The organism is Kitasatospora sp. NPDC001683 (genome assembly GCF_053596495.1).
Window position 1 is genome coordinate 1 of the sequence record NZ_JBSFGK010000010.1, and the last position, 52,703, is coordinate 52,703.

At 72.3% G+C, this 52,703-nt stretch carries 63 protein-coding genes and 4 pseudogenes (2 of these 67 only partly in view); 31 read left to right on the forward strand and 36 right to left on the reverse strand.

The features are described 5' to 3' along the window. Positions 1-96 (forward strand): annotated as a pseudogene (locus tag ACWCYO_RS07715) (TetR family transcriptional regulator); the annotation flags it as partial. A gap of 124 nt (positions 97-220) precedes the next feature. Here the strand turns inward: ACWCYO_RS07715 and ACWCYO_RS07720 are convergent. Then, positions 221-940: pseudogene (locus ACWCYO_RS07720) on the reverse strand (SDR family NAD(P)-dependent oxidoreductase); the annotation flags it as partial. Here ACWCYO_RS07720 and ACWCYO_RS07725 point away from each other — a divergent pair. Continuing rightward, positions 882-1,736, forward strand: a complete 855-nt coding sequence (locus ACWCYO_RS07725) for a helix-turn-helix transcriptional regulator (protein ID WP_333493510.1) — start codon at positions 882-884, stop codon at positions 1,734-1,736. The pseudogene ACWCYO_RS07720 and the gene ACWCYO_RS07725 sit on opposite strands and share 59 nt — an antisense overlap. Before the next feature lie 103 nt (positions 1,737-1,839). Here the strand turns inward: ACWCYO_RS07725 and ACWCYO_RS07730 are convergent, their stop codons facing one another. Then, the gene (locus tag ACWCYO_RS07730) at positions 1,840-2,241 is read right to left on the reverse strand and encodes a helix-turn-helix domain-containing protein (RefSeq protein WP_449783720.1); all 402 of its coding nucleotides are present in this window, start codon (positions 2,239-2,241) and stop codon (positions 1,840-1,842) included. A gap of 469 nt (positions 2,242-2,710) precedes the next feature. On the opposite strand from ACWCYO_RS07730, the gene ACWCYO_RS07735 reads away from it, so the two are divergent. Beyond that, positions 2,711-2,989, forward strand: a complete 279-nt coding sequence (locus ACWCYO_RS07735) for an alpha/beta fold hydrolase (protein WP_270147961.1) — start codon at positions 2,711-2,713, stop codon at positions 2,987-2,989. A gap of 197 nt (positions 2,990-3,186) precedes the next feature. After that, positions 3,187-4,086 (forward strand): aminoglycoside phosphotransferase family protein, encoded by a 900-nt coding sequence (locus tag ACWCYO_RS07740; RefSeq protein ID WP_449783721.1) that lies wholly within the window; start codon positions 3,187-3,189, stop codon positions 4,084-4,086. A gap of 18 nt (positions 4,087-4,104) precedes the next feature. Here the strand turns inward: ACWCYO_RS07740 and ACWCYO_RS07745 are convergent, their stop codons facing one another. From ACWCYO_RS07745 to ACWCYO_RS07755, 3 genes are read right to left on the reverse strand one after another with little or no spacing between them, the layout of a single operon-like run. Then, positions 4,105-4,863 (reverse strand): GNAT family N-acetyltransferase, encoded by a 759-nt coding sequence (locus ACWCYO_RS07745; protein ID WP_449783722.1) that lies wholly within the window; start codon positions 4,861-4,863, stop codon positions 4,105-4,107. 47 nt (positions 4,864-4,910) lie between these two features. Then, the gene (locus tag ACWCYO_RS07750; RefSeq protein WP_449783723.1) at positions 4,911-5,684 is read right to left on the reverse strand and encodes an NAD(P)-binding domain-containing protein; all 774 of its coding nucleotides are present in this window, start codon (positions 5,682-5,684) and stop codon (positions 4,911-4,913) included. Positions 5,685-5,730: 46 nt separating this feature from the next. Further along, complete coding sequence (locus ACWCYO_RS07755) at positions 5,731-6,564, reverse strand: hypothetical protein (protein WP_449783724.1); 834 nt, start codon at positions 6,562-6,564, stop codon at positions 5,731-5,733. 70 nt (positions 6,565-6,634) lie between these two features. On the opposite strand from ACWCYO_RS07755, the gene ACWCYO_RS07760 reads away from it, so the two are divergent. Then, positions 6,635-6,943, forward strand: a complete 309-nt coding sequence (locus ACWCYO_RS07760) for a cupin domain-containing protein (protein WP_449783725.1) — start codon at positions 6,635-6,637, stop codon at positions 6,941-6,943. Positions 6,944-6,991: 48 nt separating this feature from the next. Here ACWCYO_RS07760 and ACWCYO_RS07765 read toward each other — a convergent pair whose 3' ends face one another. Beyond that, complete coding sequence (locus ACWCYO_RS07765; RefSeq protein WP_270147969.1) at positions 6,992-7,285, reverse strand: DUF397 domain-containing protein; 294 nt, start codon at positions 7,283-7,285, stop codon at positions 6,992-6,994. Beyond that, a complete protein-coding gene (locus tag ACWCYO_RS07770; RefSeq protein WP_270147970.1) occupies positions 7,282-8,145 on the reverse strand; it encodes a helix-turn-helix domain-containing protein in 864 nt (287 codons plus the stop codon). The genes ACWCYO_RS07765 and ACWCYO_RS07770 overlap by 4 nt, the downstream gene beginning before the upstream one ends. Positions 8,146-8,439: 294 nt before the next feature. Between ACWCYO_RS07770 and ACWCYO_RS07775 the strand changes: the two genes are divergently transcribed. The 5 genes from ACWCYO_RS07775 (at position 8,440) to ACWCYO_RS07795 (ending at position 9,983) form a co-directional block, all read left to right on the forward strand. Next, positions 8,440-8,808, forward strand: a complete 369-nt coding sequence (locus ACWCYO_RS07775) for an ATP-binding protein (protein ID WP_449783726.1) — start codon at positions 8,440-8,442, stop codon at positions 8,806-8,808. After that, the gene (locus ACWCYO_RS07780; RefSeq protein WP_270147995.1) at positions 8,805-9,086 is read left to right on the forward strand and encodes a hypothetical protein; all 282 of its coding nucleotides are present in this window, start codon (positions 8,805-8,807) and stop codon (positions 9,084-9,086) included. Before ACWCYO_RS07775 ends, ACWCYO_RS07780 begins: the two co-directional genes overlap by 4 nt. Further along, a complete protein-coding gene (locus tag ACWCYO_RS07785) occupies positions 9,074-9,226 on the forward strand; it encodes a hypothetical protein (protein ID WP_270147996.1) in 153 nt (50 codons plus the stop codon). The genes ACWCYO_RS07780 and ACWCYO_RS07785 overlap by 13 nt, the downstream gene beginning before the upstream one ends. Before the next feature lie 141 nt (positions 9,227-9,367). Then, complete coding sequence (locus ACWCYO_RS07790) at positions 9,368-9,799, forward strand: SRPBCC family protein (RefSeq protein WP_270147997.1); 432 nt, start codon at positions 9,368-9,370, stop codon at positions 9,797-9,799. A gap of 25 nt (positions 9,800-9,824) precedes the next feature. Then, positions 9,825-9,983: a hypothetical protein gene (locus tag ACWCYO_RS07795; protein WP_270147998.1), complete on the forward strand. Its 159-nt coding sequence runs from the start codon at positions 9,825-9,827 to the stop codon at positions 9,981-9,983. Between the two features lie 106 nt (positions 9,984-10,089). On the opposite strand, the gene ACWCYO_RS07800 is transcribed toward ACWCYO_RS07795, so the two are convergent. Then, positions 10,090-10,917, reverse strand: coding sequence for a PhzF family phenazine biosynthesis protein (locus ACWCYO_RS07800; RefSeq protein WP_270147999.1), 828 nt, complete (start codon positions 10,915-10,917; stop codon positions 10,090-10,092). A gap of 292 nt (positions 10,918-11,209) precedes the next feature. After that, positions 11,210-11,398 (reverse strand): annotated as a pseudogene (locus tag ACWCYO_RS07805) (hypothetical protein); the annotation flags it as partial. A gap of 249 nt (positions 11,399-11,647) precedes the next feature. Between ACWCYO_RS07805 and ACWCYO_RS07810 the strand changes: the two are divergent. The 3 genes from ACWCYO_RS07810 (at position 11,648) to ACWCYO_RS07820 (ending at position 13,719) form a co-directional block, all read left to right on the forward strand. Continuing rightward, on the forward strand, positions 11,648-12,349 hold the full coding sequence (locus tag ACWCYO_RS07810; protein WP_270148003.1) for a DUF4328 domain-containing protein: 702 nt from the start codon (positions 11,648-11,650) through the stop codon (positions 12,347-12,349). Positions 12,350-12,446: 97 nt separating this feature from the next. After that, on the forward strand, positions 12,447-12,854 hold the full coding sequence (locus ACWCYO_RS07815) for a hypothetical protein (RefSeq protein ID WP_449783727.1): 408 nt from the start codon (positions 12,447-12,449) through the stop codon (positions 12,852-12,854). Positions 12,855-13,149: 295 nt separating this feature from the next. Beyond that, positions 13,150-13,719 carry a hypothetical protein gene (locus ACWCYO_RS07820; protein WP_270148005.1) on the forward strand — a complete coding sequence of 190 codons (570 nt, stop codon included), beginning with the start codon at positions 13,150-13,152 and terminating at the stop codon, positions 13,717-13,719. A gap of 12 nt (positions 13,720-13,731) precedes the next feature. On the opposite strand, the gene ACWCYO_RS07825 is transcribed toward ACWCYO_RS07820, so the two are convergent. The 4 genes from ACWCYO_RS07825 to ACWCYO_RS07840 all read right to left on the reverse strand — a co-directional run bounded on the left by ACWCYO_RS07825 (position 13,732) and on the right by ACWCYO_RS07840 (position 17,230). Then, positions 13,732-14,349: a hypothetical protein gene (locus ACWCYO_RS07825; protein WP_449783728.1), complete on the reverse strand. Its 618-nt coding sequence runs from the start codon at positions 14,347-14,349 to the stop codon at positions 13,732-13,734. 90 nt (positions 14,350-14,439) lie between these two features. After that, the gene (locus ACWCYO_RS07830; RefSeq protein ID WP_449783729.1) at positions 14,440-14,601 is read right to left on the reverse strand and encodes a hypothetical protein; all 162 of its coding nucleotides are present in this window, start codon (positions 14,599-14,601) and stop codon (positions 14,440-14,442) included. Between the two features lie 23 nt (positions 14,602-14,624). After that, a complete protein-coding gene (locus ACWCYO_RS07835; protein ID WP_449783730.1) occupies positions 14,625-15,317 on the reverse strand; it encodes an aspartate/glutamate racemase family protein in 693 nt (230 codons plus the stop codon). Between the two features lie 62 nt (positions 15,318-15,379). After that, positions 15,380-17,230 carry a CocE/NonD family hydrolase gene (locus ACWCYO_RS07840; RefSeq protein ID WP_449783731.1) on the reverse strand — a complete coding sequence of 617 codons (1,851 nt, stop codon included), beginning with the start codon at positions 17,228-17,230 and terminating at the stop codon, positions 15,380-15,382. Between the two features lie 264 nt (positions 17,231-17,494). Between ACWCYO_RS07840 and ACWCYO_RS07845 the strand changes: the two genes are divergently transcribed. Next, positions 17,495-18,631, forward strand: a complete 1,137-nt coding sequence (locus ACWCYO_RS07845; RefSeq protein WP_270148012.1) for a Nickel transporter NicT — start codon at positions 17,495-17,497, stop codon at positions 18,629-18,631. 114 nt (positions 18,632-18,745) lie between these two features. On the opposite strand, the gene ACWCYO_RS07850 is transcribed toward ACWCYO_RS07845, so the two are convergent. Next, positions 18,746-19,684, reverse strand: a complete 939-nt coding sequence (locus tag ACWCYO_RS07850) for an SGNH/GDSL hydrolase family protein (RefSeq protein ID WP_270148013.1) — start codon at positions 19,682-19,684, stop codon at positions 18,746-18,748. 215 nt (positions 19,685-19,899) lie between these two features. Beyond that, complete coding sequence (gene lepB / locus ACWCYO_RS07855) at positions 19,900-20,574, reverse strand: signal peptidase I (protein ID WP_270148015.1); 675 nt, start codon at positions 20,572-20,574, stop codon at positions 19,900-19,902. A 251-nt stretch (positions 20,575-20,825) separates the two neighbouring features. On the opposite strand from lepB, the gene ACWCYO_RS07860 reads away from it, so the two are divergent. The 3 genes from ACWCYO_RS07860 (at position 20,826) to ACWCYO_RS07870 (ending at position 23,467) form a co-directional block, all read left to right on the forward strand. Next, a complete protein-coding gene (locus ACWCYO_RS07860; protein WP_270148017.1) occupies positions 20,826-21,254 on the forward strand; it encodes a (2Fe-2S) ferredoxin domain-containing protein in 429 nt (142 codons plus the stop codon). Positions 21,255-21,360: 106 nt separating this feature from the next. Then, positions 21,361-21,615, forward strand: coding sequence for a hypothetical protein (locus tag ACWCYO_RS07865; protein WP_270148018.1), 255 nt, complete (start codon positions 21,361-21,363; stop codon positions 21,613-21,615). 184 nt (positions 21,616-21,799) lie between these two features. Beyond that, complete coding sequence (locus ACWCYO_RS07870) at positions 21,800-23,467, forward strand: fibronectin type III domain-containing protein (RefSeq protein ID WP_449783732.1); 1,668 nt, start codon at positions 21,800-21,802, stop codon at positions 23,465-23,467. A 35-nt stretch (positions 23,468-23,502) separates the two neighbouring features. Here the strand turns inward: ACWCYO_RS07870 and ACWCYO_RS07875 are convergent, their stop codons facing one another. Both ACWCYO_RS07875 and ACWCYO_RS07880 read right to left on the reverse strand, forming a co-directional pair. Then, positions 23,503-23,835, reverse strand: coding sequence for a YnfA family protein (locus ACWCYO_RS07875; RefSeq protein ID WP_270148021.1), 333 nt, complete (start codon positions 23,833-23,835; stop codon positions 23,503-23,505). A gap of 42 nt (positions 23,836-23,877) precedes the next feature. Beyond that, on the reverse strand, positions 23,878-25,092 hold the full coding sequence (locus ACWCYO_RS07880; protein WP_270148022.1) for a pyridoxal phosphate-dependent aminotransferase: 1,215 nt from the start codon (positions 25,090-25,092) through the stop codon (positions 23,878-23,880). 97 nt (positions 25,093-25,189) lie between these two features. Between ACWCYO_RS07880 and ACWCYO_RS07885 the strand changes: the two are divergent. Both ACWCYO_RS07885 and ACWCYO_RS07890 read left to right on the forward strand, forming a co-directional pair. Further along, positions 25,190-25,552: pseudogene (locus ACWCYO_RS07885) on the forward strand (winged helix-turn-helix transcriptional regulator); the annotation flags it as partial. Between the two features lie 458 nt (positions 25,553-26,010). Beyond that, complete coding sequence (locus tag ACWCYO_RS07890) at positions 26,011-26,823, forward strand: SGNH/GDSL hydrolase family protein (RefSeq protein WP_449783733.1); 813 nt, start codon at positions 26,011-26,013, stop codon at positions 26,821-26,823. Here ACWCYO_RS07890 and ACWCYO_RS07895 read toward each other — a convergent pair. Beyond that, positions 26,814-27,470, reverse strand: a complete 657-nt coding sequence (locus ACWCYO_RS07895; protein ID WP_449783734.1) for a GNAT family N-acetyltransferase — start codon at positions 27,468-27,470, stop codon at positions 26,814-26,816. The genes ACWCYO_RS07890 and ACWCYO_RS07895 overlap by 10 nt on opposite strands. Before the next feature lie 117 nt (positions 27,471-27,587). Here ACWCYO_RS07895 and ACWCYO_RS07900 point away from each other — a divergent pair, with 117 nt between their 5' ends. Further along, the gene (locus ACWCYO_RS07900; protein ID WP_449783735.1) at positions 27,588-28,517 is read left to right on the forward strand and encodes a pentapeptide repeat-containing protein; all 930 of its coding nucleotides are present in this window, start codon (positions 27,588-27,590) and stop codon (positions 28,515-28,517) included. Positions 28,518-28,534: 17 nt separating this feature from the next. Here the strand turns inward: ACWCYO_RS07900 and ACWCYO_RS07905 are convergent, their stop codons facing one another. The 7 genes from ACWCYO_RS07905 to ACWCYO_RS07935 all read right to left on the reverse strand — a co-directional run bounded on the left by ACWCYO_RS07905 (position 28,535) and on the right by ACWCYO_RS07935 (position 32,061). Then, positions 28,535-28,870: a hypothetical protein gene (locus ACWCYO_RS07905; RefSeq protein ID WP_449783736.1), complete on the reverse strand. Its 336-nt coding sequence runs from the start codon at positions 28,868-28,870 to the stop codon at positions 28,535-28,537. After that, on the reverse strand, positions 28,867-29,148 hold the full coding sequence (locus ACWCYO_RS07910) for a hypothetical protein (RefSeq protein WP_270148029.1): 282 nt from the start codon (positions 29,146-29,148) through the stop codon (positions 28,867-28,869). Before ACWCYO_RS07910 ends, ACWCYO_RS07905 begins: the two co-directional genes overlap by 4 nt. 172 nt (positions 29,149-29,320) lie before the next feature. After that, the gene (locus ACWCYO_RS07915; protein ID WP_449783737.1) at positions 29,321-30,055 is read right to left on the reverse strand and encodes a tyrosine-protein phosphatase; all 735 of its coding nucleotides are present in this window, start codon (positions 30,053-30,055) and stop codon (positions 29,321-29,323) included. Between the two features lie 23 nt (positions 30,056-30,078). Then, positions 30,079-30,708, reverse strand: coding sequence for a TetR/AcrR family transcriptional regulator (locus ACWCYO_RS07920; protein ID WP_449783738.1), 630 nt, complete (start codon positions 30,706-30,708; stop codon positions 30,079-30,081). A gap of 57 nt (positions 30,709-30,765) precedes the next feature. Beyond that, complete coding sequence (locus ACWCYO_RS07925) at positions 30,766-31,089, reverse strand: hypothetical protein (protein ID WP_270148033.1); 324 nt, start codon at positions 31,087-31,089, stop codon at positions 30,766-30,768. Beyond that, the gene (locus ACWCYO_RS07930; protein ID WP_449783739.1) at positions 31,086-31,598 is read right to left on the reverse strand and encodes a DUF6232 family protein; all 513 of its coding nucleotides are present in this window, start codon (positions 31,596-31,598) and stop codon (positions 31,086-31,088) included. Before ACWCYO_RS07930 ends, ACWCYO_RS07925 begins: the two co-directional genes overlap by 4 nt. Positions 31,599-31,671: 73 nt before the next feature. Then, on the reverse strand, positions 31,672-32,061 hold the full coding sequence (locus ACWCYO_RS07935; RefSeq protein WP_270148035.1) for a RidA family protein: 390 nt from the start codon (positions 32,059-32,061) through the stop codon (positions 31,672-31,674). 72 nt (positions 32,062-32,133) lie between these two features. On the opposite strand from ACWCYO_RS07935, the gene ACWCYO_RS07940 reads away from it, so the two are divergent. Then, entirely contained in the window at positions 32,134-33,039 is a 906-nt protein-coding gene (locus ACWCYO_RS07940) for a LysR family transcriptional regulator (protein ID WP_449783740.1), read from the forward strand. Between the two features lie 52 nt (positions 33,040-33,091). Here the strand turns inward: ACWCYO_RS07940 and ACWCYO_RS07945 are convergent, their stop codons facing one another. Further along, positions 33,092-33,292 carry a DUF397 domain-containing protein gene (locus ACWCYO_RS07945; RefSeq protein ID WP_270148039.1) on the reverse strand — a complete coding sequence of 67 codons (201 nt, stop codon included), beginning with the start codon at positions 33,290-33,292 and terminating at the stop codon, positions 33,092-33,094. Between the two features lie 279 nt (positions 33,293-33,571). Further along, positions 33,572-34,471, reverse strand: a complete 900-nt coding sequence (locus ACWCYO_RS07950) for an aminoglycoside phosphotransferase family protein (protein WP_270148041.1) — start codon at positions 34,469-34,471, stop codon at positions 33,572-33,574. Positions 34,472-34,733: 262 nt separating this feature from the next. Here ACWCYO_RS07950 and ACWCYO_RS07955 point away from each other — a divergent pair, with 262 nt between their 5' ends. Next, complete coding sequence (locus ACWCYO_RS07955; protein ID WP_449783741.1) at positions 34,734-37,205, forward strand: Tex family protein; 2,472 nt, start codon at positions 34,734-34,736, stop codon at positions 37,203-37,205. 60 nt (positions 37,206-37,265) lie between these two features. Here the strand turns inward: ACWCYO_RS07955 and ACWCYO_RS07960 are convergent, their stop codons facing one another. The 6 genes from ACWCYO_RS07960 to ACWCYO_RS07985 all read right to left on the reverse strand — a co-directional run bounded on the left by ACWCYO_RS07960 (position 37,266) and on the right by ACWCYO_RS07985 (position 42,547). Next, positions 37,266-37,706, reverse strand: a complete 441-nt coding sequence (locus ACWCYO_RS07960; RefSeq protein WP_270148045.1) for an SHOCT domain-containing protein — start codon at positions 37,704-37,706, stop codon at positions 37,266-37,268. Positions 37,707-37,812: 106 nt separating this feature from the next. Beyond that, entirely contained in the window at positions 37,813-38,397 is a 585-nt protein-coding gene (locus ACWCYO_RS07965) for an NUDIX domain-containing protein (protein ID WP_270148046.1), read from the reverse strand. Further along, on the reverse strand, positions 38,394-39,551 hold the full coding sequence (locus ACWCYO_RS07970; RefSeq protein ID WP_270148049.1) for a type III polyketide synthase: 1,158 nt from the start codon (positions 39,549-39,551) through the stop codon (positions 38,394-38,396). The genes ACWCYO_RS07965 and ACWCYO_RS07970 overlap by 4 nt, the downstream gene beginning before the upstream one ends. 46 nt (positions 39,552-39,597) lie before the next feature. Further along, on the reverse strand, positions 39,598-40,806 hold the full coding sequence (locus ACWCYO_RS07975) for a cytochrome P450 (RefSeq protein WP_449783742.1): 1,209 nt from the start codon (positions 40,804-40,806) through the stop codon (positions 39,598-39,600). A 188-nt stretch (positions 40,807-40,994) separates the two neighbouring features. Further along, entirely contained in the window at positions 40,995-41,696 is a 702-nt protein-coding gene (locus ACWCYO_RS07980) for a response regulator (RefSeq protein ID WP_449783743.1), read from the reverse strand. Between the two features lie 11 nt (positions 41,697-41,707). After that, positions 41,708-42,547, reverse strand: a complete 840-nt coding sequence (locus ACWCYO_RS07985) for a sensor histidine kinase (RefSeq protein ID WP_270148054.1) — start codon at positions 42,545-42,547, stop codon at positions 41,708-41,710. A 139-nt stretch (positions 42,548-42,686) separates the two neighbouring features. Here ACWCYO_RS07985 and ACWCYO_RS07990 point away from each other — a divergent pair, with 139 nt between their 5' ends. From ACWCYO_RS07990 to ACWCYO_RS08010, 5 genes are all read left to right on the forward strand, one after another. Then, positions 42,687-43,412 carry an ABC transporter ATP-binding protein gene (locus ACWCYO_RS07990; RefSeq protein ID WP_270148055.1) on the forward strand — a complete coding sequence of 242 codons (726 nt, stop codon included), beginning with the start codon at positions 42,687-42,689 and terminating at the stop codon, positions 43,410-43,412. Then, complete coding sequence (locus tag ACWCYO_RS07995) at positions 43,409-45,724, forward strand: ABC transporter permease (RefSeq protein ID WP_449783744.1); 2,316 nt, start codon at positions 43,409-43,411, stop codon at positions 45,722-45,724. The genes ACWCYO_RS07990 and ACWCYO_RS07995 overlap by 4 nt, the downstream gene beginning before the upstream one ends. A 102-nt stretch (positions 45,725-45,826) precedes the next feature. Further along, complete coding sequence (hemC, locus tag ACWCYO_RS08000; protein ID WP_449783745.1) at positions 45,827-46,762, forward strand: hydroxymethylbilane synthase; 936 nt, start codon at positions 45,827-45,829, stop codon at positions 46,760-46,762. A gap of 114 nt (positions 46,763-46,876) precedes the next feature. After that, positions 46,877-48,781 (forward strand): serine/threonine protein kinase, encoded by a 1,905-nt coding sequence (locus tag ACWCYO_RS08005; protein ID WP_449783746.1) that lies wholly within the window; start codon positions 46,877-46,879, stop codon positions 48,779-48,781. Between the two features lie 60 nt (positions 48,782-48,841). After that, entirely contained in the window at positions 48,842-49,387 is a 546-nt protein-coding gene (locus ACWCYO_RS08010; protein WP_270148059.1) for a hypothetical protein, read from the forward strand. Between the two features lie 6 nt (positions 49,388-49,393). Here ACWCYO_RS08010 and ACWCYO_RS08015 read toward each other — a convergent pair whose 3' ends face one another. Further along, the gene (locus tag ACWCYO_RS08015; RefSeq protein WP_449783747.1) at positions 49,394-49,912 is read right to left on the reverse strand and encodes an ArsR/SmtB family transcription factor; all 519 of its coding nucleotides are present in this window, start codon (positions 49,910-49,912) and stop codon (positions 49,394-49,396) included. 18 nt (positions 49,913-49,930) lie between these two features. Between ACWCYO_RS08015 and def the strand changes: the two genes are divergently transcribed. From def to ACWCYO_RS08030, 3 genes are all read left to right on the forward strand, one after another. Next, positions 49,931-50,560, forward strand: coding sequence for a peptide deformylase (gene def / locus ACWCYO_RS08020; protein ID WP_449783748.1), 630 nt, complete (start codon positions 49,931-49,933; stop codon positions 50,558-50,560). Between the two features lie 4 nt (positions 50,561-50,564). After that, a complete protein-coding gene (locus tag ACWCYO_RS08025; RefSeq protein WP_449783791.1) occupies positions 50,565-51,221 on the forward strand; it encodes a class I SAM-dependent DNA methyltransferase in 657 nt (218 codons plus the stop codon). A gap of 74 nt (positions 51,222-51,295) precedes the next feature. Next, the gene (locus ACWCYO_RS08030; RefSeq protein ID WP_270148062.1) at positions 51,296-51,814 is read left to right on the forward strand and encodes a hypothetical protein; all 519 of its coding nucleotides are present in this window, start codon (positions 51,296-51,298) and stop codon (positions 51,812-51,814) included. Positions 51,815-51,864: 50 nt separating this feature from the next. On the opposite strand, the gene ACWCYO_RS08035 is transcribed toward ACWCYO_RS08030, so the two are convergent. Beyond that, positions 51,865-52,395 (reverse strand): hypothetical protein, encoded by a 531-nt coding sequence (locus tag ACWCYO_RS08035; protein WP_270151510.1) that lies wholly within the window; start codon positions 52,393-52,395, stop codon positions 51,865-51,867. On the opposite strand from ACWCYO_RS08035, the gene ACWCYO_RS08040 reads away from it, so the two are divergent. After that, on the forward strand, positions 52,372-52,703 hold the 5' portion of the coding sequence (locus ACWCYO_RS08040) for a TetR-like C-terminal domain-containing protein (protein ID WP_449783749.1). Its footprint extends 4 nt past the window's final position; the window shows 332 of its 336 coding nt (coding positions 1-332); it begins with the start codon at positions 52,372-52,374; its stop codon lies beyond the right edge, outside the window. The genes ACWCYO_RS08035 and ACWCYO_RS08040 overlap by 24 nt on opposite strands. Continuing rightward, positions 52,700-52,703: the 3' end of a TetR/AcrR family transcriptional regulator gene (locus ACWCYO_RS08045; RefSeq protein ID WP_270148063.1), read on the reverse strand. The gene runs 617 nt beyond the window's last position; 4 of the gene's 621 nt are visible here — the last part of the coding sequence; its start codon lies beyond the right edge, outside the window; it ends in the stop codon at positions 52,700-52,702. The genes ACWCYO_RS08040 and ACWCYO_RS08045 overlap by 8 nt on opposite strands.

Genomic DNA, 52,703 nt, shown 5'->3' on the forward strand with positions numbered 1-52,703 from the left:
GCCGCGGCCAGCGCCGGCGTCCGGCATGCACAGATGACACGGGCGATCCTGCGCGGCTACGACCTGGCTGAGCCGGACCAGACGCACGCGGTCCGGCCAGGGCCTCGCCCAGCTGCCGGGCGATCCGGCGGCCGCCCTCCTCGACGCTGGACGGCCCGGAGTGGTGGCTGAGGTCGGTCGCGCAGTGGCCCGGCTCCAGCGAGCTGACCTTGATGCCCTCGGCGCGCAGGGTGCGGGCGTAGACCAGGGTGACGGCGTTGAGCGCGACCTTGGAGGTGTTGTAGCCGAGCAGGTTCGCGTGGTCCCAGATCGGCGAGTCCGGGTCGGCGAGGAAGGAGAAGCTGCCGAGGCCGCTGGAGACGTTGCCGATCAGTCCGGCCGCCGACTTGCGCAGCAGCGGCAGCATGGCGTTGATGACGGCGACGGCGCCGAACACATTGGTCTCGTAGGTCTCGCGCAGGTCCTCGACGGGCAGCTGGTCCGGGGTGGTCCCGAAGTCCCGGGTGATGCCAGCGTTGTTGACCAGGGTGTCCAGCCGGCCGTACTCGGCGGCGATCAGTTCGGCCGCGGCGGCGATGGTCGCCGGGTCGGTGACGTCCAGGCGGACGTAGCGGGCGTCCAGGCCCTGCCCGGTGAGGGAGCCGGCCGCCGCGGCGCCCCGCTCGGGGTCGCGGGCGCCGAGCAGCACGGTGTGTCCGGCGCGGGCGAGTTCGCCGGCGGTGGCCAGGCCGATGCCCTTGTTGGCGCCGGTGATCAGGATGATGCGGTTGGTCGTCATGCCTCGACTCTGGCCGGGCGGCGCCGACGCCGGGAGGGCACTGTCGAGGGTGGTACCGACAGTCCCATGGTCGCGGCGCGGCTGCCGGGCCAGACTTGGGGGCGTGGAACACGTGGACCGGGCGGAGCTGGCCGCCTTCCTGCGGCGCTGGCGCGCCCGCATCCAGCCCGCCGACGTCGGCCTGCCGGCCGGTGGCCGGCGCCGCACGCCGGGCCTGCGCCGCCAGGAGGTCGCGCAGCTCGCCGGCATGTCGGTGGAGTACTACATCCGGCTCGAACAGGGCCGCGGCCCGCGCCCGTCCCGGCAGATGATCGGCGCGATCAGCCGGGCCCTGCGGCTCTCCGAAGACGAGACCGCCCACCTGCACCACCTGGTCGGTGAGCCGCCGCTGCCGCCCAGCGTGATGTCCCGCGACGTACGGCCCGGCATCCTGCACCTGCTCGACCGGCTGGACGACACCCCGGCCCTGGTCTGCAGCGCCGCCCGCGACGTTCTCGCCTGGAACCCCATGGCGGCCGCCCTGCTCGGCGACTTCTCCGCCGTGCCGCCCGGCGAGCGCAACCTCACCTGGCGCTTCTTCACCGACCCGGAGTCACGCGCCCGCTACGACCCGGACGGCGCGGCCCGCTTCGCCCTCCGCGTGGTCGCCGACCTGCGGGCCGCCACCGCCCGCTACCCCGCCGACAGCGGCCTGCGCACCCTGGTCGAGCGGCTGCACGCGGCCAGCGCCGAGTTCCGCGAACTGTGGGCCCGGCAGGACGTCGAGATCCGCCAGTCGACCCACAAGCGCATCCTCCACCCGGTGGTCGGCCCGCTCGACCTCGACTGCGAGGCCCTGCACGATCCGCACCGGGACCAGTGGACGATCTTCTTCACCGCCGCGCCCGGCACCCCCTCGCACTCGGCGCTGCGGCTGCTCAAGGTGGTGGGGAGTCAGGACCTCGCGGTGCGCGGGTGAGCCGCCGACCGCAGGGCGGGGACGGCGAGGTCGAGGAAGTCGCGTACGGGGCCAGGGCGGTCGCCGTGCTCCGGGACGGCACACCGACCCTGCCCTGAAAACCTCAGTACCCGAACGTGCGCTCCGCGCCGTCGCGCGCCGGCCAGGCTCTGTCATCGGCGGCCAGCCATGGCTCCTGCGCGGCGGCGGCGGGAGTTGTCCCGGTGAACGCGCGGACGTCGTGGTGGAGGTGGGACTGGTCGGCATAGCCGCCGCCCGCGGCCACCTGCGCGGGGGTGTCTCCGCGGACCAGGCGATGGATGGCGTGATCGAAGCGGACCAGCATGGCGGCGCGTTTGGGCGCCAGGCCGATCTGCGAACCGAAGCGTGACCACGTGCGCTGCCGGCTCCAACCGAGCCGGCCCGCGAGCTCGCTCACGCGGGCCTGTCCGTGACTGGCGACGACACGGCGCCAGGCCCAGGCCACTTCGGGATCGACCTCCCTGCCCGCATGGAACCGGGTCATCAGTTCGGTGTCGATCAGCGCGAAACGCTCCAGCCAGGTTCGCGCATGGTGAAGCCGCTCCCGCAGGCGCGGCGCGGCCCCACAGATCGTCGAGCGCGATGACGCTCCCGCGCAACTCCGCGAGCGGGAGTCCGAGTACGGGGTGCGCGACGAGCGGAGACAAGCGTATCTGCACACACTCGACGTCCTCGGCGCACACCTGGAAGGCGCTGAAGCCGAGCCCGGCGGTCAGGCTCTCCGACCGCGTTCGGCCGACCGCGCCGTGGATGTCGAACGGGCGGTCACCGAACTCGACAGCCACGGTGACGGCTGGGTGAGGAATGGCTCGTAGGTCGATCGGGCTGCCACCGCGAACGCGGAACCCGGCCATGTCGACACCGGGCAGCGCGGTCACCCGTGACGGTCGCGCGATCTCCCAGGCAGCGGTGGAGTCTGCCGTCCGGACAACAGGTTGCCCGACGTCCGGGGCATGACCTACCGCAGCCTCACCGCGACCGACGAGGCGTCCAGCGCGTACCTGAAGGAACGACCCATCCCCGACCGGCTCGCCGGCCTCGGCCTGCCGACCCTGGTGCTCTTCGGTTCCCAGGACCACCGCTGGCGTCCCTCCTCGGCCCAGGACTATCGCCAAGTCCCCCACGCCCGCATCGAGATCCTCGACGGAGTCGGTCACTCCCCCATGCTCGAGGACCCCGACACCACCGGAACCCTCCTCCACGGCTTCGCCGTCGAAACCGCGCCACACTGATCACTCACGGGTCAGGGTCCACCGCTGGTCCTCGACACCGTGGGCGGCCGGCTCAGCGGTCAGGCCCCCACCCTGCGCATTCCGCATACCACCGGCGCACCACAGGGAGGATCACCACTTGGCGCCACCCGACAACAGCACGAAAACCTCAGCAATTCGCTTGTCGGGCCGTGCGGTTGCTGGCAAGGTCGGGCGCCATGCCCCAGAAGATGCACGCGGACGAACTGGACATCGACGAGATGCTGGTCCGCCGGATGGTCGCGAACCAGTTCCCGCAATGGGCCGGTCTGCCCGTCGAGTTGGTGGATTCGGCGGGCACCAGCAACGCGATGTACCGGCTGGGTACGGACCTGGTGGTGCGGATCCCGCGCATCCCGGGAGCGGCCGAGGACATCGCGAAGGAGCACACCTGGCTGCGCCGCCTGGCGCCCGAACTCCCGGTCGCGGTACCGGTGCCGGTGGGCCTGGGCGAGCCGGTCGACGGGTGCCCGTGGCGGTGGTCGGTGCTTCGCTGGCTCGAAGGGGCCAACCCGGTCGCCGGACGTTTCGACCAACCCGAGCTGCTGGCCGCCGACTTGGCGTCATTCGTGACCGCGATGCACCGGGTGGATCCGGTGGACGGTCCGGCCTCCTACCGCAGTGAGACGCTGACGGCGCGGGACGAGGCGGTCCGGCGGGCGGTCGCGGCGCTGGCGGGTACGGTCGACGCCGGGTCGGTAACAGCTCTGTGGCGAACCGCAGTTGCGGCGCCGGAACACCCCGGACCACCGGTCTGGATCCACGCCGACCTCCAGCCCGGCAACCTGCTGGTCGACGACGCCGGACGGCTCAGCGCCGTCATCGACTTCGGCTGCGCGGGCCTCGGCGACCCGGCCGTGGACCTGATCACCGCCTGGTACGTGCTCCCCGCCGCCGTGCGCGGCGCCTTCCGTACGGCCGTCGGCGCCGATGACGCACAGTGGGAGCGGGGGCGGGGATGGGCGCTGTCCGTGGCGTTGATGGAGCTGTCCTACTACCGCGAGAGCAACCCGCGGATGGCGGACACCGCCCGGTACGTGATCGGCGAGCTGCTCGCCGATCACGCCGGGAACGTCTGAGGGGACAGGACCGGCGACTCAGGCGATGTGGGCAGCCGTGAGGAGCCGTTTGGTCATGCCCAGGCGCTCGTAGACGGCGATGGCCGACGGGTTGTCCGCGTGCACCATCAGGGCGGCACGCCCGTGCCGGCGCACCAACTCCCCGAGGACGAAACCGCAGACGACCCGCGCCAGCCCGCGTCCACGGGCGGCGGGGTGGGTGCACACCCCGGCCAGGAAGCCGCAGTCGGCGGCCGACCAGACGTCGGCCGCCACGGCCAGGGGTTCCGGTGGGGCGCCGTTCCCGGGGGAGTCGACGATGCCGGCCCAGCGGTGTGCGCCGCCGTCGTCCGGTCGGGCGAAGGAGGCGGGGAAGAATCGGTCGAACAGCGAGGCTGCCTCCTTCACCGCCACCTCGTCCAGCCACTCCACCCCGGCGGCGGGGGAGTCGGGGACGGTCGAGGTCTCCATCCAGAAGAACTCGCGGAGAGGTGTCAGGCCGGGGATGCGGTCGATCAGCGCGTTGATCAACGGCGCGTCGCCGACGGGGCGGTAGGTCGGTGCGAGTTCGCCCAGCAGGTGTCGCACCAGGTGCGCGGCGTCGTCGGGATCGCCGTTGATCGCCAGCCGGTCCCGCCGGGAGAGGTCGGGGCTCGCCACCGCGAGGGCCGATCCGTGCCGCCAGGCTCGTACGCCGGAACCCAGCCGGCCGTCGGGTCGTCCCTGGGCCACCCACAGCAGGTGCCCGTCCCCGGCGGCGGCTTCCCGGACGTCCCCGAGGTTTCTGAATTCTTCCATGCGTCTCTACCTATCAACCGGTGTGATCATGCGCAGTGATCCAACACTTACCCGGCCTCACGGAGATCGACGAGCAGTGCGTCGAGCGCCTCGGTCAGGGCCTCGGAGTTGGCCGCGTCGAACCACGTGGTGCGGATGCGCTCGTTGAGGCCGCCGGGTGTCTCGTGGTCGCGTGCGAGCTGCCGCAGGGAACGGGTGTCGTCGCCCAACGCGCGCTCGACGCCCTGGAACAGGCCGCGCACGTAGCGGTCCGCGGCCTCGGGCGGAACTCCGTGCCGGGCGGCCCATTCGGTGAGCGTGGCCAGGTACTGGTAGTGGGCGGTCAGGGTGCCGGTCAGTGCGGAGAAGACGTCGAAGGCCGCCTCGTCCGCGACGGGGAGGGCACCGCCGAGGCGGTCGAAGAGGGCGTCCACCACCGGGTGGGAGGGGCAGGTGACGGTGACGGAGTGGCGCTCACGCACCGCGGGCAGCGGGATGGCGCGCACCAGCGGGGCGTCGGTGCCGAGCGTCCGGCGCAGCTCGTCGATCCCGGTGCCGGCCATCAGGCTGACCACCACGCAGTCACGGCGGACCCGGAGCGCGGCGAGGGCCTCGCCGCGCTCCTGGGGCCGGACGGCGATGACCACCACGTCGGAGCGGTCCAGCACCTCCTGGTTGTCGGCGCACACCCGTACGGTCGGGTACCGCTGAGACAACTCGGCCGCCGTACCCGCCCCGCGCGGCGAGAGGAACAGCTCCGGGGGCTCCTCGATGCCGTCGCACAGACCGACCACGAGGGCCCGGCCGATCTCGCCCACACCGATGATCCCGATGCGTTCCACTGCGTTCCCCCGTCGTCCTGCGGCCGCGCGGCTACGCCCGCCCGGATCACCGCTCCCCGAGCGATCCAACCACCTCGTCGGCGGGCAGGCGCCATTCGAACGGGAAGAGGTCCGCTGCCCAGGCGGGGTCGGAGGAGGCTGCGGGGGCGCGCAGGAAGGTGCGGTGGTGGAGGAGTTCGCGGCGCTCGGTGGGGGTGAGGAGGCGCTCGTCGGGGCCGAGGTTTCCGTAGTCGTTCGGGTCGAGGTCGGGGCGGCCGTCGATCGGGGCGTCCTCGGCGATGTTGAGCAGGTCGCCGTCGGCGGTGCGGTAGTCGAGGCGGAAGTCGGTGCGCCACTGCGAGTTGTTGCCCCAGCCCTGGGAGAGGTCGCGGGTGGGGCGGTGGGCGCGGCGGTGGGTCCAGTAGATCGGCCAGCGGTCGGCCACCCCGCGCTCGGCGTGGGCGGCACCGGCCCGGACCCGTACGCCGGCGCGGTTGAACAGCAGCTCGCCGAGCATCAGGCCGGGCCAGCGGACGTCGAGGATCTCGATGGGGGCGTTGGGATCGTCGGCCTGTTCGACCTCGGTGATCTCGTGGAGGAAGGGGTCGAAGGGGGACTGGGTGTCGAAGGGGGTCATGCCGAGGGCGGTGAAGAGGTGGAGGTAGGGCGGGAGTTTGGGGTCGAGGAGGAGGTAGTCGCTGACGCGGCTGAGGGCGTAGAGCTCCCAGAGGAGGTTCCAGCCGTCCTCCTTGTCGGTCCACCAGTGGTCGCGGGGGGTGGCGGCGGTGTGGAGGCGGGCTCGGTAGTCGTCGGCGGAGGACTGGGCGAGCCAGGGGGCGATGACGTCCTCGTACGGGCCGTCGGTGTCGAGTAGCGCCTCGTACAGCGCGGGAGCGTTCACCCGGTGATCCTGGCAGGTTTTGCCAAACGGTCGACCGATTTAATGGTCGGCCCGGGTAGCGTCCCTGGTCATGAGCTTGGTGGACGTGAGGGAACATGCGGACCAACTGCCCGATGCCTGGCGCTCGGTGGTGCTGGGGAGGGTCGGGACGGCGGCGGTGAAGGTACTGCGGATGGACGGCCGGGCGGTGGAGGCAGAGGTACACGGGACAGCAGAGGTGCTGTTCGTTGCCGACGGCGTCCTGGAGCTGGAGGTGGAGGGAGAGGGGCTGACGGTCGGCGCCGGCGAACTCTGCCTGATCCCGCCGGGTGCCCGGCACGTGGTGCGGGCGGGCAGCCGGGGGACGCTGCTGATAGTGGAGGTCGCGGAGGGGGAGTGATGGGCGGTGCCTCGCCCGGGAATGGGCGAGGCACCCCGAAGTGGGCGACTAGAGCAGCCCGAAGTCGAACTCCCCTACGGCGACGGCGCGAATGAACGAGGCGTGTGCCGCGCGGCCGAAGCCCAGGGCAGGGCCGGAAGGGTTCTTGCTGTCTCGGACCGCGACCGCATCGGGAAGGAGCGCGTACTCGACACAGTTCTGGTTGCCGCCGCTGTACGACGACTTCTTGAAAGTCGGTGTCTCTTCCAGCATGGCGAATTCGACGCAGTTGCCGGAGTCGTTGCTGCGCGATGACTTGCGCCAAGTGAGGTTTAGGGCAGCGGCGTTGGGGTGGAACGTCATGTGAGCTTGTCTCTCTGGTCAGTGATGATGGCGAGCGAGTCGTCGAATCCGAGGGCATCGGCCCTGATCGCGTCGAACTTCGCCCCGTAGATTTCTACGTCGGTGACCTCTTCGACCCAGAGGTTGCTCAACGAGCCGTCCACCATGACGACATCGAGGTCCTGGCGCTGCGGGAAGCCGAGGATGGTGAAGGCGCCACCCATTCCGTGGTGAGCCGGTGCGCCGATCGGCATAACCTGGATGTTGATGTTCGACTGGGAGGTTCGATCAATCAGGCGCGACAGCTGTTCGGCCATGACAGCGGGCCCGCCGACGCCGGACCGGATGGCTGCCTCGTGGATGACGGCCCAGAGGGTGAGGGGCTCGGATCGGGTGAGTGCGCCTTGTCGGGCCATGCGTACATCGACCAGCGCCTCGACGTTGACGTCGGGCCGCATGCTGATCTTCCTGATGATCTCGCGTGCGTATGCAGGAGTCTGCAGAAGTCCGGGGATGAAAGCGCCTTCATATGTGCGAACAGACGAGGCGCTGGCCTCAAGGGTGATCAGATCGCCGAGTTCGGGGCTGATGTGAGCGCCGTAGCTCTGCCACCACATGCCGCGCTGCGAGCCGTTCTTGGCCATGTCGACCAGTGCTGAAATCAGATCGGTGTCCTCGCACTTGTACAGCGCGAGGAGTCGCCGGACGTCATCCACCTTGGTGGCGCCACGGCCGTTCTCGATGCGGGACAGCTTCGGCTGGCTCATGCCGCTCAGCGCTTCGGCGACTTCTTCGTGCGAGAGGCCGGCTTCCTCTCTCCTGCGGCGCAGCTCGGCTCCGAGTTGCCTCCGTCGAACCGTTGGACCTGTTGTTCCGGCCATCCCCGCCCTCTCTGAGCCTCACGGACCAGTCTGCCTTCCCGGCGGTCACGTTGGCCACCGGCAACTCCCACTGTAGGAGCCCGGGTTGGTGTTCGATTTGGATATATCCAAAATTCCGAGACGAGTTGCCAAGAGTGAGTCTTTGACCCCATGCTGTGTGTGACGAGCCGCACACAGACGGCAATCGCCAGGTGTCCTGCTGTGCGCGCACGTCACGATCACGCTCCGAGCGGTCTCTCCTGATTGATCATCAATCGCTCGGAGGTGTCTCCCGACTCCCACGGAGGTTCCTTCGTGTTCTCCCTGTCACTCCCCCCTGACTGGTCGGCCCCGCGCGAGGAGTTGCGCGAGGCCACCTCGCGCGCCGGGTGGAAGCCCGACCTGGTCGCCGACGCCGAGGTCGCGCTCCTCGAACTCTTCGTCAACGCCTGGCGCCACGGCGGCAGTGCGGCGCCCCTGGTGGTCGTCCTCATCATCGGCGACGTCCTCCGCGTCTCCGTCAGCGACGAGAACCCCGTCTTCCCCACCCAGCGGGAGGACCCCGACCCCTACGCCGTCACCGGTCGGGGCCTGCACCTCGTCCGCTCGCTCACCCACCGCTTCGGCACGGAGCCCCGCAAGACCGGCAAGTCCGTCTGGTTCGAGCTGGACGCCGCCGCGTGAGCGCCGCCGCCGACGACTGCAGCCGCGGCCCGATCGAGCCGGCCGACCCGCTGATGCGCACCTACACGGAGATCGAAGTCTCCTACCTGCTCGCCGAACTCGCCGAGCGCGGCCGAAAGTTCGGCCTCCTCTGGCCCGCGGCCACCACCGACAGCGTCGTGGACGGCCGCGTCCTCGTCCGCTTCGGCAACGCCCCGGCCTCGACCGTCCTCAACCTCCTCACCCTCCTCCGCGACCACGACAAGAGCAGCGAGGACGACGACCCGTGCGACTCCTGATCGGCCTCGTCCTCCTCACCCTCCTGCTCCTCGCCATCGCCGTCGTCGCCCTCGGCACGCTCGCCGTCCTGCGGATGCCCCACCGCCCCGACGACGCCACCGTCGACGCCCCCGACCCCGACCGCCAACCGGTGGCCTGACCCGCCTCCCCGCCCGAGCCGCCCGGCCGGACCCACCGGGCGGCTGTCCGCTTCCCGCCCCCCTGTTGCCGGGCCTCTGCAGGCGGCGCAGGCTGGAAGAACCCAAGAGATCCGGTCCGCCGGGCCAGGAGGCGAGTTCACATGACCAGGCTCAGGGAACAGATCACCGTCGATGCCCCCGCGCAGGAGGTCTGGGGGCGGCTGCATGACGTCGAGGCCTATTCGACGTTCCTGGACGGCGTCGAACGTGCTTATGCGCCCAGCAGCGACCGCGCCCATCTGGACGTGCGGGCCGGTGGGGTGCAGCGGGAGTTCGATGCCGTTCTCACCGACCGCGGCCCCGACCAGGTCCTCGCCTGGGAGACGCAGGGCAGCCCGGAGCTGAAGGGAACCCTCTCGGTGCGGTCGCTGGACCGGGACCACAGCCAGGTGCAGATGGAACTGGAGTATGAGCCGCAGGCCATCCAGGACACCTTCGGCGGCCCGCGGGGCATGGCCCAGGTCCACCGGATCGAGAACACCGTCCGGGGCGGCCTGGAGCAGTTCAAGAACCTGGTGGAGTCGGAGCGGTAGCCGACCCCCACCGAGTGCGAGCGCCATGACCGACCCGCTCCCCACCTCGGCCTTCCACGCGCCCGACCCCGCCCCCTCGATCACCGACCGGCGGATCGGTGCGCTGGACGTCCATGCCACCGACCCCGGCGTGCGCCGCCTGCGCGAGTGGGCGCACGCCGGAGTCGGCCGCGGGCCCGGGTGAGGGGGCGCCGGACGTCGTGTCCGGTACGGGTGACCCGTCTCGATGGGGTTTGGCGTCTGTTCGGCGTCTGACCGGGGTTTGACTGGCGAGGGTCCGTCTCGCGGAGTCAGACGTGCAGGGCGCCGTCCAGGACCGTGACGGCGTTCCCTGTGAGGTGGACGCGGTCGCCGTTCACAGCGGTGCGTACCAGGCCGCTGCGTGCGGACACCTGGAGGCCTGTGAGCTCCTTGCGGCCGAGTCGTGCCGACCAGTACGGGGCGAGCGTGGTGTGGGCGCTGCCGGTCACCGGGTCCTCGGGGATGCCCCTGGCCGGGGCGAAGAAACGGGAGACGAAGTCGTGGCCCAGGCCAGTGTCGGAGGCGGGGGCCGTGACGATGACGCCGCGTAGGCCCTCGCGGATCGTCAGGTCGGCGACGGCGTCGAGGTTCGGCGTGAGAGCCCGGACCGTGGCCTCGTCCGGGAAGACGGCGAGCAGGTCGCCGAGGCCGTCGGAGCGGAAGGCGGCCTCGGGGACGGCCCCCAGGGCTTCGTGGAGCTCGTCCGGCACGGGCACCGCGGCGCCGGGGGCCGCCGGGAAGTCGAGCGTGATGGCGCCCTCCGCGTCGGCGTGGGTGACGAGAACGCCGTGGTTCCGGCTCAGGAACCGAACGGCTCCGACGAGGCCCTTCGCAGTGCGCAGCGCGTGCGCGGTGGCGAGCGTGGCGTGGCCGCACAGGTCGCCCTCGACTCGTGGGGTGAACCACCGGATGGCCCAGTCGGCTTCGGCCGAGGCGGACAGCGGAAGGGCGAACGCAGTCTCGGAGTGGTTCATCTCGGTCGCGATCCGCTGCATCCACGCGGCGTCCGGCCACTGTCCGGCCGGCAGCAGGCACACGGCAGCCGGGTTCCCGGAGAAGGGGCGATCGGTGAAGGCGTCGACGACGTAGAGGTGCATGTCGGGGACCGTAGCGTCACCGGGACCAGTGCCGCCAAGGGCCAATCCGCAGCAGGTGGACTGACGTGCCCTCGGCGCGGAACCGGGACGGGTCGATCTGCGCTGACTGAACGGGCCAGCAGCTGCTGCGGCTGGTCGATGACGAACTGCGGGTCCTCCTCCAGCACCCAGTGGTTGGCGTTCGGCCTGGCCAACACCGCTGTCCCGGTCGTCGTGAACCGGCCCGGCTCTTCAGGCGCCCACGCAGCAGCGTGGCGCAGTCCCATCGAATGGCTCGAATCATGGCCTTCTTGAGCCAGACCCGCAGCGGCTTCGGTGCCTTGTGGGGCGTCCCCCACCAGGCGAGCCGCCGCCGCTCGGCGGCCTCCCAACGCGGCGTCATCAACCGGTGGGTGTCGTACCCCTCGGGCCGCCGGTACGGCTTCGCCGCATCGGGGTTCAACGGCCCGTCCACGTCCAGCAGCAGTACCGGCCGCACCATGACGCACCCCCCCGATCGTCCCCGCACGATAGCGGCCGGGCCGGCCCCGGCCCAACGCATTTCTTCGGCGCCCCGCTCGACGGCCGGTTGTCGTAGGCGCGGGGCATGCTGTGCGCCAGCGGTGGGGGGTTCGTGCCTGAGGCGTGAGTCCCGTCCGCGACTGATTCACGAAAACGCTAGTGCGCGAAGCTGGTGGGCCCTAAGGTAGCGGCCCGTCACCCCCGTTGCCGGACCTGGAGTCCTACACCCATGCCTTCGCCTGCCGTCTTCCGCTCCCCGAAGGCGGCCGCCACCGCCGCCACCGTCCTGCTCTCCGTGAGCGGTGCGGCGTCACTGTTCCGCCTCGCGGTCGACGTCCGACTGTACGGGTTGGTCGGTGATCTCCTGACCAACATCGATCTGGTCGACGACGCCACCATCGCCGACGCGGACCACCTTGATCAGGCCGCGTCGACGGTGGCCTTGGTGGCCCTGGTCGCCACGGCGGCCGCCTTCATCACCTGGTTCTACCGGGTCCGGGTGAACGCCGAGGTGCTGAACCCGCACGGGCACCGGTTCCGGCGCGGTTGGGCGATCGGCGGCTGGTTCACCCCGTTGGTGGCGCTCTGGTTCCCCCGGCAGATCGCCGGTGACATCTGGCAGGCCGGCGCCCGGCCGGACGAGTCCGGGGTGCGGCCGCCGCTCTCGCAGACGCCGCTCAACCTGTGGTGGACCACCTTCGTGGTGGGCAACGTGCTCGGCCGAATAGGCGCCCAGTCCACCAACGCGGCGCACTACCCGGACGACTACCAGCAGGGCGTCGTCTGGCTGATCGCTTCCGACCTGCTGGAGCTGGCCGCCGCCGTCTTCGCCGTCCTGGTGGTGCGCAAGGTGACGTCCATGCAGGAGGAGCGCTTCGCCGAGTCCGCCGCCCGGGCGTACGGGGTCGGTGTCTCGGCCGTCGGGAGCTGACCCCGAGCTGACCCCGCTCCCGGCCCGACCTGTAGCGCCGGTGGGGCCTGTTCGGAAGTGATCTTTGTGGGACCCGCACTCAAGAGGGTGCGGGAGAATGTGGATCGTGGAGGGGAAGTACCGGCTGCTGCGCCAGACGAGTCGATGGGCGCGGTTCGCCCAGGTCACCGTGCACGGAGCCGTGGCCACCGGGCCAGAAGTCCGGATGGGTCCCGACGTGTTCGCATGGCGCGTCCGGTCCTACGGCGCCGCGCTGGGCGCCGGCCGCGCCGATGATCGACGCATCCAGGCAGAGGCGCGGGAAGGCGCTTGGTACGCGCTCATGCGCCTCCCCGAAGAGGCCCGAGGCGTGCTCGTTTCCGTCGTCGAGATCGTCACGGCACCAGCAGACACGGGCCCCGGTGATGTGAAGTTCGCTGCGGCGCAGGCCGTCTGGCAAGCCGTCGGCCGCCGGCCGGACCAGTATCCATGGATCGGCGAGGACGGGAACCCTGTCTTCCCGTAGCGACTTGCTCACAGCCACTCGTTGACGGCCGCCCCCGGAACGGTCGTTTCGTAGCGGACAGCGAGTTCGTCGTATCTCGTGGCGACCCCGGGCAGCAGCCCGATCCCCACTGCCGAGAGGACCGTAACGGTCCACCGTTGCGCCCGGCTTCGCGGCACCTGGTCGGTCGTCCCTCTTTGCACGTGGTGATCTTTGCGGCGCGGGGATCACCGGTCATCGCATTTGATCGAGAAGAACGGGCGGTGGCGGCAACGAGCCCTGGTGCACGAATGGTTGGTGGGTCTACGGTGGCGCGGTGAGCGCTTCGACTGGCGCTGTCCGAAGACGGCGCACGTTCTTCGCCGTCGGCTGGGCCGTCATCCTGCTGGCGGTCGTGGTGCCGCCCCTGGTGGTCGGGCCGGCGTTCGCGCGTTCGGGGGTGTTGGGCTTGCCCGGGCTGGTGGCCCTGCTCGGGTCGATCGGCCTACTGGAAGCCGCGACGGCGCGACGCAGGAGCGTGCGGATGGCCGGCGGGGTGGTGCGGGCGCGCACCTGGTCGGGCGAGCGGGAGGTGGACCTGCGGGACCTCGCCGTCGTGCGCGCCTGGCAGGCGGTGTCGAGGGACCGCCTGGAGACCATCGTCTCCCTGACGGACCGCTCCGGCGGGTGGGTGGTCCTGATCACCGACGACGAGCGCCGGCAGCTGATCGCCGACGCGGTGCGCAGGCACGGCGCGGGCTACGTCTCGCCCTGGGCCGAGGGGCTGCTGCGCCTCACGCCCACCCGGTGGTACGCCGCCGGCGGGCGCGTGCTCGGGTTCGTGTGCGTGATGATCGCGCCGTTCCCCGTCGGAATCCTGCTGGCCGCGGCGGCGGCGCAGCGCTGAACCGGCCCGGGCTCAGCGGTACCCGTGCACCGCGGCAGGGGACTTGGGCGCGAGGCTCGGCCAGGGGTGCCCCGCGCTGTCGGCGGCGGCCGACCGCAGCAGGTCCAGCGCCGTGCAGCCCGGGTAGGCCCGGAAGTCCGGGTAGAGCTCGCGGTGGTAGCAGCTCCAGTAGCTCACCACCTGCCGTTGGAGACGGTCGAAGAAGGCCGGATTGGCCGCGATGAACCGCCCGTACGCGAGGCGCCCGGGGCTGCCCGGCGCGAGGAGGCCGGGCAGCTCGTCACCGATGGCGACCAGGATCTCCAGCACGTACTCGCCGACCAGCCGCAGGACGAACGGCACGACCCACGGGTCCGCGGAGCGGACGATCCGCGCCAGGTGACGCTGCCGAACCCACCCGTCGCCGTGCCGCGAGTACCAGCAGTGCAGGAGCTGCCGCTGCCGCGGCGAGAGCCCGGCCACCGCCGCGGGCGACGGCTCGTCGTGGTGGACCCGATGGGGGATGGCGATCTGCTCGCCCTCGACGACGACCGCGAACGGGCCGAGCGGCCGGTGACGGGCGGCGGGGACGACCGCCATCACGTCCGCGGCGTCAGCGGCGAACTCGGCGGGGAACGCTGCGGGCAGCACGTCAATTCCGTACGTCATCATGGTGACGCCCAGCATCCGCCGTAACAGCGCCGACCGCCAACGATTTGTGCGCTCAGGGCTTCCGCCAGGTCAGCGAGTACCGCCGCAGCACGTGCCACCGGTACCGCACCCGGGCAGCACCCGACCGGCCGCCTCCCGCACCTCCCGGTAGCTCATCCCCGGCGCGGCCGCCCGCAGAATCCCGGCGTGCCGTGCCACGTTGGTGTTCCAGTACGGTCGTTCCTCGCGCATGACCCCACGGTAGGGCAGGTAGTTCAGTCGGCCAGGGCCGTCGCCACGGCGGCTTCGGCGTGGAGGCGGGCGGTCGGGAAGACCGGGACGGGGCTGTCCTTCGGGCCGACCAGAAGTTCGATCTCGGTGCAGCCGAGGATGATGCCCTCGGCGCCCGCCGCGACCAGGTCCTCGATGACCTGCCGGTACGCCGCCCGGGACTCCTCGCGAACGACACCCAGGCACAGCTCCTCGTAGATCACCCGGTGCACCAGGGCGCGGGAGTCGGTCTCGGGGACGAGGACGTCCAGGCCGCCGGTCGTCAACCGACCCCGGTAGAAGTCCTGTTCCATGGTGAAGGCCGTTCCCAACAGCCCGACCCGCCGTAGGCCCGCCGCTCGCACCGCGTCCGCGGTGGCGTCGGCGAGGTGCAGCAGCGGGACGGTCACCGCCGCCGCGACCTGGTCGGCGACCTTGTGCATGGTGTTGGTGCAGATCAGCAGCAGCTCCGCGCCCGCCGCCTCCAGCGATCGCGCCGCGTCCGCGAGGACCGCGCCCGCCGCCTCCCACCGCCCGGTCGCCTGCATCTCCTCGATCGCGGCGAAGTCGACCGAGTAGAGCACGAGTTGGGCGGAGTGCAGCCCGCCGAGGCGGTCGCGGGTGAGTTCGTTCAGGGTGCGGTAGTACTCGGCGGTGGATTCCCAGCTCATGCCGCCGATCAAGCCGAGGGTCTTCATGGCGCCATTTATAAGGCAGAGGAGAAAACCAAAGCAACTATATAAGGATAACTTTGATGGAGTCAGTTCTCCCGGGCCACCCGGTGCTGCCACTCCCGGGTGAACACCACCGACCCTGCCTCCAGCGCCCGCAGCTGCATCACGCTGATGAAGTGCCCGGCGTCGCAGCGCAGTTGGGTACGGGTCTGGACGGTCACGTCCCAGCCGAGGTCGGGCCGTTCCAGCCGCACGGTGTGGTCCGTACGGGCCTGGGCGCTGAGCGGGGCGCCGGTGAGGATGCGGTACGCGGTGACGGTGTGTTCGTCGCGGACCAGGCCGTCGGGGTGGGTGCGGGTGCCGTCGGTGGCGGGGGAGAGTTCGGTGCGCCATTCGTGGCGGCCGATGTCGTGCACGGTGATGTGTTCGGGCCGGGCGGTGAGCGGTTCGGTGACGTGGACGGCCAGCGGGTCGGGCAGTGAGGGGGCCTCGAAGGTGACGGGCCTGGCGCCGACGTCGGCCGCCAGGTGGCGCACCGGCAGGCTGAGGACGGAGTGGGACGGGTCGAGCGCGTACCCGCTGTCGTCGGCGGGCGGCCACACCCAGGGCCAGTAGACGGAGGAGAGCGCGAGCCGCAGCCGGTGTCCGGCCGGGACGGTCGCCGCGCAGGCGGCGAGTTCGACTTCGGCGTCCGGGCCGGTGGTGGTCAGGACGCCCCGGGTGAGCAGGGCGGAGGTGCCGTCCGGGCCGACCGCGCACAGCCGTGCCACCACCTGCACGGGGGACTCGCCGGAGCGCAGCCGCAGCCGTGCGACCGGGATCCCGAGCAGCTCGACCGGTTCGGGCAGCGGCAGGGAGTCGAAGCAGACCGAGCGTCCGTCCTCCTCGCGCTGGTCCGGCGGCTGGTCGGCGGGGCGGCCGTGCGGGACGTACGCGCCGGCGTTGAGGCCGGTGTGCTGGGGGGAGCGTACGTGGACGTAGCGGTCGTCGGAGGCGGTGCCGGCGGTGCGCAGCTGGCCGTCCAGGTCGTAGTGGATCTCCCGGACGTCGGGGGAGGGCCATGCCTCGTCGCCGGTCCAGCGGGTGCTGATCCAGCTGCGCAGGGCCGGTTCCTTGACGGCGCCGGTGTCGACGCCGCGCAGCCAGTGGTCCCACCAGCGCAGGGTCTCGGGCAGGGCGGCCTCGGGCAGGCCGTGCGGCCAGGGGCCGAGCAGGGCGCGCGCGGTGGGGGACTCGGCGAGCAGGCGCAGCACGAAGGAGCAGGACGGGTCGCCCCAGCCGGCCACCGCGAGCACCGGGACGGAGACCGGCACGGTGGTGTCCCCGGCGGCGAGCCAGGCCTCGACCGGGGGTTCCAGCGATTCGAGCCGGGCCAGCCAGGTGGGCCGCCAGGCGTCGCCGAGCTGGCGCGGGTCCGGGGGGAGGGCGGCGTCGGCGATCAGCGCGGTGAGCCGGGCGTGGAGGTCGGCGGCGAGGACGGCGCCGCCGAGGCGGTGGCCGCCCTGGGGGCAGGCGGTGACCGCCGCGCCGACGGTGTCCGGCACCCGGGCGGCGAGCCGCAGCGCGGTGGTGCCGGCGGCGCCGACGCCGAGCAGGCCGACCCGGCCGTTGCACCAGGAGCGGTGGGCGAGCCAGTCGATGACGGCGGCGCCGTCGGTGAGTTCCTGTTCGTCGCCGGGTTCGCCGGGCAGGCCGCCGGAGTTGCCGTGGCCGCGGGTGTCGACCCGGACGGCGGCGTAGCCGTGGCCGGCGTACCAGGGGTGGCGGCGGGCGTCCTCGGCGGCGGTGCGGTCGCCGAGGCGGTCGGCCGAGTACTCCAGCAGGGCGGGGACGGGCTCATCGCTGACCGGCCGCCACACCCGGGCGGCGAGTTCGGTGCCGTCGGGCAGCGGGATGCGGACGTCCTCGCGGGTGGTGTGGAACGGGTACGACGGCATGGCCGCTCCCATCGGGTCCCGGGCCGGTGAGCGCCGAGTGGCCTGGGCGCGGACGGGGATCGCGCCGCGGGGCCGTCGGCATTCCGACCCTAGGGGAGGGTCCTGTGCGGCGCATGACGATCTTCGGCGGCGGCTCGACCAGCTGACAGCCGAGCCCGCAAGCCGAGCCCGGAAACCGAGACGTTGTTGCGCATGACTTGCAACTGCGCGCCGAGAGGGAAAAGATGGCCCAGCTCCGCCCGGACCACCCGAAAGGACCACAGGATGCCCAGCGCCGCCCCAGGTGCCCCGGCAACTGCCCCAGCCGTCAGATGGCGCGACCGGCTCACCCGTGAGGAGTGGATCCGGCTGGCCGGGATGGGCGGCTTCATCCTCGCGCTGCACGTCATCGGCTGGTTCACCCTGCTCGCCCTGGTCGCGCCCGAGCACTACGACGTCGGCGGCCAGGTGTTCGGCGCGGGCATGGGCCTGACCGCGTACACCCTCGGGATGCGGCACGCCTTCGACGCGGACCACATCGCGGCGATCGACAACACCACCCGCAAGCTGATGGGCCAGGGCAAGCGGCCGCTGTCGGTCGGCTTCTGGTTCTCGCTCGGGCACTCCTCGGTCGTCTTCGGCCTGTGCGCGCTGCTGGCCTTCGGCATCCGCACGCTCGCCGACCAGGTCCAGGCGGACGACTCGACCCTGCACAGGATGACCGGCCTGATCGGCACCACCGTCTCCGGGTCGTTCCTGCTGCTGCTCGGCCTGATCAACCTGGGCGCCTTCAACGGCATCCTCCGGGTGTTCCGTCGGATGCGCCTGGGCGAGTACGACGAGGCCGAGCTGGAGCGCCAGTTGGAGCGGCGCGGGCTGATGAACCGGATCCTCGGCAAGGTCACCCGGGCGGTCACCAAGTCCTGGCACATGTACCCGGTGGGCCTGCTGTTCGGCCTGGGCTTCGACACCGCCACCGAGGTGTCCCTGCTGGTGCTGGCGGGCGGCGCGGCGGCCTTCTCGCTGCCCTGGTACGCGCTGCTGACGCTGCCGATCCTGTTCGCGGCGGGGATGAGCCTGCTGGACACCATCGACGGCTCGTTCATGAACTTCGCCTACGAGTGGGCGTTCTCCAAGCCGGTCCGCAAGATCTACTACAACCTGACCGTGACCGGCCTGTCGGTGCTGGTCGCGCTGGTCATCGGCCTGGTCGAACTGATCGGCCTGCTCGGCGAGAAGCTGGACATCACCAGCGGGCCGATCGCCTGGATCGGTGGCCTGGACCTGAACTTCGTCGGCTACGCGATCGTCGGACTGTTCGTGCTGACCTGGATCGGGGCGATCGCGTTCTGGAAGTTCGGCAGGGTCGAGGAGAAGTGGTCGGCGGGGCTGGCGGCCGCCTCCGCCGCCGAGCCGGAATAGCCCCGGAACGGGTCGAAGGCGCCCGAGGGGTCGGTGACCGTCGGAAAGCGTCGGTCTGGTCACCGGCCCCTCGGGGCTTTTCGAAGCCCTGAGCGAAAGCCTGCGCCGCGGCGGCTACTTCAGCGCGGCGAGCACCGCCTCCGCCATCACCTGCTCGCCGGTCGCGTTCGGGTGGAACGGCACGGCGGGCGAGCCGGGCAGCGCGCCCTCGATCCAGCGGTCGTCCGAGCAGACGTCGTGCCCGCGGGTCGGTGTCGCGGTGTCCACGTACGTCGCGCCGTTGGCGGCCGCGGTGGACTTCAGGGCGGCGTTCAGCTTGTTGAGCACCCCGTACATGTACTCGACGTCGCCCGGCGTCACCGGCTGGCGCAGCACGCAGGTCGAGCCGTCGGCGGGCAGTACGGACGGGTAGCCGACCAGCAGCACCTTGGCCTTGGGGGCCTTGGCGTGGATCTGCTGGAGGGTGGTGGCGATCTGCGGGGCGATGCTGGTGGTGATCCGCTCGGCCAGGTCGTCGTTGCCGTACTGCCAGGACCAGGTGTTCCAGTCCCAGTAGCCGTGGTGGTAGACGTCCTTGCAGGGCGTGCCGAGCGGGTTGACGACGGCGCCGGCGATGCAGGTGGCGACCAGTTCGCCGAGGCCGAGGTCGCTGGCGGCGAGGTCGTTGCCGCCGATCCCGAGGGTGACCAGGTCGGTGTCGGCGGTCACCGAGTCCAGTTGCGGGTCGTTGACCCGGATGAAGGCGTCGTACTGCGGCTGCGTCATCGCCTTGACCTTGGCGGCCGCGCAGGTGACGTCCGTGTAGGTACCGGCCCCGAGCGAGGCGGCGACCAGGTGGCCGTAGTTGTGGTCGGAGCGCAGGCACAGGCCGGCCGACTGGCCGGGCACGCCGGCGCCGGCGGCGTAGGAGTCGCCGAGGGCCACGTAGTGCTTCGGGGCGGGGGTGGCGGCCTGGGCGGTGGTGGAGGTGAGCGCGAGGGCGGCGCCGACGGCGACGGCGGCGAGCAGGCTCGAATTGCGGAGTCGCCGGGAATTCCGGGCAGGGCGGAGCACGGTTCCTCCTGGGGGAGAGAAACGACGGGTGGGGGGTCGTGCCGAGCCGGGCCACAGCTACTCGCAGGTAAGTTACTGCCAGGTTTCGTCGGCGTCCATGCTTCCGACCGAAATTCCGGAAATCCCGTCAGATGGCACCGGGTGACATTTCGAATTCCGCTCCATCGTGTTTCGAAAACAAATCCGATACGTGGTGGAGCGGAATTCGCCTCGGTTCAGGGGTGGGCCGGGTGGACCGGAGTACGGCGACGGGCGGCGGCGAAGGAGGCGATGACGACCGCGGCGAGCACCCCGAGCACCGTGATCAGGGACCCGAGCACCATCAGCACCGCCGCGCCGATCAGCTTGCCGGGCAGGGCGGGGGAGTCGCTGCCGGAGTGCCAGACCACCCGGTCGCCGGTCAGTTCGGCGAGCTCGACGGTGCCCTGGTGGTCGTCGTCGACGTGCAGGCGGGAGTCGTCCGCGGTGGCCCGACGGTCCCCCATCAGGAAGGCCCGCCCGGGCGGGACGGAGACGTCGAAGTCGCGCCGGCAGGTGTCGGTCTGTCGGTCGGCCGGCTCGTCCAGCGGCCGCCCGTTGAGGCTGAGCCGCCCGCCGGAGCAGGCGATGCGCTGGCCGCCGAGGGCCATCACCCGGAAGACGGGGGAGCCGTGGAGGCCCCAGGGGGAGTCGACGATGTAGATCTCGCCGCGCCGGACGTCGGCGGCCGAGACCTTGTCGGCCAGCATCCGGTCGCCCGGCCGAAGGCCCGGCCCCATCGCCGTGCCGTCCATGCGGTGGACGGAGTAGCCGCCGGTGAGGACGACCGAGAGTCCGAGTGCCCCGCACAGGAGGCCGGCCACCGCCACGGCCACGGCGAACCACAGGCCCCGGGCCCTCCGCTTCGGCATCCGCCCGTTCTCCTCCTCGTCGCGGCCCTCGTCCGGCACGCACGGCGGGCCGCGAGGTCGTGCGCATCCTATGCGCGGCGCCTCGGTGAGCCGCACCGCGCCCGCGCCGGTCCGTATCACGCCCGCGCAGAGCCCGCCGCGCCCGCGCCGACCCCCCGGGCGCCCTCCGGCGGCGCCGGGGATGACAGGTACAGTTCCGGTGCAGAGCGTGCCGTCGACCGGGGCGCCGACCAGGAGGGGGACCCCAGCGGATGAGCCGCCGAGACCGCGAGCGTGATGGTAGTCGTGATGGTGGCCGGAAGCGGGGCGCCGGCTCCCCGGTGACCGTCACCGTCTGCCGGGGCTGCTGCTGCGGCACCGAGGCGAAGCATCCGGGGGTCGACCACGCGGGCCAGTACGAGCGGCTGCGGACGGCCGTCGGCTCGGCGGGCCGGGTCCGGGCGGTCACCTGCCTGGACGTGTGCACCCAGTCCAACGTGGTGGTGGTCGGCCCGTCCAGCGAGGGGCGGGCGGCGGGCGGCCGTCCGGTCTGGCTCGGCTTCGTGCTGATGGACGAGATGATCGACGACATAGCCGCCTGGGTGCACGCGGGCGGTCCCGGCCTCGCCGATCCGCCCGGGCTGCTCGACCTCCAGCTGATCTCGGTCTCCCGCCGGGTCCGCGAGGGCCTGCCGGAGTGACCGGCGGAAACTGACCGTCGGTCAGATTCACGTCCGAGACGGCTTCGAAGTCGGCCCACTACCATGACCGGTGGCATCGAGTGGTTCCGCGCTGGGGAGGAAGACGATGACGACGGTCTGCCGCATCTGCGCGGGCACCGGCCGGACCGCCGGCCTCAACTGCCGCACCTGCCAGGGCACCGGCACCACCGAGGTGGGCGGCGGGGGCGGCAACTGCTTCCTCTGCGACGGCACCGGGGTGTACGTCCGCTACCGGGTGGACGCGACCGGCGCCAAGCAGGCGTACCGGGACGAGATCTGCCGCACCTGTGACGGCACCGGCAACCGGTCCGCGAACCTCTGGGACGAACCTTCCGCCTGACGCCCCCTCCGGGACGGCCACTCAGCTCGCCGCGCTGACCGGCGACATGATCCGCCATCGCTTGGCCATGGGCATGTTCTTTACCGATTCGTGATCGGCTGTTGGTGTCCGAGTGGGGGAGGCGCTGACGCCCGTTCACCACGCGTCCGCGTGCGGTCAACGCGCCGGTGACAGAGTCCCGCGCATGGATATCCCCAACATGGGCGTGCCGGCCAAGCTTGCCGACCGCATGAGCACGGCCGAGCAGCACGAGTACCTGCGGGCCCGATTCTCCCGCCGCCGGATGCTGCGCGCCGGTGCGGTGACCGTGGGCGCCGTCGCGGTCGGCGGTGCACTGGGCAGTGCGCCGGCCTTCGCCGCTCCGGCCGGTCCCCAGCTGCTGACCGGGGCCACGGCGGCCGGCATCGACGGCGCGCTGGTCGCGCCGATCGGCCGCCACCTCCAGTTCGGCCCCGAGCCGGACACCCAGTTCCGCATCTCCTGGCAGGTGCCGGCGCCGGTCAAGCAGCCGTTCCTGCGCTTCGGCAAGCACCCGTGGGAGCTCAGCCACAAGATCCAGGCCGAGGTCCGCGCCCTGCACACCCCGGCGCTGACCCCGAACAGCCAGCCGGTGGACCAGTACTACCTGCACGTGGCGCTGGAGGACCTCCACCCCGACACGACCTACTACTACGGCGTCGGCCACGAGGGCTTCGACCCCGCCTCGCAGCAGCAGATCTCCACCCTGCACACCTTCCGCACCGCGCCCTCCCGCGACCACCGCTGGGGCAAGGTGTACGAGCCGTTCACCTTCACCGCCTTCGGCGACCAGGGCGTCAGCGCCCACGCGGCCGGCAACGACAACATCATCAAGGCCCAGAAGCCGGCCTTCCACCTGCACGCCGGCGACATCTGCTACGCCGACCCGGCCGGCTCCGGCACCGACCCGGACAAGTCCGTCTTCAACGCGAGGACCTGGGACGACTTCCTGGTCCAGACCGAGACGGTCGCCGCCGACGTCCCGTGGATGGTCGCGTACGGCAACCACGACGTCGAGGCCTGGTACTCGCCCAACGGCTACGGCGGCGAGAACTCCCGCTTCTTCCTGCCGGACAACGGCCCGGACCCGCGCAAGGTCCCCGGCGTCTACACCTTCCGCTACAAGAACGTCGGTGTCATCTCGCTGGACGCCAACGACGTCTCCTACGAGATCCCGGCCAACCTGGGCATTTCGGCGAACCAGCAGACCAAGTGGCTCGAGCGCACCCTCAAGGACCTGCGCGGCGACGAGACCGTCGACTTCATCGTGGTCTTCTTCCACCACTGCGCCTTCTCCACCACCGTCGCCCACGCCTCCGAGGGCGGCGTCCGCGAGGCCTGGGTGCCGCTGTTCGAGAAGTACCGGGTGGACCTGGTCATCAACGGCCACAACCACATCTACGAGCGCACCGACGCCATCCTCGGCAACAAGGTCTCGAAGCAGGTGCCGAGCGGCGCCACCATCGAGCCGGCCAAGGACGGCGTGGTGTACGTGACCGCGGGCGCGGCCGGCCGCAGCCTGTACAAGTTCGACGTGCCGGACACCTACGAGGGGCACGAGAACCACCAGGACGAGGTCAAGACCTACTACTGGGACAAGGGCCGGGTGAAGGTCCCCGAGACCATCCAGTGGTCGCGGGTGCGCTACACCGGCTACTCCTTCATCAAGGTCGACGTCACCCCGGCCCACCTGGGCCGGAAGTCGGTCATGAAGGTCACCGCGCTGGCCGAGAACGGCAGCCAGATCGACAACTACACGATCCTGCGCAAGGTCGGCGAGGGCTGGGACTCCGGCCGCGACGACGACGGCGAGGGCGGCGGCTGGGGCTGGTAGTCCCGACCGCTGTCACGGGCCCCGGTGCTGGAGGTTCAGCGCCGGGGCCCGTACATGATCACGCCGACCCCGGCCAGGCAGATCAGCGCGCCCAGCACGTCGTAGCGGCTCGGTCGGAAGCCGTCCACGACCACGCCCCACAGCAGCGACCCGGCCACGAACACCCCGCCGTAGGCGGCCAGCACCCGGCCGAAGTGGGCGTCCGGCTGCAGCGCCGCGACGAAGCCGTACGCGCCGAGCGCGACCACGCCCAACCCGGCCAGCCACCACGGCCGTTGCTCCCGCACGCTCTGCCAGACCAGCCAGCAGCCGCCGATCTCGGCGAGCGCGGCGACGGCGAACAGGGCGACGGAACGGAGGACGGCCATGGGGGCGATCGTAGGGCCTGTTCCGGGGCCCGTCCTCAGCGCTCAGCTCTGCCGGTACGTCGCCAGGAAGCGCCCGATCCGGTTGATCGCCGTCTCCAGGTCGTCGGCGCGCGGCAGGGTGACGAAGCGGAAGTGGTCCGGGCGGGGCCAGTTGAAGCCGGTGCCCTGGACGACGTGGATCTTCTCGCGCAGCAGCAGGTCCAGCACGAAGCGCTCGTCGTCGACGATCCGGTGCACGGCCGGGTCGAGCCGGGCGAAGGCGTACAGGGCGCCCTTGGGCTTGACGCAGCTGACGCCGGGGATCTCGTTGAGCGCCTTGACCGCGATGTCGCGCTGCTCGGCGAGCCGGCCGCCGGGCAGGACCAGGTCGTTGATCGACTGGTGGCCGCCGAGCGCGGCCTGGACGGCGTACTGCGCGGGCACGTTGGGGCACAGCCGCATGCCGGAGAGCATGGTCAGGCCCTCCAGGTAGTCGGTGGCGTGCTGCTTGGGGCCGGAGACGACGAGCCAGCCGCTGCGGAAACCGGCCACCCGGTAGGCCTTGGAGAGGCCGTTGAAGGTGAGGGTGAGCACGTCGTCGGCGAGCGCGGCCAGGCAGTGGTGCTCGGTGCCGTCGTAGAGGATCTTGTCGTAGATCTCGTCGGCCAGCACCATCAGCTGGTGACGGCGGGCCAGCTCGAGGATCCCCTCCAGGAGTTCCTTCGGGTAGACCGCGCCGGTGGGGTTGTTGGGGTTGATGACGACGATCGCCTTGGTACGGGCGGTGATCTTGGCGGCGATGTCGTCCAGGTCCGGGTACCACTCGGCCTCTTCGTCGCACAGGTAGTGCACGGCCTTGCCGCCGGCCAGCCGGACGGAGGCCGTCCACAGCGGGTAGTCCGGCATCGGGACGAGCACCTCGTCCCCGTCGTCGACCAGTGCCGTGACCGCCATCTGGATCAGCTCGGAGACGCCGTTGCCGAGGTAGACGTCGTTGACGCCGACGCCCCGGACCCCGCGCTGCTGGTAGTACTGCACCACCGCGCGACGGGCCGGCAGGATGCCGCGCGAGTCGCTGTAGCCGTGGGCGGAGGGCAGGTTGCGGATGATGTCCTGGATGATCTCCTCGGGCGCCTCGAACCCGAACGGAGCCGGGTTGCCGGTGTTCAGCCGCAGGACGCTGTGCCCGGCCTCCTCCAGGGCGTTGGCCTGGTCGACCACCGGGCCCCGGATCTCGTAGCACACGTCATTCAGCTTGCTGGACTGCCGAAACTCCATCTGCGGCCTCCCGACCGTCACCACCGCTCCGTTGCTTCTGCTTTGTTCTACCAAGTTGGCACTTGGAAAGTCCAACCTATTGGCTATGCTGATCCGCATGTCACGCCGAAGCTACGACCAGTACTGCGCCGTCGCCCGCGCCCTGGACGCGGTGGGGGAGCGCTGGAGCCTCCTGATCGTCCGTGAACTCCTCCGCGGCCCGCGCCGCTACACCGACCTGCACGCCGACCTGCCCGGTGTCTCCACCGACATCCTCGCCGCCCGGCTCAAGCAACTGGAGGGCGAGGGGCTCGCTCTGCGGCGCAGGTTGGAGCGGCCGGCCAACGCGACCGTCTACGAGCTGACCGAGCGCGGGCGCGAACTGCGGCCGGTGGTCGAGGCCCTGGGGGAGTGGGGGCTGGGCGCCCTGGGCGAACAGCGGCCCACCGACGCGGTGCGCGAGCACTGGTTCACGGCGCCGAGTACCGCGCAGGAGGCCGCCGTCGCGGGCTGAGTCCGCCGGAGGGCGCCGGTGGGGCGGCGGCAAGGCCCCCGTCGCCGGCCGCCGCCCCGTGGTCCCAGGATGGCCCGGACCGATAAACGCACAGTGGACGCCGAATGAGCGAGCGCAGCGAGCTCGTCGTCAAGAGGTGCGCATGGGCTCAGGCCCCTGCCGGGCGCAGCGAGGTGGGCGCATGAGCGAGCGCAGCGAGCTCGTCGTCAAGAGGTGCGCATGGGCTCAGGCCCCTGCCGGGCGCAGCGGGGCGGGCGCATGAGCGAGCGCAGCGAGCTCGTCGTCAAGAGGTGCGCATGGGCTCAGGCCCCTGCCGAGCGCAGCGAGGCGGGCGCATGAGCGGCCGGACCCCCGCGGTAGTGGTTGGCAAGTGCACACGTACGATCGTCGGATCGCGAGCCATCTCAGGAGAGCGGAGGCAGTCCGTGCCCACCACCAGCCGCAGCTACGCCAGCTACGTCGCCGTCGGGGACTCCTTCACCGAGGGCATGTGCGACGACCTGCACCCCGACGGCCACTACCGCGGCTGGGCCGACCGGGTCGCCTCCGCACTGGCCGCCGAAGCCGCCGCGAACGAGGACGCCGTGGACGGGGACGCCGCGGACTTCCGGTACGCCAACCTCGCCGTCCGCGGCAAGCTCATCGGCCAGATCCACGACGAACAGCTCCCCACCGCCGTCTCGATGGGCGCCGAACTCGTCACCCTGGCCGGCGGCCTCAACGACGTGCTGCGCCCCGGCTGCGACATCGACCGGGTCGAGCGGCTGCTCGGCCGCTGCGCCGCCGAGCTGCGCGCCACCGGCGCCACGGTCGTGCTGTTCACCAGCACCGACCCCACTCGCCGGCTGGCCGGCAGTGCCCGGCTGCTGCCCACCATCCTGCGGATGAAGGCCTTCGTGCAGGAGCTCGGACAGCAGGACGGCTTCGCCGTCGTCGACCTCTTCTCCGCGCCCTGCTTCGACGACCGCCGGCTCTGGGCCGAGGACCGCCTCCACCTGTCGCCCGAGGGCCACCGCCGGGTCGCCGAGGGCGTGCTGGAGGCGCTCGGTCGCCCCGCCGCCTTCGACTGGCGCGCACCGCTGCCCGCGGCCGCCCCGCCCGGCCGAGTCGAGAAGCTGCGCTCGGACGCCCGCTGGCTGGGCACCCACCTCGGCCCCTGGATCGGCCGCCGCCTCACCGGCCGCTCCTCCGGCGACGGCCGGCCGCCGAAGCGGCCGGAGCTGCTGCCCTACTGCTGAACCGTTTCGGCTTCGAGCACCAGGCTCGCCATCGGGGCCTGGGTGGTCCAGCCGAGCGCCGTGTACAGCGCCTGGCCCTCCGCCGTGCCGACCAGCACCCCGGTGCGGGCGCCCGCCTGGTACGCGCCGGACTGCAACGCCCGCATCACCACCGAGCCCAGGCCTCGACGGCGGTGCTCGGGGGCGGTCACGATCTGGTCCGGCACGGCCACCGCACCCGCCAGACCCGCCTGGCCGCGGGCGGCGAGCTGCCCGTCCGCGCTGCGCACCAGGGCGCGCAGGACGCCGCCCCGGGCCCAGGTGGTCAGGGTGTAGCCGGCCGGCAGCTCGGGCTGCTCGGGCGCGAGCGGGGCGGTCATCAGGAAGCCCGGCGGGTCCAGCCGCCACCGCGGGCCCAGCCAGGGCCGTACGGTGTCGTCGTCGGCGAACAGCTTCAGCCAGGTGGTCGGCGCGGTGGTCGCCTCGGCGAGCTTGCGGACCTCGGCCTCGGTCGGCTCCGGCAGCACGTGCCGCCCCACCTCTCTGGTCGGCGCACCGACGTCGATGGTCCAGCCCCACGGCTGCTCCACCGGGTCGGCGGCGCCCCGGGAGACGACCCAACCGCTGATCCACATCCGGACCAGCTCGGTGACGTTCGACTGCGGCATGGCGTGAACCCCCGTACGTAATGGCCTCTTATCGATTTGGCACCTTACAGGGGTGGGGGTGGCTCTGCCCAGTAAGATCTCTGGACCAAGCATCCAGCAGGTGAGAGGACCCGGACCGTGAGCGAGACCGAGTCGCCGCAGGACCTCACGGCGGCCGCGCCGACCCCGCTCCAGTCCGACTGCGGCAGCTGCTTCGGGCTCTGCTGCGTCGCCCTGCCCTTCGCCGCCGGCTCCGACTTCGCCGTCAACAAGGCCGCCGGCACCCCCTGCCGCAACCTGCGGACCGACTTCAGCTGCGGAATCCACGCGCGGCTGCGCGACAGCGGCTTCCAGGGCTGCACCGTCTACGACTGCTTCGGCGCCGGGCAGCGGGTCTCCCAGGTCACCTTCGGCGGGGTCAGCTGGCGCGAGGAACCCGACACGGCCAAGCCGATGTTCGACGTGTTCCCGATCGTCCGGCAACTCCACGAGCTGCTCCGGTACCTCACCGAGGCGCTCACCTTCGCCCCCGCCCGCCCCGTCCACGCCGAACTGCGACAGGCCCTCGAACAGACCGACCGCCTCGCCGGCGGCACCCCCGAGGAGATCCTCGCCGTCGACCTCCCGGCCCACCGCCAGCGGATCAGCGACCTCCTGCTGCGCGCCGGCGAACTCGTCCGCGCCGCCGTCCCCCGCCGCCGCGAACACCGCGGCGCCGGCCTCTTCGGCGCCCGCCTGCGCGGCGCCGACCTCCAGGGCGCCAACCTGCGCGGCGCACTCCTCGTCGCCGCCGACCTCTCCGGCGCCGACCTCCGCCTCGCCGACCTCATCGGTGCCGACCTCCGCGACGCCAACCTCGCCGGCGCCGACCTCACCACGGCCCTCTTCCTCACCCAGGCCCAGCTCAACGCCGCCCGCGGCGACGCCACCACCCGCCTCCCGGCCGCCCTGACCCGCCCTGCCCACTGGCCCGACACCGCCCCGGCCGCCGCCGACCGCAAGCCGCGCGGCAACCCCCGGCCACAGGGCAGCGGCGGCCGCTCAGGCGGCCGCCCGCGCCGGCGGTAGGAACGGACCGCTGCTGTTCAGGCCCCCGGGTGGAGCGGGTCCTCGGGTACGACCGAGGCGATCCGCACGGTCGGAGGCCAGGGAGGTGCGGGGGCAAAGGCGTGCACGACGTTGACCGCCGGGCGATCGGTCGCCGGGTCGCCCTCGATGCGGGTGGAGTAGAACTCGACCTGCTGCGTGCCTTCGGCGACCGTGCGGATGTGGCGACCGAGCCGTGGCTCGCGTTCGAGTTCGGCGCGTAGCGCCTCCAACGCCTCGGTGACGCCGAGTTCCTTGGCCCGCTGGGCAGCTCGATCGGTAACGGCCGCGATCGCCGTGCTGCCCGGGTCGCCCTGGTTGTGCGGGTCGTTCACTCGGTGCCCTGCCGGGTCAGCAGCTCGTTCACGGCCTCGTTCATGGCGTCGGCCGTCTCGCGGTCGGCCGCGAGCAGCACCCGGCCCCGGTAGGCGGCGACGATCTCGGCGACCGCGACCAGGTCGACCACCGTACCGACCTCCCCGACCTGATCGAGCTGGTCGACCGGCACCCGGCGCAGCAGCTGCTCGGCGAGCTCGGCGTCCAGCCGCTCCGCGTCGCCGGGGAAGCCGTGGCCGGCCCGCAGCGCGGCCCGAAGCTCCTGGAGCGTGTCCATCGGCGGCAGGCCCAAGCGACCTGCACCATGCCCGTGTTCGGTGGGCTGGGCACTCATCCCCACCAACCCCTTCCTCGTCGGTTCACCCGGCGCCGGGCCGAGCCCTGAGCTCCTAACGGTAGCCGCCCCGCACCGGTCCGTGGGCCCGTGCCAGGCAACCCGCCACAAGTGATCAGGACGTGAGCAGCCGTGATCGCAGGGCGCCGATCCGGTCGTGGTCGAGGCCGATGGTGTCGGTGAGGTAGGCCATGACGGAGCCGTAACGGCTGGCGAGGTCGGCGAGGGCGAGGCGGATGACGGTCTCCGGGGCGCGGCCGTAGCCCGGCCAGCGGAGGGTCTGGCCGGGGTGGGTGGCGTGCCAGTCGGCGATGAGGTGCGGGGTGGCGTGTTCGGTGAGGGCGAAGTCGGCGGCGATGTCGTCCTCGGAGACGCCGAGCAGGGTGAGCACCAGGGCGGCGATCAGGCCGGTGCGGTCCTTGCCGGACATGCAGTGGAAGACCACCGGCGCCTCGGCCGCGATGATCACGTCCAGGGTCTGGCGGATCTCCTTGACCCCGTCCTCGGCGACCTCGGCGAAGCGGTCGGCGAGGTAGCGCCAGGGGTCGAGCTCGGGGTCGATCGAGGCCTGGTCGTACGGGCGGTGCTCGATCGAGTAGTTGTGGAAGTCCAGTCCGTCGAAGTCGGGGACCCGGCCCTTGGCGGCGATCTCCCAGTCGTAGCGCAGGTCGATCACGGTCCGCACGCCGAGGGCCTGGAGTCGCTCCAGGTCGGCGCGGGAGGTGAGCTTGCCGAGCGAGTCGGAGCGGTAGAGCAGGCCCCGGCGGACGGTCCGTCCGTCGGCGGCGGAACAGCCGCCCAGGTCACGGAAGTTGTGCAGGGCCTCGAACTCGATGTGACGCGTTGACATGGGTGGCACTCTAGTCAGCGGTGTCAGGTGGTGTAGCCCCGGGCGAGGAGTTCGAAGGCGCGCTCGGCCTCGGCGGCGGCCTCGGGGTGGAGGTCGTCGGCGGTGCGCCCGTCGTCGTGGATGCGGCGCCAGTTGTGCAGGGCGAGGACGCGTTGGGTGGCGGTGACCTGGGCGGCGAGCAGCTGCGCGGTGAGCTCCCGGGGCGGGGCGAGGTCGGGGGCCTCGCGCAGTGCCTCGGCGAGGGACCGCTCGGCGCGGGACACGTACGCGCTGACCCGGGCGGCCAGGCTCGGGGTGCCGTACACCAGCGCGGTGAAGGCGAGCACCTGGGGGTGGTCGTTGAGGCCGGTGACCGGGTCGCGCCGGGCGAGGCCGTCCAGGAAGTCCCGGCGCAGCGCGTCGAGCACCGACTCGTCGTCGGCCAGGCCCCGGACCACGTCCGCCGCCTGGTCCTGGTGGTCGGCGAAGCGGTGGACGACCAGGTCCTCCTTGCTGGCGAAGTAGCTGAACAGGGTGGGCTTGGAGACCTCGGCGGCGGCCGCGACGTCCGCCACCGAGACCTGGTCGAAGCCGTGCTCGAGGAAGAGCGCGATGGCCGCCTCGGAGATGGCCTGTCGCGTCCGTTCCTTCTTGCGCTCCCGCAGTCCACTCATGCCGGCCAGGCTAGCAGCCGGGTTTGACCGGGGCAGGTTTCTGACCTGGTACGGGAATCAGCTGTTGAGCGAGTCCAGGATCCGCCGGACCGACTCCACCACCGGCGCGCCCGCCCGGACCAGCGAGGCCACCCCCGAGATGTTGCGCAGCGCCCGCCGCAGGGCGGACGGCGAGGCCTCGGAGCCGTCGCCGATGGCCTCCAGCGACTCGTCCAGCACCTCCCGGTCCTCGGCCGGCACCTGCTCGCGCAACTGCTGGACGGCGGTGACGAGTTCGCGCAGCGCGGCCTTGGGGTCGACCGGGGCCTGGTTCTTGATGATGCCGATGTTGTGGTCGCCGTGCTGGGTGACCGAGTCGCCGAAGTGGAAGGAGTTGCTCATGAGTAGACCGTCTTCCCCGTGTTGTGGTCGCCGTACTGGTTGATCTGGTCGCCGATGTGGACGTTCTCGACCTGGATCGTGAACTCGGCCAGGGGGTCGTCGATCGCTTCCATGATGCGCTGGATCAGGTCCTGGACCTGCCAGGCCTGGTAGCTCACCACCGCGGTGTTCGAGGAACTGGACGTCTCGATGACCAGCTTGTAGAGCGGCTTGTACCGCAGCTGGGTGACCAGCCGGTAGAGGTAGTAGCAGAAGAACCCCAGCAACAGCGCGTCCGGAAGGTAGGCCGACCCCGGCCGGGTCAGCATGCCCGGGACGAGGGTGTTGAGGACGCCGGCGATGATCAGCAGCCCGAGCAGCTTCCGGACGAACCTGATGATCAGGCGTGAGCGCTTGGGCGGCCACCACACCACCTGCCGTGCCCTGGCGATCTGGTTCAGCGGGTACGCGTCCCCGCCGATCCACAGCACCCGCCGGCTCACCCTGACGTCGATCACGCTCCGTGCCAAGTCCGCTCCCCCTGCCCCTAGTGCGGGGAGAACCATAGCAATAGCCAAGGACAGCGGGAGGGCTGGCGGTGGATCAGCCGGCCGAACGCCGGGCGGTCACCTCGATCTCGATCCGCATCCGCGGGTCGGCCAAGCCGCACACCTGCATCGTCGCGGCGGGCCGCACCTCGCCGAAGCAGCGGCGCAGGACCGGCCAGCAGGGCTCGAAGTCCGCGCGCTCGGGCAGCAGGTAGCGCACCCGCACCACGTCGGCGAAGCCGCAGCCGGCCTCGGCCAGCGCGGACCCGATGTTGCGCAGGCACTGCTCGGCCTGCTCCACCACGTCCTCGGAGATGGTCATGGTGGCGTAGTCGAACCCGGTCGTGCCGGACACGTGCACCCAGTCGCCGTCCACCACGGCGCGGGCGTAGCCGATCTGCTCCTCGAAGGTGGAACCGGTGAGTATCGCGCGTCGCTCTGTCATGCGCCGAACGCTAGGTGGCCTGCGGAGATACGTCCAATACTCCCGCAGCGCCGATCTGATATCTCTCACCGTATGGCCCGCCCCGAACTCCCCCTGCCGCAGCTGCACGCCTTCGTGGTGCTCGCCGAGGAACTGCACTTCGGCCGCGCCGCCGCCCGCCTCGGCATCGCCCAGCCGCCGCTGAGCCAGCAGATCCGCCGGCTGGAGGAGAAGGTCGGCCACCCGCTGTTCCTGCGCGAGCCCGGCGGCGTCACCCTGACCCCGGCCGGGCGCGAGCTGCTGCCCGCCGCGCGCCGGGCGCTGGCCGACCTCGCGGACGGGCTGGCCGCCGCCCGGGCGGTCGGCAGCGGCGAGGCGGGCCGGCTGCGGATCGGGTTCTCCGCCTCGCTGGCCCTGACCGTGCTGCCCGGCCTGCTGCGCACCTTCCGGGATCGCCACCCGGGCGTGCACCTGGACGTACGGGAGATGACCAGCGCCCCGCAGCTCGCCGCCCTGCACGACCGCGGCATCGACGTCGGCCTGCTGCGCGAACCGCCCGAGGACGAGCCGGAGCTGCGCTTCCGGACGGTGCTCAGCGAGCCCTTCGTCGCCGTGCTCCCGGCGCACCACCCGCTGGCCGCCGAACGGGCCGTCCGGCTCGGGCAGCTGGCGGACGAGCCGTTCGTGCTGCTGCCCCGGGAGGAGGGGCCGCAGCTGTACGACCGGATCACCGGCCTGTGCACGGAGGCGGGCTTCACCCCGCGGATCGGGCAGCACGCGGTGGAGTGGCAGACGGTGTGCGCGCTGGTGGGGGCGGGCCTCGGCGTCTCGCTGGCCCCGGCGGGCATCCGGCGGATCCGCCTGCGGGGCGTCGCCTTCCGCCGGATCGAGCCGGGCACCGCCCGCACCCGCTCCGCGGTCGCCTGGCGCGCCGACGACCGGAGCCCGCTGGTCGGCCACCTGCTGGCGGCCGTGAGCGAAGGGATGTCGGGGCCCTAGCCAGTCAGTGCGGGGAGGCCCACAGCAACGGCCAACGGCGCTCCGACGCCGGTCAGCGGAGTCGGTCGGTGCGGACGGCGTCGATGAAGGACTGCCAGGCGACGGGACCGAATCCGAGGACGGGGCCGCCGGGATCCTTCGAGTCACGGACGAGCTGCCCGTGGTGGGCCGTGGCCACCTCGATGCAGTTGCCGCCGTTGTTTCCGCTACAGCTGGACTTGCGCCAGGGGACCGTGGTCTTACTGGGCATCATGTCGAGAAGTCCTTCCCTCACGCTGCGGATCAGATCTGCGCTGTCGCGGGGAGACAGCGCCTCCGCTTGCAGCACATCGACGTCCTCTTCGAGTACTCCGCCCCCACCGGTCTCTGGATCGAGGCCGCCGGCACCGGGCTGTCCGGCGGCCCCCTGCCGGACAGCCCGGGCCTCCGACTCGTCCGGCAGTTGTCCGCTGCTTGGGGCCGTGAGCCCGACACGAGCCGCCTGTGGGCTCGCCTCGCGCCGCCCGCTACGACGCCCGCCGGAACGTGACCGTCAGACGCTGCGGTCGGCGAGCACCTCGCGGACGACGTGGCGGGCGTTGGCGGTCAGCGCCGGGTCGGTGTGGCGGTAGTAGGGGATGGTCACCAGGGCCATGGAGAGGGCCCAGGCGCGGCCGCGCGCCCACATGGCGTCGTCGGCGCGCAGGGCGGCGCGGAAGGCGGGGCGCGCGGAGGCGGGGAGCAGGTTCCAGGCGGCGATCAGGTCGGCGGTGGGGTCGCCGACGCCCATCAGGGCGAAGTCGATGACGGCGGAGAGCCGGCCGGATCTGTCGACCAGGAGGTTGCCGGGGGTGAGGTCGCCGTGCATCCAGACCGGCGGGCCCGCGTACTCGGGCAGGCGCAGCGCCTTGTCCCACAGGGCGGTCGCGGCCGCGGTGTCGATCGTGCCCGCGAGTTGGGCGATCGCCGCGCGGGTGGAGCCGTCCCGGGAGGCGAGCGACGCGCTGCGGGGGCCGGCCGGGGCGCCGGCGGGGTCGAGGGCGCGCAGGGCGTTGACGAAGCCGGCCAGGTCGCGGGCGAGGGCCTCGGGCGCGGCGAGCGCGCCGACGGCCGGATTGACGCCGTCGAGCCAGCGCACCACCGACCACTGCCAGGGGTAGTTCGCGGCGGGGCGGCCGACGGCCAGCGGGGCGGGGACGGGCAGCGGCAACTGCGGCGCCAGTCGGGGCAGCCACTGGTGCTCGCGGCGGACGTCCCCGGCGGCCCACTCCACCCGGGGCAGCCGGACGGCGAGTTCGGGCCCGAGCCGGAACATCGCGTTGTCCGTCCCGGCGGACCCGACGGGTGTGACCGGAAGGCCCACCCACTGCGGGAACTGGGCGGAGATCAACCGCCGTACCAGGGCCGCGTCGACGACCGGTTCATCGGGGTGCATCCGGACGGCTGCGCACATGCCCGGCAGCGTACAGCGCAGATCGCCGCCCTTCAGCCGGATTCGCGAACTGTGCACACCACTTCGATCAACCGAGGTTCGGCCGAGGTCCAACCGGGGTCCGGCTGCGGACGGTCCACAACTGGCCCCCGTCCGAGCGTGGTTGTCTCGGGGGGAATCCACGCCACGCCCGCCGCCCCGGGTGCGGCCGGGAGCCGTCACCGGCACCTGCCAGAATGCAGGGCGTAGGGCGAAAGCACTGAAGGAGAAGGTGACCGGCTTCGTGACCACGCCAGTCGAACAGGGGGCCCGGCAGGCCCAGCAGGCGATCGAGCGCAAGATCGCCGAGGAACTGGGCGTCCGCGAGGGGCAGGTGAAGGCTGCGGTCGAACTGCTCGACGGCGGCTCGACCGTCCCCTTCGTGGCCCGCTACCGCAAGGAGGTCACCGGCTCGCTGGACGACGCCCAGCTGCGCACCCTGGAGGAGCGGCTGCGCTACCTGCGCGAGCTGGAGGAGCGCCGGGCGGCCGTCCTGGAGTCGATCGCGTCCCAGGGCAAGCTGGACGACGCGCTGCGCGCCCAGGTGCTGGCGGCCGATTCCAAGGCCCGGCTGGAGGACATCTACCTGCCGTTCAAGCCCAAGCGGCGCACCAAGGCGCAGATCGCCCGCGAGGCCGGGCTGGAGCCGCTGGCCGACACCCTGCTCGCCGACCCGACGCAGGACCCGGCCGCCCTGGCCGCCCAGTACCTGAACGAGTCGGTGGCGGACGGCGCGGCCGCCCTGGAGGGCGCCCGGGCGATCCTGGTCGAGCGCTTCGGCGAGGACGCCGACCTGGTCGGCTCGCTGCGCGAGCGGATGTGGACCCGCGGCCGCCTGGTCGCCAGGGTCCGCGACGGCAAGGAGGGCGACGGCGCCAAGTTCGCCGACTACTTCGACTTCGCCGAGCCGTACACCAAGCTGCCCTCGCACCGCATCCTGGCGATGCTGCGCGGCGAGAAGGAGGAGGTGCTCGACCTCGAACTCTCGCCCTACGAAGGCGAGTCCGAGGGCGACCTGCCCGGCGAGAACGACTACGAGCAGCGCATCGCCGCCCGCTTCGGCATCGCCGACCGCGGCCGCCCGGCCGACAAGTGGCTCGGCGACACCGTCCGCTGGGCCTGGCGCACCCGCGTCCTGGTGCGCCTGGGCATCGACCTGCGCGCCCGGCTGCGCGCCGAGGCCGAGGACGAGGCGGTGCGCGTCTTCGCCGCCAACCTGCGCGACCTGCTGCTCGCCGCCCCGGCCGGCACCCGCGCCACCATGGGGCTGGACCCGGGCTTCCGCACCGGGGTGAAGGTCGCCGTGGTGGACGCCACCGGCAAGGTCGTCGCGTACGAGACCATCTACCCGCACCAGCCCGCCAACAAGTGGGACGCGGCCCTGGCCACCCTGGCCGCGCTCGCCGAGAAGCACCAGGTCGACCTGGTGGCGATCGGCAACGGCACCGCCTCCCGGGAGACCGACAAGCTCGCCGAGGACCTGATCAAGCGCCACCCCGAGCTGAAGCTCACCAAGGCGATGGTCAGCGAGGCCGGCGCCTCGGTCTACTCGGCCTCCGCCTTCGCCTCCCAGGAGCTGCCGGACCTGGACGTGTCGATCCGCGGTGCGGTCTCCATCGCCCGCCGCCTCCAGGACCCGCTGGCCGAGCTGGTCAAGATCGACCCCAAGTCGATCGGCGTCGGCCAGTACCAGCACGACCTGAGCGAGGTGAAGCTCTCCCGCTCGCTGGACGCCGTGGTCGAGGACTGCGTCAACGCCGTCGGGGTGGACGTCAACACCGCCTCGGCACCGCTGCTCACCCGGGTCTCCGGCATCACCGCCACGCTGGCGGACAACATCGTGGCCCACCGCGACGCCAACGGCCCGTTCCGCACCCGCAAGCAGCTCAAGGACGTCGCCCGGCTCGGCCCCAAGGCCTTCGAGCAGTGCGCCGGCTTCCTGCGCATCCCCGGCGGCGAGGACCCGCTGGACGCCTCCAGCGTGCACCCCGAGGCCTACCCGGTGGTGCGCCGCATCCTCGCCTCGACCGGCGGGGAGCTGCGCGAGCTGATCGGCAACGGCGAGCGGCTGCGGGCGCTGCGCCCGGCCGACTTCGCGGACGACACCTTCGGCATCCCGACCGTCACCGACATCCTCGGCGAGCTGGACAAGCCGGGCCGCGACCCGCGTCCGGCCTTCCGCACCGCCGTCTTCAAGGAGGGCGTCGACAAGATCGGCGACCTGGAGGTCGGCATGGTGCTGGAGGGCGTGGTGACCAACGTCGCCGCCTTCGGCGCCTTCGTCGACGTGGGCGTCCACCAGGACGGACTGGTGCACGTCTCGGCGCTGTCGAAGAACTTCGTCAAGGACCCGCGCGAGGTGGTCAAGCCCGGCGACATCGTCAAGGTCCGGGTGGTCTCGGTGGACGTGCCGCGCAAGCGGATCGGGCTCACCCTGCGGCTGGACGACGAGGTCGGCCGCGAGCGCGGCGACCGTGGCGGCGACCGGGGCGACCGGCAGGCCCGCCCGCCCCGCCAGGAGCGGCGCAGCGGCGGCCAGGGGCAGGGCGGCCAGGGCGGTCGCGGCGGCCAGGACCGGCGGGACCGGGGCGGATCCGGCGGCAACGTCCCGCTGACGAACAGCGCCATGGCGGACGCGCTGCGCCGGGCCGGGCTGGCCGGTGGCGGCTCCGGCGGCGACAGCGGCTCGAAGGACCGGCGCTCCGGACGGCGCTGAGCGAGACGCCGGGGCCGGGGGACGTGTCACACGTCCCCCGGCCCCGGCCGTTTCCGCTGGTCAGACCAGGAGTTTGTCCTTGGCCTTCTGGTACTCCTCGTCGGAGATCGCGCCCTTCGCCTTCAGATCCGCCAGCCTCGCCAGGTCCTCGACATGGCTGCGGCCGCCGCCGCCCTCCTGCGGGGGCGTTCCGGCCGCGTCCCGGATGTAGGCCCGGACCGCCGCGTCGGCCTGCTGGGCCTGCTCGATGTCCCGCATCCCCATGCCCTGGCCACGGGCGATGAGGTACACGAGGACGCCGATCAGCGGGAGGAAGATCACCAGGACCAGCCAGCCGGCCTTGCCCCAGCCGCCGATGTCGTGGCTGCGGAAGATGTCCGTGATGATCTTGAACAGCAGGAAGAACCACAGGATCCACAGGAACAGCTCCAACATCGTCCAGAAGATGTTGAGCACCGGGTAGTCCACGGCCAGCGAGGTGGCCAACGCGTAGGTGTCCATGGCCGAGTCATATCACCGCAAAACGGACATCGCCGTCCGGTGCTACGCCGTTCCAGTGGTTTTGCGGCTCGGCGGGAATATCCCGGGCCTGGGGCCTGGGGCGACCTCAGCCGAGCCCGGCGCGCCGCCGCAGCTCCACCGCCAGCCCGATCAGCTCGCCCCACCAGGCGTCGTGCCCGGTCAGCAACAGCCGCTGCGCCTCGGCGACCGGGACGGCCCGGACCTCGACCACCTGCTCGCCGTCCGCCGGGTTGGTCGGCGTCGAGTCCAGCTCGACCTCGCCCCAGCCCCACAGCCAGGCCTTGTCCGGGTGCGGCTGCCACGGCCGGTACGGCACCGCGTCCTCGGTGTGGCAGCGGTGCGCGCCCAGCCAGCCCGGCTCGCCGAGCAGCCGGGCGCCGGCTTCCTCGCGCAGCTCCCGCTCCAGGCACTCCGCGACGGACTCGTCCCGCTCCCGGGTGCCGCCGGGCAGGAACCAGTGGTCCCGGTCGTCGCGGCACAGCACCACGTTGCCGTCCGCGAATCCGACCAGGTGGATGTTGGTGACCAGCTCGTCCGGCGGCAGCTCGGTGGAGAACCTGGCGTCGTAGCGACCCCAGGCCCAGTACTGCGGCGCGTGCAACGCAGGGAAGAGGGCCGCGAGTTCGGCGGCTCCGGCGGAGGTGGCGGTGCGGTCCGTGGTGTCTGTCATTCGGTGATCGTAGTTCCGGCCGGGAAACGGCGGGGGACGCCCTGGTGGACGAGGGCGATGTCGGAGGTGGCGATGGCACGCGGGCGGCGGTGCACCGCCTCCGCCGTGGCGCCGACCCAACTGCCCAGGGCGATCTCGGCGGTGATGCCCGGTCCGAAGCCGGCGAGCAGGCCCGGGGTGCCCTCGGGCACGCCGCCGTCGGCGAACAGCCGGGCGAGGGCGTCGAAGACGACGGCGCTGGCGATGTTGCCGCGCTCGGTCAGCGTGGCCCGGCTGTAGCGGAACCGTTCCGGCTCCAGGTTGAGGAAGTGGCACAGGTCGTCCAGGATGCGCGGGCCGCCGGCGTGCACGATGTAGAAGCCCAGGCCGGAGACGTCCCAGCCGTGCTTCCCGGCCAGGGTGCGCAGCGCGGGGGCCAGCATCTCCATCGTGCCGGGCACCCGTTTGTCCAGCTGGAAGTGGAAGCCGGTGTCCTTGACCCCGTACGAGATCCAGCCCTCGGTGTCCGGGACGAGATGGGAGCCGTTGCGCTCGATCTGCACCCCGCAGCCGCCGTGCCCGCGCATCACCACGGCGGCGACGGCGTCGCCGAACAGGCCGTTGGAGAGCAGCGAGCCGACCTCGAGGTCGGTCGGCTGGTAGCAGAGGGAGCAGAACTCGCACGCGACGATGAGCACGTTGGCGCCCGGGTAGGCGCGGCAGAAGTCGTGGGCGCGGCTGACGGCGGCGCCGCCGGCCGCGCAGCCGAGCTGGGCGATCGGCACCTGGCGGGTGTCGGAGCGGAAGCCCATGGTGTTGATCAGCCAGGCGGTCATCGACGGCATCATGAAGCCGGTGCAGGACACGTAGATGATCAGGTCGATGTCCGGGGCGCCCAACTCGGCGTGGTCGAGGGCGCGTTCGACCACCTCGGGGACGCGCAGCTTGGCCTCCCGCTCGTACACCTGGTTGCGGACGGTGAAGCCCGGGTGGGTGAGGGTCTGTTCGAGTGGCTGGACCAGGTGCCGGGTGCGCACCCCGGTGTTCTCGATCAGCCGCAGGGCCAGGCCGAGTTGGGGGTGGCCGGCGTGCAGGCTGCGGGCCAGGTCGAGGGTCTCGTCGAGGGTGATGACGTGCTCGGGCACGGCGATGGCGGGGCGGCAGAGTGTGGCCATGGTGTGGGTCTCCCCGGTGCGGGAACGGTGTGGCGGAGGGGAGTTGCTACCAGGCGACCGGCAGGGTGCGCGGGAAGCGCCAGATCGAGCCGGAGTTCCAGTCGAGTTCGGACGGGTCGACGGCCAGCCGCAGCCCCGGGAAGCGCCGAAGCAGGGTGCCGATGGCGATCTGCAGTTCCATCAGCGCGAGGTGCGAGCCGAGGCAGCGGTGCTGGCCGTGGCCGAAGGCCATGTTGACGGGCCCGGCGGCGCGGTCGAAGTCCAGCTCGTCGGGGTGCTCGTAGACCGCTGGGTCCCGGTTGGCGGTCAGGTAGGAGACGTGCACGGCCTCGCCGGCCCGGATCAGCACCCCGCCCAGTTCGACGTCCTCGGTGGCGACCCGGGCGATGCCGGGGCCCTGGCGGAACGGGATGAAGCGCAGCAACTCCTCGAGGGCCTGCGGCAGCGTGTCCGGCTGGGCGCGCAGCTCGGCGAGCTGCTCGGGGTGGGTGAGGAGCGTGTAGGTGATGTTGCTGAGGTCGTAGGTGGTGGTGTCGTGGCCGGTGACCAGCAGGACCATCGCCATGACGGCCAACTCGTCCTCGTCCAGCAGGTCCTCGCCGATCCGGGCGGTGGCGAGCGCGCTGATCAGGTCCGCTCCGGGGTGCGCGCGGCGGGTGGCGGTCAACTCGGCGAAGTAGGCCCGCAGGGCTGCCTTCGCCTCCTCCTGGCCCTCGCCACTGCCAGGGCCCATCCGCATCATGGCGACGGCCCAGCCGCGCAGTCGGTCGCGGTCCGGCTCGGGGATCTCCAGCAGCTCGCAGATGGTGGTGAGCGGGAGCCGGTTGGAGAGGAAGTGCGCGAGGTCGGCCGGGGCGCCGTGCTCCTCCATCTCGTCGAAGTAGCCGTCGACGATCCGCTGGGTGGCCGGGCGCATCCGCTCGACCTGGCGGTTGGTGAAGCCCTGGGCGACCAGGCGGCGCAGCCGGTTGTGCTCGGGCGGGTCCATCAGGTTGATCGATTCGGCCTGGGCGATGGTGGCGGGCGTCATCCGGGGCAGGTCGCGGCCGATGCCGGCGGCGCGGCTGAACCGGCGGTCGGTGGTGACCACCTTGACGTCCTCGTAGCGGGTGGCCAGCCAGGCTTCGCCCTCGCCGTGCGGCAGTCGGATCCTGGCGATCGGGGCCTCCGTCAGCAGGCGCTTGAGGAGGGGGTCGAACTCCAGGCCGTCGGTGTGGTGGAAGGGGCAGTCCCACACGGGGGGGTTGGTGGTCACGGGCCTGTCCAATGGTCTTCGTCATGCGGGGTGGCGCCGCCCGAAACGGTTCCGGTGGTTCGGGCGCGGACATGCAGATGCTGCCCCGTGGACTGGCAAAAATGTGAACCCCCGGACTGGTTCCCCCGAACGAGTGAGCTGGCCGATTGTCAGGTGAATTGGCCTTCCGGCACACGGGAATTGCCGGCTCAGTCGTTCACGCCCGGTGAGACCAGTCCGGTCTCGTAGGCGAGCACCACCGCCTGGGCCCGGTCGCGCAGGTTCAACTTGGCGAAGATCCGGGCCACATGGGTCTTCACCGTCGACTCGCTGAGGGTCAGTTCGACCGCCAACTCGGCGTTGGACAGCCCGCGTCCGAGCAGCCCGAGCACCTCCACCTCGCGCGGGGTGAGCGGTGCGAGGTCGCGGTGCAGCCGCGGCGAGTCGGCGCCGCGGGCGGCCGGGTGCGGAGCGCCGGTCGCGAAGCGCTCGACCAGCCGGCGGGTGATCGACGGGGCGAGCAGGGCGTCGCCGGTGTCCACCAGCCGGACGGCGGCGGCGAGATGGGCCGAGGTGACGTCCTTGAGCAGGAAGCCGCTGGCGCCCGCGGACAGCGCGGCGTAGACGTAGTGGTCCAGGTCGAAGGTGGTCAGCATGATCACCCGACAGTCGGGCACCTGGGCCAGGATCCGGCGGGCGGCCTCCAGGCCGTCCATGGTCGGCATCCGGATGTCCAGCAGGGCCACGTCGGGCCGGTGCCGGACGGCGGCGGCCACCGCCTCGGCGCCGTCGGAGGCCTCGGCGACCACGTCGATGCCGCGCGCGGTGAGGATCATCCGGAAGCCGGTGCGGACCAGCTCCTGGTCGTCGGCGATCACCACCCGGGGGCGGCGCTGTTCGGTCTCCGTCATGGGGCCCTCCGTCACGGCCGGTCCAGTGGGATGCGGGCGCGCACCCGGAAGCCGCCGCCGATCCGGCGCCGGGCGTCGAGGTCCCCGCCGTACACCGCGACCCGTTCGCGCAGGCCGAGCAGCCCGCGCCCGGCGCCGTCCGCCTGCTTCGGCCTCTCCGGCGAGGACGCGGCCGCGCCGGAGAGCACGCTCGGGCCGGTGTTCAGCACCTCCACCCGGAGGTAGTGGTCCGCGTACCGCACCGTCACCTCCGCCGTCACCCCGTCCCCGTGCTTGAGCGCATTGGTCAGCGCCTCCTGGACGATCCGGTACGCCGTCACGTCGATGCCGCCGGGCAGCGGGCGCGGCTCGCCGGAGATCCGCACCTCCACCGGCAGCCCGGCGAAGGCGAAGCGGTCGATCAGCGGGCTCAGCCGGCTCAGGCTCGGCTGCGGCGCGAACTCGGCGGGCTCCGGCTCCTCGCTGCCGTCCGCGGCCGGGGCGAGCAGGCCCAGCAGGTGCCGCAGTTCGGTCATCGCGTCCCGTCCGGCCGCCTCGACCGCGCCCATCGCGGCCGCCGCCTCCTCCGGCATGGTGGCCAGCACCTCGCGCGCGGCCCCGGCCTGCACCACCATCAGGCTCACGTTGTGGCTCACGATGTCGTGCAACTCGGAGGCGATCCGTGCCCGTTCGGCGTCCACGGCGGCGCTCGCGGCGCTCTCCCGCTCCCGTTCCAGCAGCCAGCCGCGCTCGCCGATGGCCGCCCGGTACAGCCGGCGCGCCCGGACCAGCGCGACGCCCAGCCAGCCGGCGCCGGCGCAGGCCGTGCCCGCCACCGCCACCGCGATCCAGTCCGTCTCCGTTCCCCACACGGTGCCAGCTTCCCAGCTGGGAGCTTGATCGACATCATCCGGGGGTGCCGCCCCCGTACATCCCCGGTACTACGGCGACCTGTGGTTACACCCGGGGTGGGACGCCCGGCCCGGCCCGGCGCGCCTACCGTCGTCGACCATGAGCAACGACCACGACGGGACCTCCCGGCCCGACGACACGCCGTTCGTCGTCGAGCTGTCCGGGGTGCACAAGGAGTTCGGCGACGCCAAGGCGCTCGACGGCGTCGACCTGCGGATCAGGGCGGGCGAGGCGGTCGCCGTGATGGGCCCCTCGGGGTGCGGCAAGTCCACCCTGCTGAACATGGTGGCCGGGCTGGACCGGCCCAGCTCCGGCACCGTCCGGGTGCAGGGCCAGGACCTCGGCGGGCTGAACGAGAACGGGCTGGCCCTCTTCCGCCGCCGCCACATCGGCATGATCTTCCAGTTCTTCAACCTGATCGACGACCTCCCGGCCCTCGACAACGTCGCCCTGGCCGCCCAGCTGACCGGCACCACGGCCAAGCAGGCCCGCCGCCGGGCACTGGAGCTGCTGGACGAACTCGGCGTCGCGCACCGCAAGGACGTCTACCCGGCCGCGCTCAGCGGCGGCGAGCGCCAGCGGGTCGCGGTGGCCCGCGCCCTGATGAACCGCCCGGCGCTGCTGCTCGCCGACGAGCCGACCGGCGCGCTGGACAGCCGCTCGGGCGAGCAGGTGATGGACCTGCTGATCGACCTCAACCAGATCGGGCAGACCCTGCTGATCGTCACCCACGACCCCAACCTGGCCACCCGCTGCGCCAGCCGGCTGGTCGAGGTCGCGGACGGCAGGGTGGCGCGCGAGCGGATGCTGGAGCCGCAGTCATGAACGGTGGTGCGGTGTGGCGCGCCTCGCGGGCGGCCGTGAAGCGCCGCCGGGTGCAGACCATCGTGATCGGACTGGTCGTCTTCTGCTCCACCGCGACCGTACTGCTCGCCCTCGCGGTGATCAGCGCCGCCCGGGCGCCGTTCGACGCCGCCTTCGAGGCCGAGCGCGGCCCGCACGTCACCGCCCTCTTCGACCCGGCCAAGGCCTCGGCGGAGCAACTGGCCGCCACCGCCCACCGGCCGGGCGTCGAGGCGGCCGCCGGGCCCTTCGACCAGGCCGTGGTGACCATCCCCACCGACTGGGTAGGCCGCCCACCGGGCCCGCTGACCCTGGTCGGCCGACCCGACCCCGCGTCCGCGCCGGTGGACCGGGTGGAACTGCTGTCCGGCCGCTGGGCCTCCGCACCCGGCGAGGTGGTCATCAACATGGGCGGCGGCGGTGCGGCTCGGTTCCTCGGCACGCCGCTCACCACCAGCACCGGGCTGAAGCTCACCATCGTCGGCTTCGCGAGCGGCATGAGCCAGTCCTCCGGCGGCTGGGTCACCCCCGAGCAGGCGGCCGCCCTGCACCCCACCGGCCGACAGATGCTCTACCGCTTCACCGACGCGGCCACCGAGCAGCAGCTGACCACCTCGTTCGCCGACACCACCGAGGGCCTGCCCGAGGACGCCGTCGAGAGCGGGCAGTCCTACCTGGTGCTCAAGCAGGCCTTCTCGGCGGGCGCCGACGCCTACCTGCCCCTGATGACGGTCTTCGGCGTGCTCGGCCTGGTCGTCGCCGCGCTGATCGTCGGCAACGTGGTGAGCGGCGCGGTGATCTCCGGCTACCGGCACATCGGCGTGCTGAAGTCGATCGGCTTCACCCCGCGCCAGGTGGTCACCGTCTACCTGACCATGGTCTCGGTGCCCGCGGTCGTCGGCACGATCCTCGGCACGGCGGCCGGCTGGGCGGCCTCGTACCCGATCCTCCAGACCGCGTTCTCCGGGATCGCGACCGGCACCGCCGTGATCGAACCGGCCGGCTGGCTGCCCGCCGCCACCCTGATCGGCGTCCCGCTGCTGGTCGCCCTCGCCGCGCTCGTGCCCGCCTCGCGCGCCCATCGGCTCTCCGCCGCCCAGGCCATCTCGGCCGGCAGCGCACCGCGCACCGGGCGAGGCCTCAAGGTCCAGCGCTGGCTGAGCGGCACCAGGCTGCCGCGTGCCGTCAGCCTCGGCCTCGGCCAGCCCTTCGCCCGCCCGGCCCGCACCGCGCTGACCATGGCGGCGATCGTGCTCGGCGTGGTCACCGTCACCGTGACCACCGGAGTGAGCAGCACCCTGGCCAGGACCATGGGGGCCGTGCCCGACGGCAGGACCCACATCGACGTGCAGACCAGCGCCTTCTCGGAGAACAAGATCGAGGCCCGGCTGACCCCGGACCAGACCGAGGCGATGCTGCACGCCACCCCCGGCGCCGAGCGGGTATCCGTCCGCGGACTGGTCCGGGTCGGCATCCTCGGCCAGCCCCAGCTGGTCTTCGCCAACTTCTACGGCGGCGACGCCATGGTCGACCACCGGCGGCTCGACGTCGTCGAGGGACGCCTGGCGACCGGGCTGAACGAGATCGAGGCCGGGCCGGCCTTCCTGGACCAGCACGGGCTCAAGCTCGGCGACCGGGTCACCCTGGTCCTGGAGGGGCGGCAGACCACCGTCACCATCGTCGGCAAGGAGGCCCAGGGCAACGCCAACGCGATCTCCTCCAACGCCGCCACCAGGGCCCTGCTCACCCCCGACCCGCACGTGGTCGAGTACGACGTGAAGCTCGCCGCGGGCACCGACGCCGTGGCCTACCAGAAGGCCGTCACGGACGCCGACCCGAGCCTGTCGGCCTCGGTGTCCACGCCGGGCACGGATGGATCCGTCGTCGCGATCAAGTCCTTCAGCACGACCTTCTCCGTCCTGCTGTCGGTGGTCGCCGCGCTCGGCGTCTTCAACACCCTGCTGCTCACCATCCGCGAACGCCGCCGCGACCTCGGCATGCTGAAGTCGATCGGGATGACGCCCCGGCAGGTCGTCGCGATGACGGTCACCTCGGTGGCCTGGCAGGGCGTGGCCAGCGGGATCATCGGCATCCCGCTCGGGATCCTGGCGCACCGGCTGATCACCGAGAACGTCGCGATCATCGACTTCCCGGAGAACGCCATCAACGTCTGGGGCGCCCCGCTGCTCATCGCCCTCGCCCTGGCGGGGGTCGCGATCGCCGTGCTCGGCGCGCTCCTCCCGGCCCGCTCGGCGTCCCGGCTGCCGATCGCCGAGGTGCTGCACAACGAGTGAGGTCCCACGGGACGGAGACGGCCGGGTGGTCCACCGCCCGGCCGTCCGCCGTACGGCTGACGCACCGCCAACCGCCGGTGTTCGAGCGCCTATCATCGCGCCATGGCCACCGCTGAGCTGATCCGCATCGTCTCCCGCTCCTCTCCCATGGCGCTCGCCCAGGTCGACCGGGTCCGCGCCGAACTCGCCGAACTGCACCCGGGGTTGCGCACCGAGGTGGTGCCGGTCACCACCTCGGGCGACCGCTGGACCGGCGACCTCGCCCAACTGGGCGGCAAGGGCGCGTTCACCAAGGAGGTCGACGCCGCGCTGCTCGCCGGGGAGGCCGACGTCGCCGTGCACTGCCTCAAGGACGTGCCCGCCGACCGCCCGCTGCCCGCCGGCACCGTCTTCGCCGCGTACCTGCGCCGCGACGACATCCGCGACGCACTCGTCCACCCCGGCGGTCTGACCCTCGCCGAACTCCCGCCCGGCACCCGGATCGGCACCTCCTCCGTCCGCCGCGTCGCCCAACTCGCCGCCTCCCACCCGCACCTGGAGTGCGTCCCGATCCGCGGCAACGCCAACAGCCGGCTCGCCAAGCTGGCGGCCGGCGACGTCGACGCGCTGCTGCTGGCCGTCTCCGGCCTGGAGCGGATCGGCGAGCGGGCCCGGATCACCGAGGTCCTCGGCGTCGAGGAGATGTGCCCGCCGATCGGCGCCGGCATCCTCGTCCTGCAGTGCCGCGAGGACGACAGCGCGACCATCGAGGCCGTCACGGGGCTCGGCCACCACGACACCTGGCGCGAGGCGGCGGCCGAGCGGATGTTCCTGCACGCGCTGCAGGGCCACTGCAACAGCCCGATCTCCGGCTACGCCAGGGCCGAGGCGGACGGCCGGCTCTCGCTGCGCGGCCGGGTGTTCAGCCCGGACGGCAAGCGGGTGCTGGACGCCCACGAGTGGGCGGGCGCGCTCAGCCCGGAGGACCTCGGCACCTCGGTCGCCCTGGCGCTCAAGCGGCAGGGGGCACAGGAGCTGATCTCCTCGATCCCGCACTGAGCTTGCCCGGGCCCCGCCCGGCTGATCTTTTTGCCTTCGTGAACTGGTCTGCCGCATCTGCAGCTGAGATGATTTCCGCTGCGGGGACGGAGAGTTGATGTCTCATCAGCCACCATGGCTCCGCAGGACGTGGAACGCGCACGCCGGGGGTGGGACGTGGAGGCGTTGAGACCTACCGATCCGACGGTGATCGGCGGCCGCTACCGACTGCTGGCCCGGCTCGGCAGCGGTGGGATGGGGGTCGTGTACCTGGGCCGCTCGCCGGGAGGGCGGCTGGTCGCGGTCAAGTGCGTGCACTGGGACCTCGCCACCGACGCGGAGTTCCGGCTCCGCTTCACCCGGGAACTGGAGGCCGCCCGGCGGGTCGGCGGCTTCCACACCGCCCAGGTGGTCGACGCCGACCCGGAGGGCGACCCGCCCTGGCTGGTCACCGCCTACATCCCCGGCCCGTCCCTGGACGCGGCCGTCGCCGCCCACGGCGCGCTGCCCGAACCGGTGCTGCGGGTGCTGGGCGCCGGGCTGGCCGAGGCCCTGGCGGCGATCCACGCGGTCGGACTGGTCCACCGGGACCTCAAGCCCTCCAACGTCCTGCTCGGCGACGACGGCCCGCGGGTCATCGACTTCGGCATCGCCCGCGCCCTCGACGGCGCCTCGATCACCCGCACCCAGACCGTCATCGGCACCCCCGGCTACATGGCCCCCGAACAGATCGCGGGCGAGCCGCTCAGCCCGGCCTGCGACGTGTTCAGCCTCGGCCGGGTGCTCTGCCACGCCGCCGGCGTCGATCCGTACGGGGGCGGCGGTGACCCGCAGGTGCTGCTCTACCGGATCATGCACACCGAGCCGGACCTCACCGGCCTGCCCGAGGGCCTGCGCCCGGTCGTCGCCGCCTGCCTGGCCCGCCGCCCCGAGGACCGGCCCACCCCCGCCCAGCTGCTGGAGCGGCTCGGGCGGCCCGGGTACGACGGGCCGACCGGCTCGTGGCTGCCGGAGGCCCTGCGGGTCAAGCCCGCGGTGCCGGAGGCGCCGCTGGTGGCACCCGGGTCGGGCGCCTTGCCCGGGCGGGTGCCCTCCACCCGGGTGCCGACCCTGCTGGGCACCGATCCGTACGGGGTCGACGGCTGGGCGCGGACCGAACCCGCGGAGGCGGTGGCCCGGCGGCTCCGGGTGCGGCGGCTGGGGGTGCTGCTGCCGAGCGTGCTGGCGCTGGTCGCGGGGGCGGTACTGGTGCCGGTGTACCTACTGCGGGACAAGGGCGACAGCGCCGGACTGGCCACCGGCGGCGGTTTCGTGGTCGCCACGGACGACGGGAACCCGCCGGACTGCGTGACCGGCGGATCTGCGGGCGGCATCGGCGCCACCGGCTCGACCCAGGGCCCGCCCGCGGCCGTGCCGAGCGGCACCCCGCACCCGGCCGGCCTGCTCACCCCGGCGGACAAGGACACCCTCACCCTGGGCCGGTCGCTGGTGCTCAGCTGGGACAAGTCCGCCGCGGTGACCAAGGTCTTCACCAAGCGCGGCAACGAGCCCTGGCAGGCCTCCGGCTGGCTCACCTCCGCCGACTGCACCTTCAAGCCGACCGAGGCCGGGGTCTACCAGTGGGCCGTGGTCGGCGCCAACACCGCCAACGGCAGCATCGGCAGCGGCTGGAGCGCCACGCGCTACCTGAACGTCCAGCCGGCCGCCAAGCAGTACACCAACCCGGTCAAGTCCGCGCCCTCGGCCCCGATCCCGGTCTTCCCGAAGGACCAGCAGGTGGTCAAGGCGGGGCAGCCGGTGAGCTTCAGCTGGGCGAGCGCCGGTACCGACTCCTCGGTGAACGTGCTGGCGCCGGGCGCCACGAGTTGGGAGTACCTGCCCTGGCAGACCGGGCTGGACCTGACCTACACGCCCAAGCTGCCCGGCGTGTACATCTGGACCGTCTTCACCTCGGGACCGGGGGACTGCACCGGCGGGCCGCAGATCACCGGCAACTGCGTGAGCGGGGAGAGCGAGCAGCGGTACCTGATCGTCGAGTGAACCGGACACCTGTTCCGATCAGGTGAGAACCGGCCGAGTGTTCGGGGCGTCCGTTGAGGCGTGATCAGTGCGGTGCTCGGCGGGATGCCGAATTTCTGGCCCGGGCTGCTGCTCTCGCTGGTGCCGGCGGCCCTGCTGAACCGGCCGGTGGGGCGGCTGCTGCGGGCCCACTGGGTGGTGGGCTTCCTGCTGCTGCTCGGGCTCGGCGGGGTGGTCGTGGCGACGCTGCTGCCGGAGGCGTTCCGGCCGTCGGTGCTCCGGCACGCGGCCGAGGCCGCGCGGCACTGCACGGTGTCCGGCGCCCGGCCGCGTTCGGCGTACGAGCTGCTGCACGTGCGGCACATCGAGCTCAAGCTCGCGACGTACGCCCCGGTGGGCTTCGCGGCCGCCCTGGCGGGGACGCGGCGGCGGGCGGCGGTGGCGCTGCTGGGTGCGGCGGTGCTGCCGTTCGCGGTGTCGGCGCTGCAGTACGCGGTGCCCGCGCTCGGGCGGGCCTGTGACGTGCAGGACGTCTGGGACGGCGTGCAGGGCGTCGTGCTGGGGGCGGCGCTGGGGCTGGTGGTGGGGCCGGTGGCCCGGGCGGTGACCAGGGCCCGGGTGGCCTGACACTCCTCAGCGGTCGAGCAGGGGGAACAGGCGCGTCACGGCGGCGACCGGACGGGACCCGGCGGGCCGCGCGGCCGGGTCGGCGTCCCGGTCGCGGTAGCGGGCGAGCAACTGTCGCACGGCGTCCGCGACGGCGGTCAGCTCCTCGGGGGTGAGGTGGACGACGGCGCTGAACGCCTCGTCCCGCTGACAGTCGGCCGGGGCCTCGGCGCGCCGCGCGAGCCAGTGCTGGTAGCTCTCGTCCTCCAGGCCGCGGGCGAGCTCGCCGAAGCCGTCGTCGTCCTCGGCGGGGCGGTCCTGGGGCAGCCGCCACGGCCGGGCCCGGCCGTCGGTGGCCGGGGCCTCCTCGATCAGGCCGTACCGGGCGAGCTGTCGCAGGTGGAACGAGCACAGGCCCGAGCTGTACCCGAGTCGGGCGGCCGCCTCGGTGGAGGTGAGGGTGCCGCCTTCGGCGAGCAGCCCCAGCAGCGCGGTGCGGACGGCGTGCTCGGGGAGGGCTCCGGTTCTGACGATGTCTTCGGTCACTTTGCAAAGTCTGCTACTTTGCAAAGTCGACAGCAAGTCCATCGAGATCGAGGGGGAGCGACCGTGTCCGAGTCGCGCGAAGGTCCGACCGTCCTGCGGATCACCGAGGTGGGGGAGGAGATCCTCCGTCGCACCTGCCGTACGGCGACCGAGGAGGACTTCGGCAGCGAGGGCCTGGCCCGGCTGATCGACGACATGTTCGCCACCATGTACGTCGCCGACGGCTGCGGACTCGCCGCCAACCAGGTGGACGTGGACCTGCGCCTGTTCGTCTACGACTGCCCCGACGACGACGGCGTCCGGCACGTCGGGCACGTGCTCAACCCGGTGGTCGAGGAGCAGGAGCCCGGCCGCCCCCTGATCGAGGACGTCGAAGGCTGCCTGTCCGTGCCCGGCGCCAACACCCGGCTCGCCCGCCCGGCCCACGCCGTGGTGCGCGGTGTCGACCAGCACGGCGAGCCCGTGACGATCGAGGGCACCGGCTACTTCGCCCGCTGCCTCCAGCACGAGACCGACCACCTGGACGGGGGCCTCTACATCGACCGGCTCTCCGCCCGCGACCGCAAGCGGATGATGAAGCAGACCGCCGACCGCCGCGAGAAGGTGTTCGCCGAGCGCGCCGCGAAGGCCGCGAAGACGGTGGGGTGAGGTGGTGACCGAACCGGCCCGCCCCGCCGCCGGCCACCTCGTTGCCGTCCGCCGCTCCTACGACACCGTCGCCGCCGACTACGCCCGGCTGGTCGTCCCGCCCGCCGGAATGGACCCCCTCTCGCGCGCCATGCTCGCGGCCTTCGCCGAGCTGGTGCGGGAGTCGGGCGGCGGCGTGGTAGCTGATCTCGGCTGCGGCCCGGGCAAGGTGACCGCCCACCTGGCGGCGCTCGGCCTGCCGGCCTTCGGGGTGGACGTGTCGGGGGAGATGATCGCGCTCGCCCGCCGTTCCCACCCCGAACTCCGCTTCCAGCAGGGCGAGATGGCCGCGCTGGAGCTGCCCGACCGTGCCCTCGGCGGCATCCTCGCCTGGTACTCGGTGCACCACACACCGGACGAGCAACTGCCCGCGCTGTTCGCGGAGTTCCACCGGGTGCTCGCCCCGGGCGGGCACCTGCTGCTGGGCGGCCACACCGGGGACGGGCAGTCGCGGCCGGGCTCGGCGTACGGGCATCCGGTGTCGTACACCTCGTACCTGGTCCCGGGCGACCGGCTGGTCGAGCTGCTGGCCGGGGCCGGATTCACCGTCACCACCCGGCTGGACCAGGCCCGGCCGGAGCATCCGGAGCGGGGCTATGTCAGCTTGCTGGCGCATGCCTGACTGGCTCTGCCGGGGGAGCCGGTTCCGCCCCGCGGTCGAGGTGGGGGCGGGGTGGCCCCGGCGAGGGTGGACGCATGTTGAAGAACATCCCGGTCGGTGACACCGAACGCCCGGTTCCCCGTTGGGCGTTGCGCCTCGCCAGGGCCCTGCCGTTCGTGCTCCTGCCGCACTGCCTGTGGCGGCTGCCGTTCGCCTTCGACTTCCGGATGGGCCTCGTGGATCCGGCCGCCCCGGCCTACGAATGGTGGGACACGCCGTACGTGTTCGCGCTGAGCCTGATCACCGAGGCGCTGGCGCTGCTCACCGTGGGGCTGGTCAGCGGGTGGGGTGAGGTGTTCCCGCGCTGGGTGCCGTTCCTGCGGGGGCACCGGGTGCCGCCGCTCGGGCCGCTGATCGCGACGCTGCTGGGCGGGCTGGTGCTGTTCGGACTGTTCGGGCTGCAGCCGCTCGTCTGGTTCGGTGTGGTGGACGAGGTCGGGTTCGGCAACATCTGGTGGGAGGCCCTGTACCGGGTCTGCGTCAGCCCCGCGATGCTCTGGGGCCCGATCACCATCGCCCTCGGCATCGCGTACTACCGCCGCCGTACGGCTTGAATCTCCTGAGCGCAGGAAGTCGGACCGGCCGACTTCCTGCGCCGCTGCGTTCAGTTCGTCCGGTAGTACTCGCCGACCGCCGTGAAGGCCTCCTTCGGCTCCCAGGGGAGGCCGGCGAACCTGCTCCCCGGGCGGTCCTCGTACACCTTGACGACGCCGTAGCTCGCCAGGTCGAGGTCCTCGCGCGGATCGCCGTTCGGGCGGTGGACGAAGTCGTAGAGCGCGAAGGTGAACACGAAGGCGGCCTCGATCCCGCCGGCGTCGAAGGACGTCAGCAGTTCGCGCAGGTAGGCGGCCTGGCCGGGCTCGTCGCGCTGGTGGCCGCCGTCGAGGCGCACCGGGCCGTCGGGGCCGTACTCGACCACCGACAGGCCGAGCGCGCCCCGGTCGCCCGCGCCGCGGTAGGTGGCGGAGCCGAACTCGGTGATGGCGACCGGCTTGCCCTGGGCGGTCAGGTCGCGGACGCCGTCGGCGAAGCGGTCGGCGGTCTCGGCGGAGCGGTAGAGGTCGAGGGAGATGACGTCGAAGGGCGTCCAGTCGACCCGGACGCCCTGGAGTTGCTGCGCCAGGCGAACCGGCACTGGAGCTCCCCGCTCGGCGGGGTGCTGCGCGAACCGCTGGCCGCCGCGGGCGGTGCGACGGAGTTCCTGGCGCAGTTGCAGGACCAGTCCGGCGACGCGGCGGCCGCCCCCTGGCTCACCGTGCTGGGCCGGGCCGTCGCCCGCGGCGAGGCGGCGCCCGAGGTGCTGCACCTGCGGGTGGCGACGGTGACGGTGGTGCTGCTGCGCAACGAGTTCGTGGTGCGCGGGGTGCCGAGCGCGCCCGACGACGTGCTGGTGGAGATCGTCGACGAGGTGTACCTGCCGCTGGTGCGGCGCCGGGGCGCTAG

What these genes read in the sequence shown, in the direction of transcription:
- ACWCYO_RS07910 (WP_270148029.1), bottom strand. Translation starts at nt 29,148, where the DNA reads ATGGACACGCTCCAGGAGCTTCGGGCCGCGCTGCGGGCCGGCCACGGC.
- ACWCYO_RS07920 (WP_449783738.1), bottom strand. Translation starts at nt 30,708, where the DNA reads ATGAGTGGACTGCGGGAGCGCAAGAAGGAACGGACGCGACAGGCCATC.
- ACWCYO_RS07810 (WP_270148003.1), top strand. Translation starts at nt 11,648, where the DNA reads ATGCCTTCGCCTGCCGTCTTCCGCTCCCCGAAGGCGGCCGCCACCGCC.
- ACWCYO_RS07925 (WP_270148033.1), bottom strand. Translation starts at nt 31,089, where the DNA reads ATGAGCAACTCCTTCCACTTCGGCGACTCGGTCACCCAGCACGGCGAC.
- ACWCYO_RS07760 (WP_449783725.1), top strand. Translation starts at nt 6,635, where the DNA reads ATGAGCTTGGTGGACGTGAGGGAACATGCGGACCAACTGCCCGATGCC.
- ACWCYO_RS07965 (WP_270148046.1), bottom strand. Translation starts at nt 38,397, where the DNA reads ATGACAGACACCACGGACCGCACCGCCACCTCCGCCGGAGCCGCCGAA.
- ACWCYO_RS07735 (WP_270147961.1), top strand. Translation starts at nt 2,711, where the DNA reads ATGACCTACCGCAGCCTCACCGCGACCGACGAGGCGTCCAGCGCGTAC.
- ACWCYO_RS07730 (WP_449783720.1), bottom strand. Translation starts at nt 2,241, where the DNA reads ATGACCCGGTTCCATGCGGGCAGGGAGGTCGATCCCGAAGTGGCCTGG.
- ACWCYO_RS07895 (WP_449783734.1), bottom strand. Translation starts at nt 27,470, where the DNA reads ATGCCGCAGTCGAACGTCACCGAGCTGGTCCGGATGTGGATCAGCGGT.
- ACWCYO_RS07800 (WP_270147999.1), bottom strand. Translation starts at nt 10,917, where the DNA reads ATGCACCTCTACGTCGTCGACGCCTTCACCGATCGCCCCTTCTCCGGG.
- ACWCYO_RS07815 (WP_449783727.1), top strand. Translation starts at nt 12,447, where the DNA reads ATGTGGATCGTGGAGGGGAAGTACCGGCTGCTGCGCCAGACGAGTCGA.
- ACWCYO_RS07860 (WP_270148017.1), top strand. Translation starts at nt 20,826, where the DNA reads ATGAGCCGCCGAGACCGCGAGCGTGATGGTAGTCGTGATGGTGGCCGG.
- ACWCYO_RS07990 (WP_270148055.1), top strand. Translation starts at nt 42,687, where the DNA reads ATGAGCAACGACCACGACGGGACCTCCCGGCCCGACGACACGCCGTTC.
- ACWCYO_RS07915 (WP_449783737.1), bottom strand. Translation starts at nt 30,055, where the DNA reads ATGTCAACGCGTCACATCGAGTTCGAGGCCCTGCACAACTTCCGTGAC.
- ACWCYO_RS07880 (WP_270148022.1), bottom strand. Translation starts at nt 25,092, where the DNA reads ATGGAGTTTCGGCAGTCCAGCAAGCTGAATGACGTGTGCTACGAGATC.
- ACWCYO_RS07945 (WP_270148039.1), bottom strand. Translation starts at nt 33,292, where the DNA reads ATGATGCCCAGTAAGACCACGGTCCCCTGGCGCAAGTCCAGCTGTAGC.
- ACWCYO_RS07865 (WP_270148018.1), top strand. Translation starts at nt 21,361, where the DNA reads ATGACGACGGTCTGCCGCATCTGCGCGGGCACCGGCCGGACCGCCGGC.
- ACWCYO_RS07845 (WP_270148012.1), top strand. Translation starts at nt 17,495, where the DNA reads ATGCCCAGCGCCGCCCCAGGTGCCCCGGCAACTGCCCCAGCCGTCAGA.
- ACWCYO_RS07830 (WP_449783729.1), bottom strand. Translation starts at nt 14,601, where the DNA reads ATGCGCGAGGAACGACCGTACTGGAACACCAACGTGGCACGGCACGCC.
- ACWCYO_RS07980 (WP_449783743.1), bottom strand. Translation starts at nt 41,696, where the DNA reads ATGACGGAGACCGAACAGCGCCGCCCCCGGGTGGTGATCGCCGACGAC.
- ACWCYO_RS07960 (WP_270148045.1), bottom strand. Translation starts at nt 37,706, where the DNA reads ATGGACACCTACGCGTTGGCCACCTCGCTGGCCGTGGACTACCCGGTG.
- ACWCYO_RS07740 (WP_449783721.1), top strand. Translation starts at nt 3,187, where the DNA reads ATGCCCCAGAAGATGCACGCGGACGAACTGGACATCGACGAGATGCTG.
- ACWCYO_RS07970 (WP_270148049.1), bottom strand. Translation starts at nt 39,551, where the DNA reads ATGGCCACACTCTGCCGCCCCGCCATCGCCGTGCCCGAGCACGTCATC.
- ACWCYO_RS07795 (WP_270147998.1), top strand. Translation starts at nt 9,825, where the DNA reads ATGACCGACCCGCTCCCCACCTCGGCCTTCCACGCGCCCGACCCCGCC.
- ACWCYO_RS07940 (WP_449783740.1), top strand. Translation starts at nt 32,134, where the DNA reads ATGGCCCGCCCCGAACTCCCCCTGCCGCAGCTGCACGCCTTCGTGGTG.
- ACWCYO_RS08005 (WP_449783746.1), top strand. Translation starts at nt 46,877, where the DNA reads ATGGCTCCGCAGGACGTGGAACGCGCACGCCGGGGGTGGGACGTGGAG.
- ACWCYO_RS07875 (WP_270148021.1), bottom strand. Translation starts at nt 23,835, where the DNA reads ATGGCCGTCCTCCGTTCCGTCGCCCTGTTCGCCGTCGCCGCGCTCGCC.
- ACWCYO_RS08030 (WP_270148062.1), top strand. Translation starts at nt 51,296, where the DNA reads ATGTTGAAGAACATCCCGGTCGGTGACACCGAACGCCCGGTTCCCCGT.
- ACWCYO_RS07935 (WP_270148035.1), bottom strand. Translation starts at nt 32,061, where the DNA reads ATGACAGAGCGACGCGCGATACTCACCGGTTCCACCTTCGAGGAGCAG.
- lepB (WP_270148015.1), bottom strand. Translation starts at nt 20,574, where the DNA reads ATGCCGAAGCGGAGGGCCCGGGGCCTGTGGTTCGCCGTGGCCGTGGCG.
- hemC (WP_449783745.1), top strand. Translation starts at nt 45,827, where the DNA reads ATGGCCACCGCTGAGCTGATCCGCATCGTCTCCCGCTCCTCTCCCATG.
- ACWCYO_RS07745 (WP_449783722.1), bottom strand. Translation starts at nt 4,863, where the DNA reads ATGGAAGAATTCAGAAACCTCGGGGACGTCCGGGAAGCCGCCGCCGGG.
- ACWCYO_RS07765 (WP_270147969.1), bottom strand. Translation starts at nt 7,285, where the DNA reads ATGACGTTCCACCCCAACGCCGCTGCCCTAAACCTCACTTGGCGCAAG.
- ACWCYO_RS07835 (WP_449783730.1), bottom strand. Translation starts at nt 15,317, where the DNA reads ATGAAGACCCTCGGCTTGATCGGCGGCATGAGCTGGGAATCCACCGCC.
- ACWCYO_RS07790 (WP_270147997.1), top strand. Translation starts at nt 9,368, where the DNA reads ATGACCAGGCTCAGGGAACAGATCACCGTCGATGCCCCCGCGCAGGAG.
- ACWCYO_RS07995 (WP_449783744.1), top strand. Translation starts at nt 43,409, where the DNA reads ATGAACGGTGGTGCGGTGTGGCGCGCCTCGCGGGCGGCCGTGAAGCGC.
- ACWCYO_RS07770 (WP_270147970.1), bottom strand. Translation starts at nt 8,145, where the DNA reads ATGGCCGGAACAACAGGTCCAACGGTTCGACGGAGGCAACTCGGAGCC.
- ACWCYO_RS07840 (WP_449783731.1), bottom strand. Translation starts at nt 17,230, where the DNA reads ATGCCGTCGTACCCGTTCCACACCACCCGCGAGGACGTCCGCATCCCG.
- ACWCYO_RS07950 (WP_270148041.1), bottom strand. Translation starts at nt 34,471, where the DNA reads ATGTGCGCAGCCGTCCGGATGCACCCCGATGAACCGGTCGTCGACGCG.
- ACWCYO_RS07870 (WP_449783732.1), top strand. Translation starts at nt 21,800, where the DNA reads ATGGATATCCCCAACATGGGCGTGCCGGCCAAGCTTGCCGACCGCATG.